This is a genomic window from Agreia sp. Leaf210 (assembly GCF_001421485.1).
Classification (GTDB): domain Bacteria; phylum Actinomycetota; class Actinomycetes; order Actinomycetales; family Microbacteriaceae; genus Agreia.
In genome coordinates, this window is the sequence record NZ_LMKK01000002.1 from 799,722 (window position 1) to 857,392 (window position 57,671).

The 57,671-nt window shown below is 64.4% G+C and carries 49 protein-coding genes (2 of these 49 cut by a window edge); 21 read left to right on the top strand and 28 right to left on the bottom strand.

Annotation, left to right across the window (positions count from 1 at the left end; genetic code table 11):
* The 4 genes from ASE64_RS09770 to ASE64_RS09785 all read right to left on the bottom strand — a co-directional run.
* Positions 1-816 carry the 5' portion of an ABC transporter permease gene (locus tag ASE64_RS09770; RefSeq protein ID WP_082466067.1) on the bottom strand. 108 nt of this gene lie to the left of the window's left edge, so the window shows 816 of its 924 coding nt (coding positions 1-816); the start codon lies at positions 814-816; its stop codon lies off the left edge, out of view.
* The gene (locus ASE64_RS09775) at positions 813-1,811 is read right to left on the bottom strand and encodes an ABC transporter ATP-binding protein (protein WP_055779944.1); all 999 of its coding nucleotides are present in this window, start codon (positions 1,809-1,811) and stop codon (positions 813-815) included. The genes ASE64_RS09770 and ASE64_RS09775 overlap by 4 nt, the downstream gene beginning before the upstream one ends.
* Positions 1,808-2,872, bottom strand: a complete 1,065-nt coding sequence (locus ASE64_RS09780) for an ABC transporter ATP-binding protein (RefSeq protein ID WP_082466069.1) — start codon at positions 2,870-2,872, stop codon at positions 1,808-1,810. Before ASE64_RS09780 ends, ASE64_RS09775 begins: the two co-directional genes overlap by 4 nt.
* A 91-nt stretch (positions 2,873-2,963) precedes the next feature.
* Complete coding sequence (locus ASE64_RS09785) at positions 2,964-4,598, bottom strand: ABC transporter substrate-binding protein (RefSeq protein ID WP_156351756.1); 1,635 nt, start codon at positions 4,596-4,598, stop codon at positions 2,964-2,966.
* 148 nt (positions 4,599-4,746) lie between these two features.
* On the opposite strand from ASE64_RS09785, the gene ASE64_RS09790 reads away from it, so the two are divergent.
* The gene (locus ASE64_RS09790; RefSeq protein WP_055779363.1) at positions 4,747-5,406 is read left to right on the top strand and encodes a GntR family transcriptional regulator; all 660 of its coding nucleotides are present in this window, start codon (positions 4,747-4,749) and stop codon (positions 5,404-5,406) included.
* A gap of 11 nt (positions 5,407-5,417) precedes the next feature.
* Here the strand turns inward: ASE64_RS09790 and ASE64_RS09795 are convergent, their stop codons facing one another.
* The 9 genes from ASE64_RS09795 to ASE64_RS09835 form a co-directional block, all read right to left on the bottom strand.
* Complete coding sequence (locus tag ASE64_RS09795) at positions 5,418-6,182, bottom strand: GntR family transcriptional regulator (RefSeq protein WP_055779366.1); 765 nt, start codon at positions 6,180-6,182, stop codon at positions 5,418-5,420.
* 75 nt (positions 6,183-6,257) lie between these two features.
* Complete coding sequence (deoC, locus tag ASE64_RS09800) at positions 6,258-6,965, bottom strand: deoxyribose-phosphate aldolase (protein WP_055779371.1); 708 nt, start codon at positions 6,963-6,965, stop codon at positions 6,258-6,260.
* Positions 6,966-6,997: 32 nt separating this feature from the next.
* On the bottom strand, positions 6,998-7,453 hold the full coding sequence (rbsD, locus tag ASE64_RS09805) for a D-ribose pyranase (RefSeq protein WP_055779374.1): 456 nt from the start codon (positions 7,451-7,453) through the stop codon (positions 6,998-7,000).
* Between the two features lie 42 nt (positions 7,454-7,495).
* The gene (locus tag ASE64_RS09810; RefSeq protein ID WP_055779377.1) at positions 7,496-9,073 is read right to left on the bottom strand and encodes a sugar ABC transporter ATP-binding protein; all 1,578 of its coding nucleotides are present in this window, start codon (positions 9,071-9,073) and stop codon (positions 7,496-7,498) included.
* Positions 9,073-10,101 carry a sugar ABC transporter substrate-binding protein gene (locus tag ASE64_RS09815; protein WP_055779380.1) on the bottom strand — a complete coding sequence of 343 codons (1,029 nt, stop codon included), beginning with the start codon at positions 10,099-10,101 and terminating at the stop codon, positions 9,073-9,075. The genes ASE64_RS09810 and ASE64_RS09815 overlap by 1 nt, the downstream gene beginning before the upstream one ends.
* Positions 10,102-10,153: 52 nt before the next feature.
* Positions 10,154-11,158, bottom strand: a complete 1,005-nt coding sequence (locus ASE64_RS09820; protein WP_055779383.1) for an ABC transporter permease — start codon at positions 11,156-11,158, stop codon at positions 10,154-10,156.
* Entirely contained in the window at positions 11,158-12,075 is a 918-nt protein-coding gene (locus ASE64_RS09825) for a ribokinase (RefSeq protein ID WP_055779386.1), read from the bottom strand. The genes ASE64_RS09820 and ASE64_RS09825 overlap by 1 nt, the downstream gene beginning before the upstream one ends.
* Positions 12,076-12,313: 238 nt before the next feature.
* Complete coding sequence (locus ASE64_RS09830; RefSeq protein ID WP_055779389.1) at positions 12,314-13,906, bottom strand: hypothetical protein; 1,593 nt, start codon at positions 13,904-13,906, stop codon at positions 12,314-12,316.
* A complete protein-coding gene (locus ASE64_RS09835; RefSeq protein WP_082466073.1) occupies positions 13,903-14,664 on the bottom strand; it encodes an ABC transporter ATP-binding protein in 762 nt (253 codons plus the stop codon). Before ASE64_RS09835 ends, ASE64_RS09830 begins: the two co-directional genes overlap by 4 nt.
* Positions 14,665-14,964: 300 nt before the next feature.
* On the opposite strand from ASE64_RS09835, the gene ASE64_RS09840 reads away from it, so the two are divergent.
* The 5 genes from ASE64_RS09840 (at position 14,965) to ASE64_RS09860 (ending at position 21,052) form a co-directional block, all read left to right on the top strand.
* Positions 14,965-16,266: an ABC transporter substrate-binding protein gene (locus ASE64_RS09840; RefSeq protein ID WP_055779392.1), complete on the top strand. Its 1,302-nt coding sequence runs from the start codon at positions 14,965-14,967 to the stop codon at positions 16,264-16,266.
* A gap of 135 nt (positions 16,267-16,401) precedes the next feature.
* The gene (locus ASE64_RS09845) at positions 16,402-17,442 is read left to right on the top strand and encodes a carbohydrate ABC transporter permease (RefSeq protein ID WP_055779395.1); all 1,041 of its coding nucleotides are present in this window, start codon (positions 16,402-16,404) and stop codon (positions 17,440-17,442) included.
* A complete protein-coding gene (locus ASE64_RS09850) occupies positions 17,439-18,350 on the top strand; it encodes a carbohydrate ABC transporter permease (protein WP_055779398.1) in 912 nt (303 codons plus the stop codon). Before ASE64_RS09845 ends, ASE64_RS09850 begins: the two co-directional genes overlap by 4 nt.
* A 1-nt stretch (position 18,351) precedes the next feature.
* Entirely contained in the window at positions 18,352-19,803 is a 1,452-nt protein-coding gene (locus ASE64_RS09855; protein WP_055779401.1) for a GH1 family beta-glucosidase, read from the top strand.
* Positions 19,804-19,906: 103 nt separating this feature from the next.
* Positions 19,907-21,052 carry a LacI family DNA-binding transcriptional regulator gene (locus ASE64_RS09860; RefSeq protein WP_235480559.1) on the top strand — a complete coding sequence of 382 codons (1,146 nt, stop codon included), beginning with the start codon at positions 19,907-19,909 and terminating at the stop codon, positions 21,050-21,052.
* Between the two features lie 174 nt (positions 21,053-21,226).
* Here the strand turns inward: ASE64_RS09860 and ASE64_RS17155 are convergent, their stop codons facing one another.
* The 5 genes from ASE64_RS17155 to ASE64_RS09885 form a co-directional block, all read right to left on the bottom strand.
* Complete coding sequence (locus tag ASE64_RS17155; protein WP_082466077.1) at positions 21,227-23,083, bottom strand: glycosyltransferase family 4 protein; 1,857 nt, start codon at positions 23,081-23,083, stop codon at positions 21,227-21,229.
* A 757-nt stretch (positions 23,084-23,840) separates the two neighbouring features.
* Positions 23,841-24,842 (bottom strand): SGNH/GDSL hydrolase family protein, encoded by a 1,002-nt coding sequence (locus tag ASE64_RS09870; protein WP_055779410.1) that lies wholly within the window; start codon positions 24,840-24,842, stop codon positions 23,841-23,843.
* Positions 24,843-25,144: 302 nt separating this feature from the next.
* Positions 25,145-26,116 carry an alpha/beta hydrolase gene (locus tag ASE64_RS09875; protein ID WP_055779414.1) on the bottom strand — a complete coding sequence of 324 codons (972 nt, stop codon included), beginning with the start codon at positions 26,114-26,116 and terminating at the stop codon, positions 25,145-25,147.
* A 16-nt stretch (positions 26,117-26,132) separates the two neighbouring features.
* Positions 26,133-26,576, bottom strand: a complete 444-nt coding sequence (locus ASE64_RS09880) for a hypothetical protein (protein ID WP_055779417.1) — start codon at positions 26,574-26,576, stop codon at positions 26,133-26,135.
* Positions 26,577-26,753: 177 nt separating this feature from the next.
* Positions 26,754-27,341 (bottom strand): LysE family translocator, encoded by a 588-nt coding sequence (locus ASE64_RS09885; RefSeq protein ID WP_200920178.1) that lies wholly within the window; start codon positions 27,339-27,341, stop codon positions 26,754-26,756.
* A 25-nt stretch (positions 27,342-27,366) separates the two neighbouring features.
* On the opposite strand from ASE64_RS09885, the gene ASE64_RS09890 reads away from it, so the two are divergent.
* Positions 27,367-27,891 (top strand): CGNR zinc finger domain-containing protein, encoded by a 525-nt coding sequence (locus ASE64_RS09890; protein ID WP_055779419.1) that lies wholly within the window; start codon positions 27,367-27,369, stop codon positions 27,889-27,891.
* A 121-nt stretch (positions 27,892-28,012) separates the two neighbouring features.
* On the top strand, positions 28,013-28,897 hold the full coding sequence (locus ASE64_RS09895) for an HNH endonuclease (protein ID WP_055779422.1): 885 nt from the start codon (positions 28,013-28,015) through the stop codon (positions 28,895-28,897).
* A 231-nt stretch (positions 28,898-29,128) separates the two neighbouring features.
* On the opposite strand, the gene ASE64_RS09900 is transcribed toward ASE64_RS09895, so the two are convergent.
* From ASE64_RS09900 to ASE64_RS09915, 4 genes are all read right to left on the bottom strand, one after another.
* Complete coding sequence (locus ASE64_RS09900; RefSeq protein WP_055779425.1) at positions 29,129-32,170, bottom strand: type I restriction endonuclease subunit R; 3,042 nt, start codon at positions 32,168-32,170, stop codon at positions 29,129-29,131.
* Positions 32,167-33,312 carry a restriction endonuclease subunit S gene (locus ASE64_RS17160; RefSeq protein WP_082466079.1) on the bottom strand — a complete coding sequence of 382 codons (1,146 nt, stop codon included), beginning with the start codon at positions 33,310-33,312 and terminating at the stop codon, positions 32,167-32,169. The genes ASE64_RS09900 and ASE64_RS17160 overlap by 4 nt, the downstream gene beginning before the upstream one ends.
* Positions 33,309-34,877: a type I restriction-modification system subunit M gene (locus ASE64_RS09910; protein WP_055779428.1), complete on the bottom strand. Its 1,569-nt coding sequence runs from the start codon at positions 34,875-34,877 to the stop codon at positions 33,309-33,311. Before ASE64_RS09910 ends, ASE64_RS17160 begins: the two co-directional genes overlap by 4 nt.
* Before the next feature lie 223 nt (positions 34,878-35,100).
* Entirely contained in the window at positions 35,101-36,399 is a 1,299-nt protein-coding gene (locus ASE64_RS09915) for an exonuclease domain-containing protein (RefSeq protein ID WP_055779431.1), read from the bottom strand.
* A gap of 234 nt (positions 36,400-36,633) precedes the next feature.
* Between ASE64_RS09915 and ASE64_RS17780 the strand changes: the two genes are divergently transcribed.
* Positions 36,634-36,810 carry a helicase HerA domain-containing protein gene (locus ASE64_RS17780; protein WP_235480560.1) on the top strand — a complete coding sequence of 59 codons (177 nt, stop codon included), beginning with the start codon at positions 36,634-36,636 and terminating at the stop codon, positions 36,808-36,810.
* A 6-nt stretch (positions 36,811-36,816) separates the two neighbouring features.
* Positions 36,817-37,806, top strand: a complete 990-nt coding sequence (locus ASE64_RS09920; RefSeq protein WP_235480561.1) for an ATP/GTP-binding protein — start codon at positions 36,817-36,819, stop codon at positions 37,804-37,806.
* Positions 37,807-38,284: 478 nt separating this feature from the next.
* On the opposite strand, the gene ASE64_RS09930 is transcribed toward ASE64_RS09920, so the two are convergent.
* Positions 38,285-39,223 (bottom strand): restriction endonuclease, encoded by a 939-nt coding sequence (locus ASE64_RS09930; protein WP_235480562.1) that lies wholly within the window; start codon positions 39,221-39,223, stop codon positions 38,285-38,287.
* Between the two features lie 574 nt (positions 39,224-39,797).
* Here ASE64_RS09930 and ASE64_RS09935 point away from each other — a divergent pair.
* The 4 genes from ASE64_RS09935 to ASE64_RS09950 all read left to right on the top strand — a co-directional run bounded on the left by ASE64_RS09935 (position 39,798) and on the right by ASE64_RS09950 (position 47,780).
* On the top strand, positions 39,798-41,147 hold the full coding sequence (locus ASE64_RS09935; protein ID WP_055779439.1) for a hypothetical protein: 1,350 nt from the start codon (positions 39,798-39,800) through the stop codon (positions 41,145-41,147).
* Positions 41,148-41,364: 217 nt separating this feature from the next.
* A complete protein-coding gene (locus ASE64_RS09940) occupies positions 41,365-43,560 on the top strand; it encodes a phosphocholine-specific phospholipase C (protein ID WP_055779442.1) in 2,196 nt (731 codons plus the stop codon).
* Positions 43,561-43,680: 120 nt separating this feature from the next.
* Positions 43,681-45,564: a S53 family peptidase gene (locus tag ASE64_RS09945; RefSeq protein WP_235480563.1), complete on the top strand. Its 1,884-nt coding sequence runs from the start codon at positions 43,681-43,683 to the stop codon at positions 45,562-45,564.
* Positions 45,561-47,780: an LPXTG cell wall anchor domain-containing protein gene (locus ASE64_RS09950; RefSeq protein WP_055779447.1), complete on the top strand. Its 2,220-nt coding sequence runs from the start codon at positions 45,561-45,563 to the stop codon at positions 47,778-47,780. Before ASE64_RS09945 ends, ASE64_RS09950 begins: the two co-directional genes overlap by 4 nt.
* A 239-nt stretch (positions 47,781-48,019) precedes the next feature.
* Here ASE64_RS09950 and ASE64_RS17650 read toward each other — a convergent pair whose 3' ends face one another.
* Positions 48,020-48,307: an RNA polymerase sigma factor gene (locus ASE64_RS17650; protein WP_055779450.1), complete on the bottom strand. Its 288-nt coding sequence runs from the start codon at positions 48,305-48,307 to the stop codon at positions 48,020-48,022.
* A 232-nt stretch (positions 48,308-48,539) separates the two neighbouring features.
* Here ASE64_RS17650 and ASE64_RS17440 point away from each other — a divergent pair, with 232 nt between their 5' ends.
* The 3 genes from ASE64_RS17440 (at position 48,540) to ASE64_RS09970 (ending at position 50,600) form a co-directional block, all read left to right on the top strand.
* Complete coding sequence (locus ASE64_RS17440; RefSeq protein WP_055779453.1) at positions 48,540-48,779, top strand: hypothetical protein; 240 nt, start codon at positions 48,540-48,542, stop codon at positions 48,777-48,779.
* Between the two features lie 32 nt (positions 48,780-48,811).
* Positions 48,812-49,069: a hypothetical protein gene (locus tag ASE64_RS09965; RefSeq protein ID WP_055779456.1), complete on the top strand. Its 258-nt coding sequence runs from the start codon at positions 48,812-48,814 to the stop codon at positions 49,067-49,069.
* Positions 49,070-49,415: 346 nt separating this feature from the next.
* Positions 49,416-50,600, top strand: coding sequence for a hypothetical protein (locus ASE64_RS09970; RefSeq protein ID WP_055779458.1), 1,185 nt, complete (start codon positions 49,416-49,418; stop codon positions 50,598-50,600).
* Between the two features lie 71 nt (positions 50,601-50,671).
* Here the strand turns inward: ASE64_RS09970 and ASE64_RS09975 are convergent, their stop codons facing one another.
* Positions 50,672-51,187, bottom strand: coding sequence for a GNAT family N-acetyltransferase (locus ASE64_RS09975; RefSeq protein WP_162234559.1), 516 nt, complete (start codon positions 51,185-51,187; stop codon positions 50,672-50,674).
* 212 nt (positions 51,188-51,399) lie between these two features.
* Here ASE64_RS09975 and ASE64_RS09980 point away from each other — a divergent pair, with 212 nt between their 5' ends.
* Both ASE64_RS09980 and ASE64_RS09985 read left to right on the top strand, forming a co-directional pair.
* Positions 51,400-52,869, top strand: coding sequence for an MFS transporter (locus ASE64_RS09980; RefSeq protein ID WP_055779464.1), 1,470 nt, complete (start codon positions 51,400-51,402; stop codon positions 52,867-52,869).
* Positions 52,862-53,842, top strand: coding sequence for an alpha/beta hydrolase (locus tag ASE64_RS09985; RefSeq protein WP_055779467.1), 981 nt, complete (start codon positions 52,862-52,864; stop codon positions 53,840-53,842). Before ASE64_RS09980 ends, ASE64_RS09985 begins: the two co-directional genes overlap by 8 nt.
* Positions 53,843-54,303: 461 nt before the next feature.
* Here ASE64_RS09985 and ASE64_RS17945 read toward each other — a convergent pair whose 3' ends face one another.
* Positions 54,304-54,939, bottom strand: a complete 636-nt coding sequence (locus ASE64_RS17945) for a DUF6966 domain-containing protein (RefSeq protein WP_442853831.1) — start codon at positions 54,937-54,939, stop codon at positions 54,304-54,306.
* On the opposite strand from ASE64_RS17945, the gene ASE64_RS17950 reads away from it, so the two are divergent.
* Positions 54,831-55,364: a putative immunity protein gene (locus ASE64_RS17950; RefSeq protein ID WP_442853832.1), complete on the top strand. Its 534-nt coding sequence runs from the start codon at positions 54,831-54,833 to the stop codon at positions 55,362-55,364. The genes ASE64_RS17945 and ASE64_RS17950 overlap by 109 nt on opposite strands.
* Before the next feature lie 78 nt (positions 55,365-55,442).
* A complete protein-coding gene (locus ASE64_RS10000) occupies positions 55,443-55,724 on the top strand; it encodes a hypothetical protein (RefSeq protein ID WP_055779472.1) in 282 nt (93 codons plus the stop codon).
* 34 nt (positions 55,725-55,758) lie between these two features.
* Here ASE64_RS10000 and ASE64_RS10005 read toward each other — a convergent pair whose 3' ends face one another.
* Together ASE64_RS10005 and ASE64_RS10010 are read right to left on the bottom strand one after the other, a co-directional pair.
* Positions 55,759-56,784, bottom strand: coding sequence for an ABC transporter permease (locus ASE64_RS10005; protein ID WP_055779475.1), 1,026 nt, complete (start codon positions 56,782-56,784; stop codon positions 55,759-55,761).
* Positions 56,781-57,671, bottom strand: partial view of an ABC transporter ATP-binding protein gene (locus tag ASE64_RS10010; RefSeq protein WP_082466083.1) — the 3' portion only. Its footprint extends 78 nt past the window's final position; only the last 891 of its 969 coding nucleotides appear in the window; its start codon lies beyond the right edge, outside the window; the stop codon is at positions 56,781-56,783. Before ASE64_RS10010 ends, ASE64_RS10005 begins: the two co-directional genes overlap by 4 nt.

The following is a 57,671-nucleotide window of genomic DNA, read 5'->3' on the forward strand; positions in this document are numbered from 1 at the left end:
CCACGGCGCGATCTGGAAGTAGGTGCTTCCGTCTGAGATCATCTGGCCCCACGACGCCTGCGGAATGGGAACGCCGATGCCCAGGAACGACAGCGCGCTCTCGATGAGGATCGACGAGGCGACGCCGAGGGTCGTGTAGACGATGATCGCCGGCACGAGGTGCGGCAGGATGTGACGCCACATGATCGTGCGGTGCGACAGGCCCAGCGTGCGTGAGGCCACGACGAACTCGCGCTCCTTGAGCGACACCACCATGCCGCGGATGATGCGGGCGAGCGTCGTCCAGTAGATGAGCGCGATCACGATGATCACGTTGACGGTGCTGCGCGTGGTCACGGCGATGAGCGCGGTGCAGAGCAGCAAAATGGGGAACGAGATGACCACGTCGGTGATGCGCATGAGCACGGCCTCGACGACACCGCCGAAGTAGCCGGCCACCACGCCCACCAGAACACCGAAGGCGGTGGCGAGACCGTTGGCGACGATGCCGATGATCAGCGAGACCTGGGCGCCGTAGATGAGTCGCGAGAGCAGGTCGCGCCCGAGCGCATCGGTGCCGAGCAGGAACCCCGGCGTTCCCGGCGGCAGCGGCTGCCCCTGCGGGCCAAGACCCTGGTCGGGGAAGGTCTGCAGCGGGTCGTGCGGTGAGAGGAGCGGGGCCGCCAGGGCGATGAGCGCCAGCAGCACGAGCACGATGATCGAGATCAGCGCGGCGGGATCTCTGGTGAGGCTCCGCCACACCTCGCGGGCACGCACGGGCTTGTCACCCAGCTCGGCCGGGTCGACGATCGCCGCGGCGGGAATAGCTTCGCTCATGACTCGGCCACCACCAGTTCGGGGTCGGCGAAGTGGCAGGCCGCGACCTGGCCGGATGCCGTGGGCCGGGCTGCCGGAGAGACCGTTCGGCAGACATCCTGGGCCAGCGGGCAGCGGGGGTGGAAGCTGCAGCCGGACGGCGGATTCGTGGAGCTCGGCGGCTCGCCCGTGAGCCGCACGCGAGGAAGGCGCACGGTGCGGTCGATGACCACGGGCTCGGGAACGGCCGAGAGCAGGGCGCGGGTATAGGGGTGCTGGGGGCGGTCGAAGATCTCGTCGCGCGTGCCGATCTCCACGATCTTGCCGAGGTACATGATGCCCACGTAGTCGGCCATGAAACGCAACGTCGAGAGGTCGTGAGAGATGAAGAGGTAGGCGAGGCCCAGCTCCTCCTGCAGGTCCTTCAACAGGTTGAGCACCTGGGCTCGCACCGAGACGTCGAGTGCCGACACGGCCTCGTCGCACAGGATGAGCCGCGGGTCGACGCTGAGCGCACGTGCGATCGAGACGCGCTGACGCTGGCCGCCCGAGAGCTCCCTCGGCTTGCGCGACGCGAAGCTGCGCGAGAGGCCCACCTTGTCGAGCAGCTCGTGCACCTCGGCCATCGGGCTCACGGGCTTGTTCGTCTTGCGCAGCTTGATCGCCTCGAGCAGCGTCTGCGACACCGTCATGCGCGGATCGAGCGAGTCGTACGGATCTTGGAAGATCATCTGCATCGTCTGCCGGTACTCGGCCAGGCGACGGCCCTTGAGCCCGGTCACGTCTTCACCGTTGAGGTTCATCGATCCGCCAGACGGCGTGTTGATGCCCATCAGCGTTCGGGCGATCGTGCTCTTGCCCGATCCGGATTCGCCCGCGATACCGAGCGTGGTGCCGGCCTCGAGCTGAAAGCTCACGCCGCGCACGGCGGGCACGGATGCGGCCTTGCGGCCGGGCCCCGCCGAACGCCGGAAGGTGACTTCGAGGTCGTTGACCTCGAGAAGAGAGGTGCTCATGCGGCGGTCGCTCCCTCGCTGATCGCGAACGCGGCCGGGGCGGCGACGCCGCACGCGACCAGCTGCTCAGGGGTTCCGGCGAACGTGGTCGTGGTGCTCGTGGCGGTGGTGTTCGTGGGCCGGGTGTTTTCGGCGGGCACGAGTGCCGGGTCGATCGTGAGGCACGTGTCGATGACCGAGGCGCACCGCGCGGCGAACGAGCATCCGGCCGGCCGGTGACCCGCGGTGGGCGGAGCGCCCGAGATCGAGCGCAGCCGACGAGGAATCGGCTCTCCGAGCTTGAGGATCGAGGCCAGCAGCGCCTTGGTGTATGGATGCTGGGGGTCGCCGACGATCTGCTCGGCGGTGCCCTGCTCGACGATTCTGCCGGCGTACATCACCAGGATGCGGTCGCAGAAGCTCGAGATGACGCCGAGGTCGTGGCTGATGAGAATGACGCCGGTGTTGAGTTCGCTGGCCATGTTGTCGAGCAGGTCGAGCACCTGTGCCTGCACGGTCACGTCGAGCGCGGTCGTCGGCTCGTCGGCGATCAGCAGCTTCGGCGCGCAGGCGGTGGCGATCGCGATGCAGACCCGCTGACGCATGCCGCCGGAGAACGCCCCGGGAAAGTCGCTGAGCCGCGACTCGGCGTCGGGAATGCCCACCTTCTGCAACAACTCGATGGCCCGGGTGCGACTCTCGGCCTTCGAGAGACCGAGGTGCACCTGCAGCGACTCGGTGATCTGGCGGCCGATGCGCATCAGCGGGTTCAGGCTCGACATGGGGTCTTGAAAGACCATGGCGGTCTGCGAGCCGCGCCAGGTCTGCAGTTTCTTGGGCGAGAACGACATCACGTCTTCGCCCTCGAAGAGCACCATTCCCTGAGACACGGTGCCGGGGCTGGGCACGAGACGCATCAGAGCCTGCGAGGTCAGAGACTTGCCCGACCCCGATTCGCCCACGATGCCCACTCGCTCACCGGCGCTCACCGTGAACGACACCCGGTCGACGGCGTGGAACACCCCGTCTGACGAGGTCGGAAAGTCGACGACGAGGTCTGAGACTTCGAGAAGTGCGGTCATTGCGCTTTCTTTCGGTGGGGTGCCGGTGCCGGAGCGATGACGGCGGCCGTCTGGTCGAGACGGCCGCCGACACCGAGCGGTTGTGCGGGTGCTACGAGCGGGACTTCTCCCCGTCGGTCTTCCAGTACTCGGCCATGTCCCAGCCCCAGATCGGCTGCGGGAAGTAGCCGCCGACGGTCGGGCCGTGGATTTCGGTCTTGGTGCCGAAGTAGAGGGGCACGACCGGGTTCTCGCTCAGCATGAGCTCGGACGCCTCGGTGTACTTCTCGGTGGCGACGTCGGGATCGGTGGCCGCGAGGGCCTCCTGAACGCTGGCGTCCATCTTCTCGTTGCAGTAGTACGCGTAGTTGTGACCCTGGGGCACAGCGGTCGCGCAGCTCATGAGAGCCTGCAGGAAGTCGGATCCCTCGGGGTAGTCGGCGACCCAGAAGGTCAGCGCCAGCGGCGCCTTTCCGCTACCGGCGAGCTCGGCGAAGGTGTTCGGCGCCAGGGTCTGCAGGTCGACGGTGATGCCGATGGCCTTCAGGTCCTGCTGCATCTGCGGTGCGAGAGCCGAGAACGGTGCGACGTTCCAGGCGAACATCTGCGTCTCGAGGCCGTTCGGGTAGCCGGCCTCGGCCAGCAGCTCCTTGGCCTTCTCTACGTCTTTACCGTGGGTCATGTCGTCACCCGAGTAGCCGAGCACTCCCGGCGGAATGAACTCCGTAGCGGGCTTGCCCTGGCCGTTCACGAGCTTCAGCAGCGCGTCGCGGTCGAAGGCGTACGAGATGGCCTCGCGCACCTTCGGGTTGTCGAACGGCGCCGTGGTCACGTTCATGGCGAGGTAGTAGATGCTCGGCTTCTCGATCTCGACGATCTGGTCGGCGAGCTTCGCGTCGGTGGTCACCTGCAGGAACTTGGCCGGCGGAATCGGGCTGCCCATCAGGTCGATGTCGCCCTTCTGCAGCATCAGCACCTGGTTGTCGGGGTCGACACCCAGCGTCATGTGCACGCCGTCGACGTAGGGTCGCGGCGAATCCCAGTAGTCGGCGTTGCGGTCGAGGTTGACCTCGACACCCGGGGTGAAGTCGGTGAGCGTGAACGGGCCGGAGCCGACGGGCTCGGTACCGATCGTGTCACCGGAGCCCTCGGGGATGATCGAGCCGGCCGGCATCGCCAGCACGTACTTGAACGAGGAGTTCGGCGAGGTCAGCGTGATCTTGAGGGTCAGATCGTCGACGACCTCGATGCCCGAGGGAAGGCCGGTGGGGTTCGCGGCGTACTCCTCGGCTCCGGCGATGCCCTTCCAGAACTCGGCGAGTCCGGCCTGGGTGGCGGGGTCGAGAACTCGAGCGTACGAGTAGGCGACGTCCTTCGCGGTGACCGGGTCACCGTTGGAGAAGGTCAGCCCCTCTTTGAGCTTCATCGTGTAGGTGAGGCCGTCGTCGCTGATCTCGGGGAAGTCTTCGGCGGCCTGCAGCTTGAGCTCGCTGGTCTCGCCCTTGTAGTCGTACATACGGTCGAAGACCATCCGCATGATGTTCCAGCAGGTGGCGCCGGTGCAGACGGCGGGGTCGAAGGTCTCGGGGTCTGACGCGGCAGCGGTCTCGATCGTTCCGCCGTAGAGGGCGGCGTCAGCGGAGTTGCCGGAGTCATCACCTCCGGTGTTCGAGGTGGTCGGAGCGCAGGCGGTGAGAGCGATAGCCAGAGCTGCACTCAGCAGCGTGACTCGCACGTTTCGTTTCACGAAGTGTCCCTAATCTCTTGGAGTCGGAATCCCGAAAAGCGAGCAACCGACGTGGTTATGGAGCGCTGTTGATTCACACAAGCTAGCACAATTCTGCCGACTGTCGACAATCTACCGAAGCGCATTTTCGTCCAGTATGGTGTCCTCTATGGACACACTCCCTCGCTCCGGTTTATCGGGCGCCGCAGTCAACGAGCTTCGCGAGGCGATCCTCGAAGGGCGCCTGGTTCAGGGAGAGCGGCTCAGCGAAGTGAGCCTCTCGAGCACGCTGGGCGTGAGCCGCGCTCCGGTGCGCGAGGCGCTGCTGCATCTCGAGCAGGAGGGGCTCGTCGTCTCGCTCCCCTATAAAGGAGCGTCTGTCGTCAGCCTGTCGCAGCAGGACTTTCTCGAACTCTCGACGCTGCGTATCGCGCTCGAGAAGCTGGCCTGGGCACGCGCCGTCGAGCGAGTCTCGCCCGAGGCCGTCGACGATCTGAACGCCATCATCGCCGAGATGGAGTTCGCGGTGAAGAGCGAGCAGAAGGCCAAGCTCGTTCGACTCGACATCGACTTTCACGACCGCATCTTCGTGCTCGCCGACCACTCACGCCTCTACACGGCCTGGACGGCGATCAAGTGGCAGGTCGCCCTGTTCCTGTTGGCCCGGCGCGTGCGCGTCGACGATTATCACAGCATCATCGTGCAGGAGCACAAGGCGCTGCTCGACGACATCCTCACCGCGAAGACGCCGTCGTTCGAGCACCTCATCGAAGACCACATCGGCTCGGGCTACGGCCGCTTGAACACGACGGCCGCCCCGACCTCGTAGGCGCACACCCCTCACCGACGCGACAGCAGAGACGTCACCTTTAACTTCTCGCTCTGGATCCACACGTCGGAGTACTCGATCGGTCGTCCGTCGGACAGGTACGTTACCTGCTGCATGTACTGCACCGGCGCACCCACAGCGATGTCGAGTGCGGACGCGACCTCGGCATCGGCGGCCTCGGCGCTGAAGGTGCGTCGCGCCGTTCCGATCTTCAGCCCGTAGTGGCCCTCGAGCGTGCCGAACAGGCTGACTATAGAGAAGTCGAAGTCGTCGATGCCGGGCACGACATCGGCACGCACATAGTTCGTGAGATAGGTGACGGGCGCGTCGGCCATCGACCTCAACCGCACGAGGCTCAGCACACGACCGGATGCCGGCAAGTCGAGCAGGGCCGCGACGGGCTTCGGCGGCTCGATCACGGCGTGGGAGATCACCGAAGTGTCGAAGATGACGCCCTGGTCTGAGAAGTCCTCCGATAGGGTACTCAGCCGCTGGGCGATCGACGGCTCGAAGGTCATCGAGGTGACGAACGTTCCGCGCCCTCGAACCTGCCGAAGGAGGCCCTCGTGGATGAGCGTCGCCAAGGCGCGACGCACGGTTCCGCGGCTCACTCCGAGGTCGGATGCCAACTCGGGCTCGCTCTTGAGCCGGTAGTGCGCGGGCCACTCGCCGGTCGCAATCCGCGTGCGGATCCGCTCCGAGATCTGCGCATGGATAGCTACCGGGGCCTGCCTGTTGATGGCGGTCTCCCCGGCCGTGCTGTTCGTGCTGGTCATTGACGCTCCTGCCGTGGTCTCCCAGTCTCCCGGCCCGGAGCGTTTCGCGCATCCGGACCGGGAGGGTGTCGTGGCCTAGTAGCTGACGGTCGCGTCGTCGCCCGTGTCCGAGATGATCGAGATTCCCGCGCTCGTTCCGAGCAGCACGGCGCCGGCCTGCAGCAGCGAGAGCGCCTGCGGGTAGCTCTTGATCGATCCCGATGCCTTGACCAGAACACCCGGGCGGGCGCGCTCGACGAGGAACCGCACGCTGTCCGGGTTGGCCACCTCGACGGCGCCGCTCGACGCGTTCTTCAGGTACGCGGCGCCCGCCTCCATGGCGAGCTCGACGGCGGCCTTCTTCTCGGCTTCCGTCAGAAGGGGCAGCTCGAGCATCACCTTCACGGGCAGGCCGGATGCGCGCACGACGCCCGCGATGTCTTCGCGGAACTCATCGAACATCCCGCTCTTGAGCCATCCGACCTGCACGCCGATGTCGAGCTGCGTGGCGCCGAGGCGTGCGATCTCGGCGGCCTCGGCCGCCTTGCCCGCGCTCGTCATCACGCCGACGGTCGGAAAGTCGAGGGCGGAGGCGATCTCGATGCCCGTGCCCTTCAGCTCCGCGGCGACGAGCGGCACCCAGGAGGCCGGCACCATGGCCGCGTTGAACCCGTGCTCGGCGGTCTCGCGGGCGTGGGCGATCATCTCGTCGCGCGTGCTGCCCAGCTCGATCTTCGTGTGCTGGATGAAGGGGGCGAGCTGCGCGGGAGAGAGCTCCTGCAAGGCGGTGGTCGTGTCGGTCATGGTGAGTATTCGCTTTCTTTTGGGGTGATGGATCAGAGTTTGGATGCGTAGTAGTCGGGTGCGATGATGCCTTCTCCGCCGAACCACTGCGGAACGTCGACGCCGCAGAAGAGGCCGATGTTGCCCCACGGTTCGAAGGCGCCCGTTCGCACGATGACCTTCGCCTGCAGGGCGAGTTCGCCGAGCATGTCGGCGTGGCTTCGAGTGCTGAACTCGGCGTCGGCGAACCGGTCGAGCAGCCACTCGTCGAGCTTCGGGTTGTTGCTGGTCACATCGTCGGCGCGCACCACGCCCTCGACGATGATCTCGTCGGCGATGAGCGAGATGACGGTGCGCAGATCGGGCACGTTCTGCGCGATGGCCAGGTCGACGCGTTGCGCCTCACGGGGAATGGGGAAGCCGGCGTCGACGACGAGAATGAGATCGGTGTGACCGAGGGTCGCGAGTGCGCCGCTCAGCTGGGCGTTCAGAATTCCTGTGCGCTTCATGGTTGTCCTTTCGAGATGGTCGAACGGGTGGGGTGCGGATGCTCAGGCGAGCGTTCCCGTGTGGGTCACCGCTCCGGTCGCCGAGGTCATGATCGACTCCTCGGTGGCGGTCTTCGTCGCGACGACGTCGACGACGCGCCCCTCGCTCATGACGGCGATGCGGTCGGTGATGGTGAGCAGCTCGGGCAGGTCCGACGACGAGCAGACGATGGCCACGCCGCGTTCCGCCAGCGCGAAGAGCTGTTCGTAGATCTCGGCCTTCGCTCCGACGTCGACGCCTCGGGTGGGCTCGTCGAGGATGAGAACCGCGGGGTCGATGGCGATCCACCGGGCGAGCATCGCCTTCTGCTGGTTGCCGCCCGAGAGGTTCGTGATCGGCTGGTCCATTGTGGCGGTCTTGACGCGGAAGCCACGCGCGAGTTCGGTGGCGCGCTTGTCGAACGCCCGACGCTTGAGCAGCCCGGCCGAGGTGACGGCCTTCACCGTGAGCACGCCCACGTTCTCGGCCACGCTCATCGAGGTCAGCAGGCCCTGGGCCCGTCGCTCGCCCGGAACGAATCCGAGCCGCCGCTGCACGCTCTCGATGGGGCTCCGGTTCACGTAGGGCCGACCGAGCAGCTCGACCGTTCCGTCGCTTCCGGTGTCTCCGCCGAAGATGTGGTGCAGCAGTTCGACGCGCCCGCTGTCGGGCAGGCCCGCGATGCCCACGATCTCTCCCGGGCGGATCTCTAGGTCGACGCCGTGGTGACGACGGCCGGTGAGCCCACGCAGGGCGAGAGCGGGTGCCGACGCGTCGCGGTCGCTCGCACGGGCGACCGAGAGCTCTGCCCGCGAGGTGAACTGTCCGAGTTCTCGCCCGACCATGGCGGCGACCGCCTGATCGGGAGTAACCTCGTCGCGTCTCCACCCGGCGACATGACAGCCGTCGCGCAGAACCTCGATGCGGTCCGCGAGCAGGAACACCTCCGGCATGCGGTGCGACACGTAGACCATGGTCGTGCCGGCCCGCTTGAGCGTCGCCATCAGGGCGAACAGCCTGTCCGACTCGGCCGGGGTGAGCATCGCCGTGGGCTCGTCGAGGATGAGCACGCGGCACTCCCTGGCAATGGATCGCGCCACGACTATGAGCTGCTGAGTGGCGAGATCGAGGGTCCTGACGGGCGAGTTGGGGTCGACCACGAGATCGAGGTCGGCCAGCAGATCCAACGCCCGCGCGATCATCCGGCGCCGTGACGGGAACCAGCGGTTGCCGGGCTCGATGCCTGCCAGGATGTTCTCGGCGACGCTCCGATCGGGCAGCAGCGACAGTTCCTGCGGCACGATGGCGATGCCGTAGCGCGTGAGCATCGTGTTCGGGTCGTACGATTCAACGTTCTCGCCGAAGGCGACGACGCCTCCCCCGCTCGGGGGTTGAAGGCCTGCCAGGATCTTGAGCAGTGTCGATTTGCCGGCACCGTTCTCTCCGAGCAACGCCGTGGTCTCACCGGCGGTCACGTCGAAGCTCACGTCTTCGAGTGCCCGCACTGGGCCGAAGCTGCGGCTCAGATTCTGGATGCGGATGGCGACGCCCGGGGTGACGCCGGTCGCGCCGGTCTTGTCGAGCGGGGAAGGCATCGTCATCAGCCCTCTACCGTCGCGTCGGCGATGTTCGACTTGTCGATGAACTGGGCGCCAGTGTCGACACCCTTGACCACCGTCTTGTCCTTCAGGAAGTCGACCAGAACCTTCACGGCCTGGTAGCCCTGCTCTTCGGGGTTCTGGCTGATGGTGAACGAGACCACGCCGTTGTTCACGAAGTCGGCGGTCTGGGGCAGCAGGTCGAAGCCCACCATGGTGATCTTGCCGGTGTTGCCCGACTGCTCGACCCACTTGGCCGCGGCGGTCGTGCTGCAGCAGTCGAGGCCCGCGATGGCCACGACGTCTCCAGCTCCGGCCATAGTCGACTCCACAGTGTTGTACGCGGCATTGGGCTCGTTGCCGACGTTCACCGGCCCCATGACCTCTAGGCCTGACGCCTTGATTCCCTCCTCGAAGCCGCTGAATCGGTCGTTCGACCATCCGGCCCCCGTGTCGAGCGAGAAGACCACGACCTTGCCGGTCGCGCCGTCACCGAGCGTCTTCACCAGTTCCTCGGCCTCCGACTTGCCTGAGCCCTTCAGATCCTGGCCGACGAAACCCATCTGCTTGGAGTCGGGGTTGTCGGTGTTGAACGAGATGATCGGGATTCCGGCGTCGTAGGCCTGGGCGATCACGGGTTTGAGGGCGTCGCTCGAGGCCGATGATACGGCGAGGCCGTCGATCGACTTCTGCTGAATGAGCGTCTGGAGTTCGGAGACCTGCTTGGCTGCGTCGCCGCCGGTCGGGCCGATGAGCTGCACGTCGGCATCCATCTCGTCGCCAGCCTTCTCCATTCCCTTCGAGATGGGTGTCGCGAAGGCGAGGGAGGGGTCGTGGTAGCTGAGCTTAATGCGCATCGGCTCGCCGCTGTCGACGCGGTCCTGTATGTAGGACGCGAGCTGGAATCCTCCGTCGGAGGATCCGGCGTCGTTGCCGGTGGTGATGGCGCCGCACCCGCTCACCGCGAGGGCGGTTGCGGCCACGAGCGCACCCGTGGCGAGAAGCCGCCGGGCTGTGGTGGTGAGGGACATGAGTACTCCTTTGTTAATGTCCGGTGCTATCTGGGGTGAGGGTGAAGGCACGTCAGGCCTTCGTCTTTCGTCTGCGCTGCCAGGTATCGGCGGCGACCGCTGCGACGATCACGAATCCGGTCACGACTGTCTGCCAGAAGCTCGAGATGCCGTTGATGTTGAGGATGTTTTGCAGCAGGCCGATGAACACGACGCCGATGATGGTTCCCCACATCGTTCCGGAGCCTCCGAAGAGCGCCGCGCCGCCGATGATCACGGCCGAGATCACGGTGAGTTCGAGGCCCGTGCCCGTGACACCCTGCACATACGAGAGGAATGAGAGCCCGAGTACTCCCGCGATGCCCGCCGTGATGCCCGAGAGGATGAACGCGGTGAGCTTCACGCGCTTCACGTTGATGCCCACAAGGCGGGCCGCCTCCTGGTTTCCGCCGACCGCATAGGTGTTGAATCCGAGGCGGGCTCGCGAGAGCAGCACGATTCCGATGGCGGCGATGGCGGCGAAGATCAGCAGCTGCATGGGGATGACGCCGAAAAGGCGACCCTGACCGATGAGGGTGAACTCGGCGACGCCCGGCTGCTCGCTCGAAAGCGAGATCGGTGCGCCGTTCGAGATGAGCAGAGTCGCGCCACGGAACACGCTGAGGCTCCCCAGGGTGACGATGAATGAGGGCACCCCGAGCAGCACGACTGCGAGCCCGTTCAGAAGCCCGGCGAGCGCGGCGACGACGACGCCGAGCAGGATGGCGAGGGGCCAGGGTGTTCCGGCCGTGATGGCCATGCCGGTGGTGATCGCGGAGAGAGCGTAGATCGAACCGACCGAGAGGTCGATCTCCCCGTTGATGATCACGAACGTCGCGCCCACGGCCATGATGCCGATTTGAGCGACCTGCTGCCCGACAGAGAGCAGGTTGCTGGGCTGCACAAAGCTGGGCGAGAGCACGACTCCGAGGATGAAGAGCAGGATCAGGGCGGCGAACACCCCTGCCTCGCGCAGTTTGAGCAGCTTGCGTGGATCGAACGAAGAGGCCGGACGCGTCATCGCGGTGGCGGTGGTCATCAGAGATTTCCAATCAGGGGCGGGAGTTGGTTTCGGGTGGGAAGCGCTGGAATCACGCCGGCGATCGTGACGGCGTGCGCGCCGGCCGCCGCCGCATAGCGCGCGGCGTCAACCAGCGGGATGCCCTGGGCCAGGGCCACCGCGAAGGCTGAGGTGTACGAATCACCGGCTCCGGTGGTGTCGACGACGTGCTCGACCGTCAACGCGGGGATCGAGTGCAGCTGCTGGTCAGCGGCGCAAAGCAGCGATCCACCGCCTCCCCGGGTGAGCACGACGCAGCCTCCGGTGCGTTCCTGCAGCTCGCGGGCGAGCTGCTCGTCGGAGCGGTCGTGGTCGGCAGGAAGCCCAAGGAGCACGGGCGCCTCGGTCTGGTTCGGGGTAATCACGTCGATCATCGACCAGACGTCGTCGGGCAGAGGGCGGGCCGGAGCAGGGTTGAGCAACGTCGTCGTGCCGCGCCGACGTCCGATGCGCAGCGCCTCGACGACGGCCGCCTCGGGGATCTCCATGGAGACGACGAGAACGTCGGCCGCGGCGATCTCGTCCGTGAAGTTCGCGACGTGAATAGCGTCGAGCTCGTCGAGAGCACCCGGCGCGAGGGCGATGCGATTCTCGCCCGACGGTTCGACGATGATAAAGCCCACCATGGTGGGGCGTTCGCCGATGATCACGTGCGATGCATTGACGCCCTCGTCGATCCAGAGGTTCTGACCGGCCTGCCCGAACGCGTCGTCTCCGACAGCGGTGAGAAACGAAACCTGCGCGCCGAGGCGCGCCGCGCCCACGGCCTGGTTCGACCCTTTGCCTCCGGGACCTTCGTCGAATGTGCCGCCGGCCACGGTCTCGCCGGGCCCGGGGGCCTGGGGAACTCTCATCGTGAGCCCGACGCCATAGCTGCCAACTACTGCGATCTTCATTGATCAGTGCTGCCTTCTTGTGTATGAACAAACGTAGACAAGAGCAATCTATGTATACATATGTCCACTGTCAAGGAATTCGAGAAAATCTCTCTTGCGTGCTGCCCTGGCCTGGACCCGCAGGCCCGACCGGGCTCGGACGACGAAGCAACTCAGTAGTCGCCACAGCACCGAGTTGCATAAAAACGCCGCTTCCCTTCATCGAGAAGCGGCATTTTCGTGCAACTCGATGAAGGCGTCAGCTCGCCAGAACGCGCCGCCGTGCCATCCAGCCGACCACGACCCCGAATACCATCGCCCATGCGACGCCGGCCACGCCGCCCGAAGCGACGTTCGCTGTGACGACTCCCACCGCCACGCACGTGATGATCACCGCGTCTGCCTGCCACACCGCAACCACCAGCGCCGACGCGTCACCCGCCGGCGTCGGAATCGGAGCCATCAGCTCCTGCGGCAACGGCCCCTTCACCGAGTCGTAGACGCGCACGAGAACGAGCAGCAGCACGCTCAACACGGCCGCGCCGAGCGCCAGCCACGCACCCCCGCCCCACAGAACGAGTCCGATCACCACGCCGCCCGCCGAGAACAGAACGCCCCCGATCACCGGCAGCACCGCGTGCAGGCCGACCAGGCGCAGCGTCGACACCCCGTAGAGCGCGGGCGCCGATGCCGCCTCGGCCGCGTGCCGGAATCCGTCGCTCCACACCCCCAGCGCGAGAAACCCCACGACCGCGGCCGCGCAGGCCGCGATCCACACCGCGACCCCGGATGCGCCGACCGCCACCGCGATCAGCAGACCGAACCCGAGGCATCCGGCGCACGCCAGAACGAAGCGCGCCGGCGTGCGCAACGACCCCACGAGATCGCGCCGCGCGAACACCCCCACCAATCCGCCGCGACGGCGACCGCCGCCGCACCCCAGAGCCGCCAGACCTCGGCCCCGCCGCGGCACCGCCCGGAACTCCCCCATCGCCATCGCGAGGTCACCCGTGAAGGCGAGCGTTCCGGCGGTCTGCCAGCGCTGAGCCTGAGCCAGCAGCCCCGGCCCGCGAAGCCCGTCGAGCAGCAGCGGGATAGCCGCGAGCGCCACGACCGCGAGAACGCCAAGCCCCAGCAGCGGGCCAATCGCGCTGCCCGACACGACCCCGGCGGGAAACAGCTCCGCGATCCACCCCCACGGCAGCACGACAGACGCCCCGGGCAGCGCCGCCCAGAGAATCGCGCTCGCCAGCACCCCGCCCGCGACGCCCGCGCGAACCGCAGCCGACGCAAGCTGGCCGAGCAGCCAGCATCCGGCACACACGATACCGACCAGCGCACCCGCCCCCGCGAACGCACCCGCGGCGCCCACCGACGCGCTGCCCACGGTCACCAGAACGAGCCCGAGCAGCAGCGAGATCGCGGCCCCCGCCAGCGCCAGCCCGAGCACCGCTCGCACCATCGGCCTCAGCAGCGTGCGTCGCCGCGGATGCCCACCGCCCACCACCGCGAACGTCAGAAACGGTGTCATCAGCGCCGGGCCGCGCACACCGCCGAGCGCCACGAATGCGGCGCACGCGAGCGCGAAGACGGTTCCGCTTGCGGCGGGGCCCACGTCGGCGAGCACCGCGGATGCCGCCGGCTCGGCCAGATACAGAACGACGGCTCGCAGAATGGGCGCCACCACGATCGCCGCGACCATGATTCCGGCGTACACGGCATAGGCCACGTCGCCGCGCGAACGCCCCTCGGAGCGCGCCCGCCGAATCACGCGCACCGCCCGCAGCGACTCCGCGGTCTCGCGCGCGCTCGGCATGCGCGCGGGCCGGATGCTCGTGGCCGCGTCGGTCACGCGCCGTCGCCCGGCGCGTCGTCGCCTCGTGTGCCGTCGGCTGCCGGGTGGTCGCCTCGTGCGCCCTCCATCGCAGCGTCGTCGCGACCTTCACTGTCGAGCTCAGCCGCGCCGCTGCGTGTGAAGACGTCGCCGAGGCGAATCGACCGCGTCGCCACGGCGTCGGCCAAGACCGAGCTGTGCGTCGCGAACACCAGCGTGCGCCCCGCCCCGATCTCGCTGAGCAGCACCTCGCTCACGATGCCGAGCCGGTCGGAGTCGAGGCGCTGCTCCGGTTCATCCAGCACGAGCACGTCGTAGGGGCGCAGCACCGCGAGCGCCAGCGCGAACAACTGCGACTGCCCCGACGAGAGCTCGTGCGGAAACCTGCGGCGAAGCGCGCCCAGCTGCCACCGCTCGAGCTCGGCCGCGGCGCGCTGCCGTGCGGCATCCACCGACTCGCCCCACGACGCGGCGACCAATGCGAGGTGCTCTTCGAGTGTGAGATCTCGCGCCACGGGAGGCCGCCCGATCGAGCCACTGACCGCCCTGCGGAACGCGGCGCTGCGCTCGTCGACGGCAGATCCCTGGATGCGCGCCGCCCCCGAGGTCGGTCGCGCGAGTCCGGCGAGAATGCGCAGCAGAGTCGTCTTGCCTGAGCCGTTGGAGCCGGTGACCGCGAGCGCTTGGCCGCTTTCGACCGCGAACGAGACGGGCTCGAGCAGAGCGACGTCGTCGATCGAGAGGGCACATTCTTCGACTTCGACGGCGCTGATCACGCTCTTCAGTATTGCGTAGCGCTGCGTTCGCGCGCATCCGCTGCTGTTCGGTCTATCCGCGCCTGGACGAGTGGGCGCGGATGCTCCCAACCGGCGCGGATACTCCCGTCCTCCACCGACGCAGCGGCCCCGCAAAGGTCACGATTCGACATCCGTGGGAACGGTTCCACGAAAACTCTTGACTCGCGAGAAGCCTCGACATAGTGTTTCTCGCAACCCATGGGAGCGCTTCCACGGCCAACGAAACGTCAACAACTGAGAGCGCTCTCTGGCACTGCCCACGCACACAAAGGAGTGACCGTGAAATCTTCACGACGAAAAATCGCCGCGTCTGTCGCCGGCGTCGCAACACTGGCATTACTCGCGACCGGATGCGCGGCATCCGGCTCGTCGAACGGCGGTGAAGACGGGGGCAAAGTGACCCTGTCGATCACCACGTTCGGCACCATGGGTGTCGACGCCAACTACGAGAAGTACATGGAGGAGAACCCCAACGTCACCATCGAGGCGACCAACCTCGAGGGCGGCGGCGCGGCTCGCGACGACGCCTACGCGAAGATCGCGGCCGGCACCGGCCTCAGCGACGTCGTCGCCATCGAGGAGGGCTGGCTCGGCACGATCGCCGAGGTCAGCGACTCGTTCGTCGACCTGCGCGACTACGGCATCGAAGACCAGAAGGACTCCTGGCTCGACTGGAAGTACAAGCAGGGCACGGATGCCGACGGCCGGGTCATCGGCGCCGGTCTCGACATCGGCCCCCAGGGCCTCTGCTACCGCGGCGACCTGTTCGAGGCCGCGGGCCTTCCGAGCGAACGCACGGCAGTCGCAGAGTACTTCGGCGGCGAAGACGCCACGTGGGATCGCTTCTTCGAGGTCGGCCAGGAGTACAAGGACAAGAGCGGCAAGGCGTTCTATCACAGCCCCCGATTCTTCTGGAACTCTTTCGTGAACCAGCAGGAGGAGGGCTACTACAAGAAAGACGGCGAGACCCTCAACATCGAGGGCAACGACGTTCTGAAAGACCAGTTCGTGAAGATCGTCGAGGCCGAGAAGTCCAAGCTCGGTGCCGGCCTTCCCGGATGGGACGTGGGCCCCGAGGCCAAGGAAGACAAGTACGCCGTCTACATGTGCCCGAGCTGGATGCTCGGCATCGTGCAGGGCTACTACGACGAGGGAACCACTGACAGCGGCTGGGACTTCGCCGACGTCCTCCCCGGCGGATCGGCCAACTGGGGCGGCGCCTTCCTCGGTGTCTCCGAGTCGAGCGAGCACAAGGAAGAGGCAGCGAAGCTGGCTCTCTGGCTCGCAGCTCCCGAGCAGCAGGCTGCATCGTTCGAACTGGCCGGCCCGTTCCCCAGCACCGTCGAGGGCCAGAAGCTCGTCGGCGACACGACGAGCGCGTTCTTCAACGACGCTCCCATCGGCGAGATCTTCGCTGCCCGCTCAGAGGGCGTCATCGCCCAGGTCAAGGGACCGGAGGACTCGAACATCCAGGACAACGTGTTCGGGCCGATCTTCGACCGCGTGAGCCAGGGCGAGATCACCGACGGTGACACCGCCTGGAAGGAAGCGATGAAGCTGCTCGACCAGATCGTCGGCTAGCTCTCCCGCTCTACCGGGGGCGGCTCGACAAGCCCGACAGGACCGACAGATGAACCGCACGTCTGTCGCGGGCCTGTCGAGTCGCCCCCACCCACACCACCTGCACCCCGCGTCGCCTTTCGGATTGGCTCAAAGATGACCAGCTCCACCCTGACGAAACCGTCACACCCGTCGACACCGCCGCGCTCACCGAAACCGGCGAAGCCCGACCTGACCCTCAAGCAGAAGCTCGCCCGCTTCGACTACAAGGTCTCTCCCTACCTCTATATAGCGCCGTTCTTCATCCTCTTCGCGCTCATCGGCATCTTTCCGATCGCGTACACGCTGAACGTCTCGCTCTACGACTGGCACCTGCTCAAGGGCCAGGGCGACTTCGTCGGCCTCAACAACTACGTCGAGGTGCTGACCGACCCATTCTTCTGGAACGCGTTCCGCAACACCATCAGCATCTTCCTGCTGTCGGCCATCCCGCAGCTGATCATCGCCACGGGTCTTGCGGCCCTGCTCGATCAGGCGCTGCGCGGCAAGACCTTCTGGCGCATGAGCATCCTGTTGCCCTACATCGTGGCCCCGGTCGCCGTCGCCGTGATCTTCGCGCAGATCTTCAACCAGTACCACGGCCCCGTCGCCGGGCTCCTCGAAGCATTCGGGCTCGAGCCCATCCGCTGGGCCTTCGACGTTCTGCCCTCGCACTTCGCGATCGCGAGCATGGTCAACTGGCGCTGGACGGGCTACAACGCGCTCATCCTGCTCGCCGCGATGCAGGCCATCCCCCGCGACGTCTATGAATCCGCCGCCCTCGACGGCGCGAACAAGATCCGCCGCTTCTGGTCGATCACGGTTCCCATGATCCGCCCGACGCTCATCTTCGTGGTCATCACCTCGACCATCGGCGGGCTGCAGATCTTCACCGAGCCGAAGCTCTTCGACGGCCGCACGAACGGCGGCAGCGACCGCCAGTTCCAGACGATCGTGCTCTACCTCTATGAGTTGGCCTTCCCCCGCCGAGACTTCGGCCGGGCCTCCGCCACCGCGTGGATCCTCTTCCTCATCATCATCCTGGCCGGGCTCATCAACTTCGCCATCACCCGCGCCATCCGCACGGCCGACGCGAAACCGGTGCCCATCGCATCCGCCCCCGCGGCTGCGCAGCGAGCGAAAGGAGCGGCGTCATGACCGCGCTGATCACCCCGCCGAAATCAGAACCGGATGCGACGCCACGGCTCATCGAGGCCGAGCGTCGGTCGCGACGCAAGAAGGCCTACGAGCGCCCCGGCATGCTCAGCTACGCACTTCTCGCGGCCTTCTTCATCGGCTCCGCGTTCCCGCTCTGGTGGTCGTTCGTCATCGGCAGCCGCCAGTCGTCCGATACCAATCTCGTGCCCCCGGCCATCCTGCCCGGCCCGAACTTTCTCGACAAAGCCGCCGAGGTCTTCACGACGGTGCCGTTCTGGCAGGCGCTGGCGAACAGCATCATCATCTCGGGTGCCATCACCATCTCGGTGGTGTTCTTCTCGACGCTGGCGGGCTACTCGTTCGCCAAGCTGCGCTTCAGGGCCAGCAACGGATTACTGCTCGCGGTGATCGCCACGATGGCGATTCCCACGCAGCTCGGCATCATTCCTCTCTTTATGCTGATGGCCGAGTGGCAGTGGATCGGCACCCTGCAGGCCGTGATCGTGCCCGGTCTGGTGACTGCGTTCGGCGTGTTCTTCATGCGGCAGTACCTGGTCGATGTGATTCCCGACGAGCTGATCGAGGCCGCACGCATGGATGGCGCGAGCATGTGGGGCACGTTCTGGCACGTCGCGGTTCCGGCCGCGAGGCCCGCCATGGCCGTGCTCGCCCTGTTCACGTTCATGGCCGCGTGGACCGACTTCCTCTGGCCGCTGCTCGTGCTCGGCCCGCGCAATCCGAGCGTGCAGACCGCGCTCGCCGCGCTCAGCGCCAGCGGAGGGCAGACTCCCGACAACTCCATGGTGCTCGCGGGCGCCGTGCTCTCGGTCATTCCCCTTCTTATCCTCTTCATCGTCGCGGGCAAGCAGCTCGTGGCGGGCATCATGCAAGGCGCAGTGAAAGGCTGACATGACCATCGACATCCTTCCCGACACCCGGGAGAGCCCCGCGGGCAGCCCCGACTACCGCGATTCCGGACTCGTCTTCGACACGGCCTTCGTGATCGGCTCGGCCACGGCCTCGTACCAGATCGAGGGAGCGGTCACCGCCGACGGACGCGGCCCGTCGATCTGGGACACATTCAGCGCGACGCCCGGCGCCATCGTCAACGGCGACACCGGCGAGGTGGCCGACGACCACTACAACCGGCTCGAAGACGACCTCGATCTGATGGCCGAGCTGGGGCTCGAGGCGTATCGGTTCTCCATCGCGTGGCCGCGCATCCAGCCTCTCGGCTCGGGCGCCGTCAACGAGGCGGGGCTCGACTTCTATGGGCGTCTGGTCGACGGATTGCTCGACCGCGGCATCCGGCCCATCGCCACCCTGTATCACTGGGATCTGCCGCAGGCGCTCGAAGACGCGGGCGGGTGGACGAACCGCGAGACCGCCTATCGCTTCGCGGAGTACACCCGCATCGTGGCCACCGAACTCGGCGACCGGGTGCAGGTGTGGACCACGCTGAACGAGCCGTGGTGCAGCGCGTTTCTCGGGTACGGATCGGGCGCGCACGCGCCGGGCCGCACATCCGGGGCCGATGCCCTCGCCGCGATGCACCACCTCAATCTCGCCCACGGCCTCGCGGTGCAGGTGCTGCGCGAGGTCGTGCCGAACGCCGAGGTGTCCGTCACGCTGAACTTCCATGTGATCCGTGGCGACGACGAGACCTCGCCGCAGGCCATCCGGCGTATCGATGCGCTGGCCAACCGCTCGTTCACCGGGCCGATGCTGGCTGGCGGCTACCCGGCCGATCTCATCGCCGACACCGCCGACGTCACCGACTGGTCGTTCGTGCACGCCGGCGATGCGGCGATCATTCACCAGCCGCTCGACTTTCTGGGCGTCAACTACTACTCCACGGCCCGGGTGCGCATGTGGAACGGCACGTCGCCGCGCGAGAACGCCGACGGGCACAAGGATGTCGGTGGGTCGCCTTGGCCGGGCAGCCTCGATGTCGAATTCCTCACGCAGGATGGGCCGTTCACCGCGATGGGCTGGAACATAGCCCCCGACGGTCTCGAGGAGCTGCTGGTGTCGCTGAGCTCGCAGTTTCCGGAGCTGCCGCTGATGATCACCGAGAACGGCGCGGCCTTTGATGACGAGGTCGTGGGTGGACGCGTTCTTGATGTGGAGCGGCTCGACTATCTGCGTCGGCACTTCACGGCTGCCCATCGCGCGATCGGACGCGGGGTCGATCTGCGGGGGTATCTCGTGTGGTCGCTGCTCGACAACTTCGAGTGGGGCTACGGCTACAGCAAGAGGTTCGGCATCGTGCACGTCGACTACGAGACGCAGCAGCGCACGGTGAAGGACAGCGGGCGGTGGCTGTCGAAGCTCATCCGCTCGCACACGATTCCCGAATAAGCAGCCGTCGATTGAAACTGACGAAAAGCCAATAAAGTGATGCAAGGCGCGGGCGTTCGCGCGTCACCTTCTTGTTTCGCCAGAGAGATCGCAGGGCAGCCACGTGACGACCGACATCCCCCGCGTTGAGCGGGCCGAGCGGGTTGCGCCGGTGGCGGGGGCTTCGGCTGGTTCAGCGTCGCCGGCAGCGGCGCCTGCTGCGGTGTCGTCTTCGCCGTCGTCTGCGCCGCCGGTTGCGACCCTTGAGGGCGTGGCCGCGCTGGCCGGTGTCTCGAAGTCGACGGCGTCGCGGGTGATCAACGGGTCTCCCCGGGTGACCGAGCAGGCGATCACTCGAGTGAACGCGGCGATCGCACAGCTGCACTACGTGCCCAACCGCGCCGCCCGCAACCTCGTGCGCCGGCGCACCCAGATGATCGCGATGGTGATCCCGGAGCGCACGGCGGCATTCTTCGCCGACCCCTACTTCGCCGAGGTGATCCAGGGTGCGGCCATGTACGCGTCGACGACCGACTACACGCTCACGCTGCTGATTGAGTCAGAGGCAGACGCCGAGAAGACCCACCGTTTTCTGCAGAGCGGAAGCGTCGACGGAGCCCTACTGCTGTCACACCACAGCTCGTCGGCGACCTATCTCGAGCTATCGCGCTCGCTGCCCGTGGTCTTCGGAGTGCGGCCCGTCGACGACGTCGACTTCGAGGCGCACACGGTCGATGTCGACAATGTCGCGGCGGCGTCGATCGCGACGCAGCACTTGATCGATAGAGGGCGCACGCGCATTGCGACGATTACTGGGCCCCTCGCGGCGACCGCAGCCCGAGACAGGTTGGCCGGGTGGCGTTCGACGCTCGAGGGCGCGGGGCTTGGTTCAGACTCCGCCTCCGAATCGGCTCTCGAGCTGGTCGAAGAGGGCGATTACACCCCGGCGAGCGGAGCGGCGGCGGCGGAACGCCTGCTCGGGCGCGGGGTTCCGTTCGACGGACTCTTCGTCGCCTCGGCGCAGATGGCGTCGGGCGCCCTGTCCGTTTTGCGAGAGCACGGCCTCTCGGTTCCCGGTGATGTGGCCATCAGCACGATCGACAACAACTCCTTCTCGACCGATACGAAGCCTCAGCTGACGACGGTGGATCTGCACACGTCGGAGAAGGGCGCGGAGATGGTGAAGGCCCTGCTGACGCTGATCGCGGGAGAAGCGGTCGAGCGCGAGACGTGGATCCCGATCGAGCTCGTGGAGCGCGATTCGGCGTGAGATTGCGTGGTGGCACACCTACAGGCGCGCTCTGCGGCAAGGCTATGAAGTTAGCTCTTTCTAGCTCTAGGCAACGATTTTCAAGAGATTTGCGCGAGAATCAACCAATAGAAGGTGACAAAGTGCCATCCTCTACTCGCTAACACCCTGAATCTCCCGCACCGCATAACTCGATTAATAATCCTGCGCTGTTTCAAGAGCGGAAAAGAGCTCCTCCGTAGAAGAACGCCAGAGATCAATCCGACGCAGCTCATCCGATAGAACACCAGCGTTTCTCAGAGCTTCGGCCGGCGCGTCGAGCACTCTGCCTACGAGCGAGGACCACCGGGGAACCAAATTGGCACCCTTTGCGCTTGTTGCAAGAACATGGCTGGTTATGAGATTGCTTGCCCTCAGGTTCTGAAGCATCTGCGCAAGACCACTCTCATTGCTGATTAGAACAGGCGTGCCCAGCGCAATTGCCTCATACGCTGAAAGCCCGAACCCCTCGTGCAAAGAAGGCATCAGCACAGCCACAGCCTTGCGCATGTCGGTCTCCACGTCTTTCGGGGAAGCGGAGTACGGCCTAAATACGACGTTGAGCCCGTACTCATCCGCTATCGCGTTCACGCGATCGCGAATAGCGGCGTGCTCCGGAGGCACGCCTCTGAGAACCAATGAAACGCTTGCAGCTAGGCTCGGTCGCGTAAGCGCTGCATGTCCGACAGATCTGATCGCCACCTCAATTCCCTTTGATTCAAAGTCGTCGACTCGACCGGCAATGAGGAACTCGCGCTGAGCGGGAACCTTCAGGGGATCCCGGACGTCTCCCCAGTCTCGTAATCCTGGCCTAATCTGAACTACCGGGGGCACTGCGCCGATTGCAGCGAGATCATCCGAAATCCATCCCGCTAGAGTCGGCCCGACTCCTGCGACGACATCTGCTGAACTAGCTAGCTGTATTTCCAGACTTCGCCTTTCGTCGGCGACTCGAGTGCGTGGCTCACCGCCTGCTCCCTCCTTTGCCAGTTCAAGCAGTTCTGGATGCGTGTGAACTACGTGCACCCGAAGTACGCGCCCCTCGTAGAGACCTTGCACATAATATGCGTGGGGGCCAAGGACTCGACCGTGGCCCACGACCACCTCAGGGCTGTACCGTTCTTTGCCGGAGTGACGAAGCTGAGGGACGAGTAGTGCCGACGCCCCGTCGAGACCGGGGACCGCCGTCGCCGGAACTGCAATGTCGATCCCCAAGAGCGATGCCTCATATGTGACAGCCTCATCCGCTGCTGGCAGATAGATACAAACTTCCTTTCCGGCGCGTTTCAATGCCAACGCGAGTTCGCGATTAAACGATGTGATACCGCCTTTGCCAGCATTCCATTCGTCTGCAACCAGAAGAAATCTGTTGACGCGAGTGCTCGGAGAAGCACCACCAGTTACAAGGGATGCCTTGTAGGACGCAACGCGCTCGGATTTCTTTCGGTCTTGTTCCTCGCTGTAAATACCACTGGCCAGGTACTCAAGCGATTGAGAAAGATCCTCGAATGTTCGATAGGAGCCCGATCGAACTGCTACCCCGATGTAAGAAGACTGCCCTGACGTCGACATGAAAAGCACGCCGTCGTATCCATTTTTCGCGGTTAGCTGACGCGCGAATACCTGAAGGTTCGAGGTAAGTCGGAGTTGCTTAGATTCGGGATCCGAATCCAACTCGTATTCGTCGAGCAGAAGAATTAGAACCGCGCGAGGGTTGCGTGCGCTTGGAGACGATCTGCGGAGCCAACTTGCTCTGGACGCATTCAGGGCCGTCGAGGATGAATTGTTGCCGCTCCTGAAGCTCTTTATCTCGAAGAAGAGCGTTCCCTCCTCGGACTCCATAACGAGATCAGGTGATTGCGCCCATATACGAGCTTTAGAATCCTTCAGCCTGGGATCCTTCAGAGCGCCCTGGCGGATTCGCCGCGCAATCCACTGAGACCCCTTAAAGGCATCTCGAATCTCCGAAGTAGCTAGTTCTGCCAACCGACGGGCGCCATCCGAGGTATCCATTTCTTGAAACTAGCGCAACATGAACAACTAGGCGCGCATAGCGATTTGGATAGGACTGAATAAGCAATGATGATCGTCCTGTGGACCGAATCCGTCTGGGCGTCCGAGCACTTCTTCGTAGTCAGAATCGGGCAATACGGCTGGCCGCCGACTTGAGCCCTACAGGTGACCGCCAATCTACATCTCGCACAGCTGAGCGGATATCAGAGCCGCAGGAGTGACTGCAGCCGTGACCAGCCACCTTGTCGCAGAGGATGATTTCGACAGACATACCAAGATCAAGACGACACACGACGATCTCGCGGGGCACCGATGATGAAGGCGATTATGTGCGGTCAGGTGAAGTCTGAGTTGATCCTCCACGGCGAACGAAACTTTGATTTTTGTGGTCTTATTCGACGACAACTACCGAAAGCCGATTGCTCGACTCAACTTTAACTCGAAGACGAAGAAGTACGTTGGCGTCTTTGACGAAGAGAAGAACGAGAGGCACCATCCAATCTCATCGCTAGAGGAGATCTGCGCCTATGCGGACGCCATTAGGGACGTGGATCTGGCACTACAAAAACTGGCACGCGGGCGGGTCCCTTGCGGTGCCGCCCGATCGTCCGGCAGCCATGCATCCACCCGAGCTGAGAGATCACGTGCGGGCTCAGCCGCTGCATCATGCCTTCGAGCGAAGGTACGAATGAGTACAGCGCGACGAACAATCGTCGGGGCTCGGAGATCCCATCCGAGCCCCGACGATGGCGGGCTGTTAGTACCCCGAGGCAGTAACCGCGTCGTACGTCTGCGAGGCCAGGAACGTCGCTCCCACGAGGTTGGGGTGCAGCGACGCCGGGTTCACGAGCGGGCCGGTGCCGGTGCTGTTGAGCGCAATGCCGTTGATGTATGAGCTCGGTCCCTGCGGGCACATGCTGTGCGAGACACTCGCGGGCAGGTTGTCGACGAAGGTGAGACCGGCGGCAGCGGCCTGCTCGGCAATCGTCTGGTTCAGCTGCACCTCAACGGAGTGCAAGTAGGCGACGTCGGTTGCGGTGAACGAAACGCTCGAGGGTTCGGTTCCGAGGTCGGTAAAGCAGCCCGCCGCAGGGGTACTGGCCGCATCCGGGAACAACGACGGGTAGCCCACCACGAAGATCTGGGCGTTCGGAGCCGCCTTCTTGATGGTCTTGAACGTCGAATCGAGGTGTCTCGCCACCTTGTCTGCGATGTTCTTCGACAGGGTGTCGACGCCCTTCTTCATGTACTGCTCTGTGCAGGTGGGGTCTTTGAAGTCCTGGTTGCTTCCCGCTACCGGCCCGTCTGGCGATGTGGCGACGCACGACTGGATCACCGGGGCGAAGCCCGCGTCGTTGCCGCCGATGGTCACGGTGACGATGTTCGTGCTGTCGTTGAGGGCAGACGCCTGAACCGGGAGGGACGTCACCGCACCCGAGGCGTCCGTGACGGACTGCTCGTTCTTGCTGATGTTCTCGGTCACCGCGCCCGAGCACGTCATGTCGGTGAGGTTGTAGCCCAGCTTCGCGGCCAGCTGATGCGGGTAGTCCTCGGCGGTCTGATTGCAGCCGGCGGCGGGCTGCCCGGTCGGCGTCGCCAAACCCTGGCCTGCGGCATACGAGTCACCGAGGGCCACGTAGTTCACCGCCCCAGATGAGTCGGTGGTCGCGGCCGTGGCCCCTGCCGCGGGAACCACCGCCATAGAGGCGGCGAGAAGCAGCACTGCTGCGACTCCCGATCGTTTGATGGAACTGTTCACGTTGATCTCCTTCTTTACCCTCGGGTAAGGCTCGTAAGAAGCGCTCGTTCGCGCGACAGCTGATAATACGATCGTCTAGTGAAATTTGACGCCGTGAGGTGGGCACGTCACGCCGGACTTTCAGGTTCCCCGAAATGGCCCACACAAGGCGAGTGTTCGAAGGCTCGATCAGCCGGCCTGCTGCGCGGTCGGCACACCCGATCAACCGGATGCGGCCAACGTCCGCGCGCTCGCTACGAGTCCCGCCGCCACGCGTGCACCGCTTCGCAAAGGCTCGGGCCGACGTTCAGGTGTGGCTGGAGCTACTGCCTCGGCTTCAGCAGTGCCCGCCGCTGCGACGCAACGACTGCCGCCATCCCCGCTTTCGCGTCGCGCGCGAACCGCGGAAAGCTGAGGAACCCGTGGGGCATCGCGGGATACTCGACCAGCTCCACCTCGACGCCGGCCTTCTCGAGCGCCTGCGCATAGAGCACCCCGTCATCGTGCAGCGGATCGTGCCCGCCCACCTCGATGAGCGTCGCCGGAAGCCCCGCGAGCGATGCCGCCTTGATGGGCGACACGCGCCAGTCATCGAACGGCCCGCCATAGAGCTCGCCGTACTTGTTCATGTCGGCCCCGCTCAGAATGTAGGCGTCGGCGTTCTGCCGGCGCGACTCCGTGTCACCGGCCCCGACCGACGGATACAGCAGCGCCTGGTGCGAGACAGCCACGTCGCCGCTGTCTCGAGCCATCAACGCGACGACGGTCGACAGATTCGCTCCCGCGCTGTCGCCCATCACTCCGACCTTCGAGGCGTCTGCCCCGAACTCATGGGCGTGTTCGGCGGCCCAGAGCAGCGTCGCGTAGCAGTCGTCGACGGCCGCCGGAAAAGGATGCTCCGGCGCGAGCCGGTAGTCGACCGACACGACCACAGCGTTGAGATCCATCGCCACCGTGCCGCACATCCAGTCGCCCCCGCGAAGATCGCCGAATACGAAGCCGCCGCCGTGAAAGTACACGATCAGCGGTCGAACCGGATGTCCCGGGCTGGCCGCCCGCGCCGGCTCGCCCGATTGCTTCGGCGTATAGATACGTACGGGAACACCGGCTGCCGTGCGATCGTGCTTCGCGACGCCTTTCGGCGACGTGCCCATCAGAATGGATGCCGCGAGCTCGGGCGTCTTCGTCTCGCTGCGCTTCGCAAGCTGCTCGGAAGTCGTGTGGGAGATCGAGGCCCCGGGCAGCCGCCCGAGAACCTTGCCGAGTCGACGCATTCCGGGGGCGAGAGGTTCCATCTTTCGACCCTACGCTTCACGCCCCGAGAGCTGCCCTCGCCTTGGCGTATTTTGCAGCCAGGCGCTCCCTCGTTGGCGCATCGAGCTGGGCCACGCGCCAGTCGGCGGTGTTGTCGGCGATATCGGCCAGCTTCACGGCTCGCACCTGAGGATTCGCGGCGATGGCCGCGTAGTACTGCGCATCGGAAATGTCGTCGCTGCGCGTCATAAGGCGAACCCCCGCAATCACATCGTCGGGAATTCCGGCCTCACGCAGATCATGCTCGGTCACGTCGGTGTCTTCGAGCACATCATGAAGCCAGGCGATCGCCTGCTCAGTCGGCTCGCTCACGCACCCTGCCACGCGCCGGGGATGCTCGATGTAGTTCTGCCCAAGCTTGTCGGTCTGCCCTCGATGGGCGATCGTCGCTATGGCGCGCGCCGCGCTCACCACCGGGTCGTCGATTCGGGAGTCGGTCATAGCTGCAGACTACCGAGCAGCCGCCGACAGCGGTCGCTGTTGCATGAGCGCACAGGCCGCGCTCCATGTCTTCGCTTCGCACGGGCAGCAACGGTGTCAGATCCGTGCGCTGTCTGGCACGTCGAAGGCCAGCAGTGCTGCGACAGCACCCAGCAGAACCCCCGTGGCACGTCGTTGTCAGGTCGCCCAACGAGGGCGACGCGCGAGCACGCTGGCGATAGACCCCGCAGCGACGACAATGAGCGCATTCACGGTGAGACTCACGCCGATCTGGAGCAGTCCGAGACAGAGACCCTGCGCCACCGGAGACCCGCGCTGAGTATCAATGAACTGCGGGATGACGGTCAGGTACATGATCGCGACCTTCGGGTTGAGCAGGTTGGTGACCAGACCCATGCGAAAGAGGCGACTGCAGCTGTCCCGCGGCAGGTCGCGGATCCCGAAGACACCTCGCCCGTGTGGTCGCAGGGCCTGCCAGGCGAGGTAGGCGAGGTATACGACTCCCGCGGCCTTGAGCCCGATGAACAGCCACGGCACGGCAACGAACACTACGGCCAAGCCCAAGTTGGCTATCAGCATGTACACAACGAAGCCCACACCCGTGCCCGCCAGGGAGATGAGACCGGCCCGACGCCCTTGGCCGATGCTGCGTGACGCGAGGTAGATCATGTTCGGTCCCGGGGTGAGAACCATCGTCAAGGCCGTGACGACCATGGCGACGGCAGCCGTCGCCGAGACGGGCGAAGTGAGGAAGATATGAGGCATATCCACACCATGATGTAATGCCTTTATGCACCTCAACCCTTACGGCGAGTATGCCGTCCTCCTCGCCCAGTCGCTCGCGAACGATTGGCCCGGCAAGCGAAAAGAGGTCGTCGAGCGAACACGAGAATTCGGCATGACGATGCCTTTTCCCGAGCAGGCAGACGACTACGTCCGTTGCCGGGCGGTAGTTGATGCGTGGTTGACCGTCGTCGACGCAGCCACAGCAGACGATCGGGCGGCCATTCTCAACGAGCAGATGGCCACTGCTTCGGCCTACCCGCGCTTGACCGATCACAATGGCGAGGGCTGGCACCTGCACTACCGCGACGTCGACAACGATCTACCGCGCGTGCTCCAGGCTGTCTTCATGGTCGGCACCGCTCTTCACCTGACCACCCGCGGCATGACCCGCCTCGGGCGCTGCGCCGCGGATCCATGCACGAATGTGATCGTGGACGTGTCTCACAACGGCACCCAACGGTACTGCTCACCCCGTTGCGGAAGCAGGGATGCGGTCAGGCGTCATCGAGCCCGACTGCAGCGCGCCTGATCCGCCTCACCGATGTTCGGCTGACGTGCACGATGCCGCTCCGGTTTCGCGTCCTGGCGAAAAGCCACGGCGAGAGGGAACGGTGGCCAATCACCGCAGTGTGACTGCTAAACATGACCACATGACGAGAAGCGCACTCGAAGAAGAACTGATTCGGCAGGATGTCTTCCGTTGGCTCGATCAGAAGCTCGCGACGGGCGCATCGGAGGTTACGCGCGAGGAGCTCCGAAACTACACATTCGGCACCGAGAACATCCCACTCGTAGACACAGCCCGGGGCATCCGGAACCCCGCTGACTTCGAGTCAACGCTGTCGATCTTGACGAGTATCAAGAGTCCGTACGCCGATGCCTTCACATCCGACGGCTTCGTTCACTACTCGTACCAAGCTCGGAAGGGCGGTGACAACAAAAAGCTACGCCGGGCCTTCGAAACCAGAGCACCACTCCTCTACCTCCACGCCGTTAGGCCAGGCGCATTCGTTCCCTATTACCCGGTTTACGTCGAGGCCGATGATCAGGAGAGACGCCAGTTTCTGATCTCGTTGGATCCCTCGCTTCACTTCGTGAAGGACCCTCTGAATCTAGATGCCGATGAACGCAGCTACGCCGAGAAGCTCGTAAGAACCCGCCTGCATCAGCCGCTTTTTCGGGCGCGTGTTATGCGGGCATACGCGACAACGTGCTCGATCTGCCACTTGAAACACGCTGATCTACTGGATGCCGCACACATCATCGCGGATTCCGATGCCGATGGCATGGCCAGGGTCACGAACGGACTGGCGCTATGCAAAATTCATCACGCCGCATACGACCGCAACCTCCTCGGCATCACACCGGACTACGAGGTGAGGATCGACCGCGAGCTGCTTGACGAGATCGATGGCCCGATGTTGCGGCACGGGCTGCAGGACATGCACGGCCTTAAGCTGACGCTTCCGAGGCGACCAAGCGAGCGCCCGTCACGCGAGTCGCTCGCCAGGCGATTCGCGGAGTTCAGCGTGTGAAGCTCATGGCTAGCGTGACGGGCTACCCGTTCCTGCAGCATCGCAAATACCGTCGAGGCCGCGGCCAGCGGACACCGTTCCTAAGATCTCAGGCCTTCTGTAGCTTCGACATTACTGCTCGATGGGCGTTAGATCATTCATAGCTTGACAACCTCCACCGGGCTGATCGAATGATCCGAGCAATATCTTTCGAGGTACCCACGCTTCTTGACGTAGCCGAGACGTCTCGCATCAGGCGCCTGTCTCCGAGCCCAGCCCAAAGAACCGTTCGAAGAAGGCGCCGAGTCTCTGGATCACGCGCTGTTTCTTCTCACCGTGACCGCCATCGGCAGCGAACCGCGAGACAGGTGGCAGCACCTTCGTAATCGCGGTGCCACCGGTGCGGATCTGCCCATCTCGAAACGCAGCCTCAACGAAGACGCGAGTTTCATCCGAGCGAAGATTCTCTTCGGTGATGATCGTCTCGAGTTCAGCTTCACGCTTAGCTGCGATGAATGCCTGCCACTCCTCATCGATCTCACCGTCGACAGAGAGGGAATCAACGAAGTCCTCAATTAGGTCCTTCTTGTTACGCAAGCTGGGGCTAGAGTCAACGGCGCGCGAGATCTCGGCGCGAATCTCCTTGTCATCGCCATCGCCGTGTTCGTCGCGGTACTTCTGGACGAGCATGAGGATGTAGTCAACGTTGATTTCGACTTGCTTGATCAGCTCGATCTCGAAGACGATGTCGTCGTTGATCTGCTCCTTGTCGCCATCCGTAACCCTGCGGAACTCGGCATACAGGTTTAGGTAGATACTGCGGTAGTCCTGCGCTTGGCGGTCAGTCAGAATCTCATGTCCGGTGAACTCGTCGAACGAGGTGAGGATATTTTGCAGGCGCAGGATCGCGCCGAACAGCGCGATGAACTCCTTCTGCGCAGCCTCTCCGATGATCGGCTGGCCTAGAGGGAAGGCGGAGAGTAGTTCCGTGACTTTCTCTGAGTAGTCGTTGAAATATTCGCCGTAGGGCTTCAATATCACGACGCCGCGAGCATCCTTGTTACCGAACAGGGCGATCGCATCGTTCGTGGCATCCTCAAGGTCCCGAAAAGTCACGATGTTGCCGTAGGTCTTCACCGAGTTCAGGATGCGGTTCGTGCGCGAGTACGCCTGAATGAGCCCGTGAGCGCGAAGGTTCTTGTCGACGAAGAGAGTGTTCAGCGTGGTGGCGTCGAATCCGGTGAGGAACATGTTGACGACGATGACAAGGTCGATCTCTCTGTTCTTCAGGCGCAGAGAGAGGTCTTTGTAGTAGTTCTGGAACTTGTCGGCTGACGTGTCGTAGCTCGTGCCGAACATGCCGTTGTAGTCCTGGATGGCATCTTCCAGGAAGGAACGAGCATCCATGCTCAGCGCTCCGGTATCAAAGCCTTCCTCGTCGAGGGCTCCGTCTTCAACGGCGTCGTTCGCGCCGTAGGAGAAAATCAGCCCAACCTTCAGCTTGCGGTCAGAGGGGAGCTTCTCCTGTTGGAGCTGGAAGTGGTTGTAGTAGACACGAGCAGCATCGATGGATGCGGTCGCGAAGAGGGCGTTGAAGCCGCGAACTCGCTTGTCGCCGAGCGTGTAGTGCTGAGCCCGCTTAGTTTTCTGGTCAAAGTGCTCCAGCGTGTAGGCCACGACCTGACTGATCCGCTCCGGTGCAAGCAGCGCCCTCTCTGTGTCGATCGACGAGACCTGCTTGTCGATTACGTTGCCCACTTTGACGGTGTTGACGTAATCGATGCGGAAGGGCAGCACGTTCTTGTCGCTGATCGCATCCACGATCGTGTAGGTGTGCAGCTTCTGGCCAAATGCCTGCTCAGTTGTCTTCAACTTCGGATTGCCGCCACTGCCCGAGTTGGCTGCGAAGATCGGTGTTCCGGTGAAGCCGAACAGGTTGTATCGCTTGAACGCTTTCGTAATGGCGGTGTGCATGTCACCGAACTGCGAACGGTGGCACTCGTCGAAGATGATCACTACGTGGCCGTCGTAGATAGCGTGGCCCTTGTTTGCACCGATGAACGTCGACAGCTTCTGGATCGTCGTGATGATGATCCGCGCGCCGGGATCTTCGAGCTGTTTTTTCAGCACCGCGGTCGAGGTGTTCGAGTTCGCTGCGCCTTTCTCGAACCGGTCATACTCCCGCATTGTCTGGTAGTCGAGGTCCTTACGGTCCACGACGAAAAGCACCTTGTCGACAGATGGAAGCTTCGAGGCCAACTGCGCGGCCTTGAACGACGTTAGGGTCTTACCCGACCCCGTCGTATGCCACACGTAGCCACCGGCAGCGACACTGCCGAGCTGCTTGTAGTTGGTGGAGATGTCAATCTTCTGCAAGATCCGCTCGGTACCAACTATCTGGTACGGGCGCATCACCAACAGCATCTTGTCTGCGGTCAGCACGCAGTACTTCGTCAGGATGTTCAGCAGAGAGTGCTTGGCAAAGAACGTCTTCGCGAACGCCGCGAGATCCGTGATCGGCTTGTTCTGCGCATCCGCCCACCATGACGTGAACTCGAACGAGTTCGACGTCTTGCGCACTCGCTTCGAGCCAGCAGCCTCGCTCAGACGCTGGCGACGAGTCGTGTTGGAGTAGTACTTCGTCAGCGTGCCGTTACTGATCACGAAGAGCTGCACATACTCGAAGAGACCCGAACCTGCCCAGAAGCTGTCGCGCTGGTAGCGGTCTATCTGGTTGAAGGCTTCGCGGATATCAACGCCGCGCCGCTTCAACTCGATGTGCACCATCGGTAAACCGTTGACCAAGACGGTGACGTCATAGCGATTCGAGCGAGCCGCACCACCGTCGCCTTGATCGATCGCGTACTGGTTAATCACCTGCAGTCGATTGTTGTGGATGTTCTGCTTATCGATCAGCAGGATGTTCTTCGTCGAACCGTCATCACGCTTCAGCAGTTGAACGTGATCCTCCTGGACGCGCACCGTCTTCTCGACAATGCCATCATTCGCACCGGCGACGCGCTCGGTGAAGAACTGTAGCCATTCGGAATCCGAGAAGATGATGCCGTTCAAGGCCTCAAGCTGGGTGCGCAGGTTGGCGACGATGTGCGTCTCGCTGGCGATCGGAAGGTACTCGTACGCCTGGGACTTGAGCAGGCGAATCAACTCGTTCTCAAGATCTGCCTCCGACTGATACGCAGTCTCGGCTCTAGCATCAGGGACGTACTCAGCAACGACCGTGCTCTCGGCTGATAACGCGATCGGATCATATTTCCGTGGAGTCGAATCACTCATGCAGATATCTCCTCAAACGTGAGGAGGTTGTCACGATAGTACTGATACTGCTTGCGACGAGCAGCGAGCTCTGCAGGGAGACCGATGCTGAGGTCGTTCACCAGAGCATCGAATCTATCGAGAGCCAAAACAATTCGCTGTTGCTCGTGAATCGAGGGCACGGGGATGCGTAGCCGGTTTAGGACAGTTTGCGTCTGGCTCGGGACGCCTCCGGCTTGATTCATTTGGCCAAGGCCCATCGTGAGCAACTGGTGAAAAAGGAACTTCGGCTCGATCTGGGATGCGTCTACCTCAGTGCTGAAAATCGTGTCTACGTTCCAAAATGGGCCCTCGACAAAAAACAAGTTGCCAAGCGACCCCTTACGAGGAATCAGAACCGACGGCCCTCGCGCTGCCGCGGTGTCGGCATAACGCATAATGCCGCCGCTGCCATAAACCGGGATATCGCCGTCACTAAGCGCTTTATGATCCTTACCGTTTCTAATACGCACAACTTCGCCGAGCATTCTGAAGTCCGTTGTATCTGCCTTAAACGTCAGCAGCTCTGAACGGTAGTGCTCGTATTGGCGGCGGCGGGCTTCTAGCTCCGCTTCCAGCTCCGCTTTCAGCTCCGCTTCCAGCTGAGTGAACTGATCCAGGATTCTCACGATCTCCCGCTGCACCTCAAGAGCTGGCACCGGTATTCGGAGTTTTAGAAAGTCTTCTCGATGAAGCCGCTTGTGACTATTTGTGCTCCCCGTAACTGTTCCTGAGAGCCAGCTCATCTTCGTCAGGACGAAGTAATACATGTACCGCAGTTCCAGGACGCCCTGGTCAGGCTCAATTGGATAGAACTCAGGCGAGCAATACGAGTTCAGTGGGACGGATTCAAGCGGCCAAACACGTGGAATATGCGGATTCAGTTTTGACACAAGAACGCAAGGGCCTCCAAGCCGGGTCTTTGCGGAGCCAACCTCGATCCCCACGAGCTTCTCTGGCGACTTGCTCTGATCGAATGAGGGCAAGCTGAAGACCGTCACAGTCTCGTTTCCCATTGCAGAGGGTTGAACGTTACGGCCAAGGATCGCAGCGACCTTGCCTAATGGCAAATGCGGCACGCCGTCGGGCGCAAGTTCCGATATCAGTTCATCGATGCGGCTCACTGCGTGCCCTCCAGATCCGCGACGATCTCGTCGATGGAGGTGCGAAGTTCGGCCTGCCGCGCGACGATACGAGCAATCTCGGTGTTCAGTTCAGTGATGTCAACAGCCACCCGAGTGTCTTCGGCCACGACGTAAGACGACACCGCGATGTTGTACTCGTTGGCTGCGATGTCTTCGTTCGCGACGACCTTGGCGAAGTACTCCGCATCATCTCGCGTGGTGAACGCGTCGAGAATCTTTGCTTGATTCGCTTCTGCGAGCTTGTTCTTGTTGCCGGTGCGTTTGAACTCCACTGAGGCATCGATGAAGAGAACTGCGTTGTCGTTCTTGGACTTCTTGAGCACGATGATGCAGGTCGCGATTGTGGTGCCGAAGAATAGATCTGGCGGCAATTGGATGACGGCGTCTACGTAGTTGTTGTCGATCAGGTACTTGCGAATCTTGGCTTCCGCTCCCCCGCGGTAGAGAACGCCGGGGAACTCAACGATCGCCGCAGTGCCGTTGACCGCTAGCCACGACAAGATGTGCATCGTGAAAGCCAGGTCAGCCTTCGACTTTGGCGCAAGCACTCCGGCCGGGGCAAACCGTGGATCGTTAATCATCAGAGGGTTCGCGTCGCCGTCCCACTTGATCGAGTAGGGCGGGTTAGAAACGATCGCTTCGAACGGTTCTTCGTCCCAGTGCGCCGGGTCGGTAAGGGTGTCTCCGTGAGCGAGATTGAACTTCTCGTAGTTCACGTCGTGCAGGAACATGTTGATGCGGGCGAGGTTGTAGGTGGTCAGGTTGATTTCCTGCCCATAGAAGCCCTGTCGCACATTACCTTTGCCGAGGACCTTGTCGAACTTCAGCAGCAGCGATCCGGAACCGACGGCGGGGTCGTAGACCTTGTTGACCTGGGTCTTGCCGACCACGGTGATGCGGGCAAGGAGTTCTGAGACCTCTTGCGGCGTGTAGTACTCACCACCGGACTTACCTGCACTTGAAGCGTACATCTGCATTAGATACTCGTAGGCGTCACCGAACAGGTCGATGGCATTTTCGTCGAAGTTGCCGAGTGGAAGATCGCCGATTGCGTTAAGAAGTTTAACGAGCTTCTCGTTGCGCTTGGCGACGCTGTTTCCGAGCTTTGAGCTGTTCACGTCGAGGTCGTCGAACAGGCCCTTGAGGTCATCTTCACTGTCGCTACCGACGGCCGAACCTTCGATGTTCTTGAAGACTCGCGCGAGCGTCTCATTCAGATTCGCGTCTTGCGGTGCGGCCCTTCGCACGTTGCGAAAGAGCTCCGACGGAAGAATGTAAAAACCCTTCTCATCGACCGTGTCCTTTCGACCGTGTTCCGCCTGAGAGTCGGGTAGCTTTGCGTAATCAAATCCTTGGTCACCCGCCTCGTGCTCGCCGGCATTTATGTAAGTGGCGAGGTTCTCCGAGATGAACCGGTAGAACAGCATGCCGAGCACGTAAGACTTGAAGTCCCATCCGTCAACGGAGCCTCGAAGGTCATTCGCGATGCGCCAAATTGTCTTGTGAATCTCGGCGCGCTGAGCTTCCTTGGTGGTGGGTGCCATGTTTTTATCTCCTGCGCTTTAGAGCGCGGTCATGTGGTGTTCGCGTAGTTCATTCACGATAGCGGTGCGAACCTCTAGCGGTTCATCGGCGCACCTCAGCCATGAAGGCCGTTTGTGTCCGGGAGAGATGCCCACCGACTGTTCGCGGTTATCAGATCCAAACGCACAACGAGGCTGCCGAATAGTCTCAGTACCGCCAGTGGGACTGGCCTCAAAATAGGTCTCAGCCAGGACCCTTCAACAACCGCTCCAACCCCGCCTCATTCACAATCGTGATCCCATAGTCACGCGCCTTCCGCGCCTTACCCGACAGCGAATCCGGGTCGGACGCGACCACCAGCTTCACCTTCTTCGTGATCGCCGGCCGCGGCTCAAAACCTCGCTGCTCCAACTCCCGATGCCAGTCCTCACGACTGCGCCGCATGTCGCCCGTCAGAACCACAAGGTCGCCGACCTCCAGTCGGAATGCGCCTGCCACTCGCGGAGAAGCCGAACCCTGAGAACCGACTGAACCATTAGCATCCACAGGCGCTGCATGCCTGCCGACGCTCTTCGCTGGCGGCTCAACCGCTGCTGCTACGTAGACGGCCGGCAGCCCCAGAAGAGTGGCAACGGCAGTGAGGTCGGCGATCTCATCGAGCGTGAGAACGCCGTCGGCCCATGCCACGTTGACCACAGCCTCGAAGTACTCGATGTGCAGACGTTCACACGTTGATCGGCTGATGCTCAGCTCGTCGGCGAGGCGAACGAGCGCGTTCGCCTCGTGCACCGACAGCTGGCGATCGAGCAGACACTGGTCAAGCAGAGCCCAGTAGTTCTGGTGCTCGGCCGGTCCGCCGAACTCGGGCAGCTTGTCGGCGATGCGCTGCAGGAATGTCGATGTGTTGCTTGAGGCCGCGGTCGCCTCCCGTGCTCGCCACACTTCGTCGAGAACGGTCTGCTTGGAGAGCACGGGCCACACGGCGTCGAGTGCACGGTCGAGACTGTCGTTCCACAGTTCGGATCCCTCCGACGCCGCGATGTACTCGCCGAGCAGGCGGGCTGTGGCCGACGCGTCAACGCTGGCCCGGTGAGCATTCTCTAGGTCGATGTCGAAGGCGGCACAGCAATCGGCAAGCGAACGCCCCGCGCCGGGAATGAAGTCTCGAGCAAGCTGCATCGTGCAGAGATGCTCGATGTCCAGGGCGGATGCCTGCGGATACCCCGACCGCGCCAGCTCGGCCAGCAGAAAGCGCAGATCGAAGCTGGCGTTGTGTGCGACGAGCACGCGGCCGCCCAGCAGATCGACGAGATGCGGGGCGATGGCTGCGAACGTGGGCGCATCTAGAATGTCGGCCGATCGGATGCCGTGGATGTGCTGCGCTCCGAGGTCTCGCTGCGGATTGACCAGCGTCTCCCACCGGCCGGTCACGCGCCCGGAATCGTTGACGTGCACGACGGCAACCTCGACAACGCGGTCGTGCCCACCGGGGAAAAGCCCGGTCGTTTCGAAGTCGAGAACGGCGAAGCCTGGGCCGGCCATGGTGGAACCTCCTGGTTGATACCTATTCGAACGTATCGGAATGGTGTGCGCGCGTGACAGCCCTCGAACGGGGTGAGGTCAGCGGCGACTTGGAAATACTGCACCCGATGAGCAGGTGACACCGTAGGTTGGGACAGACCGACTCGCGTTCGGCCTCATTGGTCGCGTGAAGCGCAATCCTCTTCGGCCGTGTTCGGCCCAATGCTGCTCAACCGAATCCCCTAGATTGCTGACATGCCCAAACGAGTACTAGAACAGCACTTAGCCGTCTTCGGGGAAAGCGGGAGCGGCAAAAGTGTCCTAATCTCCTCCTTCTACGGGCTTATGCGCGAGAGACAAACGCAGGAGCGGACACGGCTCGACGTGGTGGCAGATGACGCCGGTCAGGGAGATAGACTCTTTCAGAACTAGCTCGGCATGGGACGCGATGGGCAGGTTCCTTCGGCAAATCGGTTCTCATCGACCCCCTACTCCTTTACCGCTCGGCTCAAATACCGACCCGACTCGAAGAAGTCGGCTGACTATGACGGCATCCGACTCGTGTGGCACGACTACCCGGGCGAGTGGTTTCATGAATCACCAAGTGGCCCCGAAGAGGACCAGCGTCGCGCCGACACGTTCCGCTCACTGCTGGCATCGGATGTCGCACTCGTCCTCGTCGACGGAGAAGAGCTCAAGAGGAATGCGGGCCGCGAGGAAGAGTACCTGAGACTCTTGTTTACCAATGTCCGAAATGGTCTCCTGCCGATCGTGGAGGACCTGCTGGAGAGCGGCAAACCTCTCGCGCGATTCCCTAGAATATGGATGTTTGCATTATCGAAGTCCGACGTACTTCCCGAGATCGAGGTAGCGGACTTCCGAGATCTCGTTGTCCTGAAAGCTGCGCACGAGGTCGGACAGCTTCGGAACCTACTTAAGCAGGTGGTCCTCGGCAATGAGGCACTGTCGGTCGGCGAAGATTTTGTATTGCTCTCGTCGGCGAAATTTACACCGGGGGCGATTGAGTTTTCACATCGGGTGGGGGTCGACCTCATCATGCCAATCGCAAGCGTGCTGCCTCTTGAGCGCTTCGTGCGCTGGGCCGATTCTCGCAACCTGCGAGGAAAAGTCGCCGAAACACTCCTCGGCCAGGCAAGCGCGCTCGCCGGCGTTGTCGCCGTGTTGGTCGGTTTTATCGGCCGAGCCGCCAGGCTTCCGGGGCCGGTGGGCGCCGTCGCTGCATTCATATCGTCCGTGATCTCTAAGGAAATGATCGAGAAGGCCGCGAATCTTGCCGGAGTCAAGCTTCGGGAAGCCAATGCTGAGGCCGTGGCGAAGGGAGACTACCTTCGTGCCGCGCTGACTCAGTTTGGAGTTGATCTAGAAGAGGGCGAGGAGCGAGAGGTCTTGCTGCGGAGCCGAAGATGAGATTGATTTGGGCGACGCGAGGCCGGACCTGGGGATTTCGATTCCTACGACGGGGTGGTTTGACCGACCCTCTGCCTACTTACAGCCTGGCCTTCGCCGAGTTCGAAGGTATGACGCACGTGTGGAATCGAAGCGGCGACATGACTGCATTGCGGTTTGAAGATCCACTCGGCAGGAAGGATCGCGCAGGAAGAGTCGTGCCTCATGACTTCGTGGTCTTCGGCGACCTCCCTGCTCAGGTTAATTCAGTCTCGTCGGGCATCAATGACATATGGCCGATCGTCGAGGCAGAGTACGCCCGAAACTACGACTCGCTGGAGCCTCACATAAGCGACGACTGAACGTTCGGCGCTCTGTCCTCACGACTCGCCCCGCAACCCATGACGATTGTGACCAAGCCGAATCCCCTGAGCTGTCGAGTGCTACTACAGTGCGGATTCAAGCAAGAGCTACCTGGACAGATAGTTTTCTTCGCTGCTCACTCGAAGAAATCGGCGTCGATTTCGACCGAAGCATAGGTCTGACGCACTTGGACGCCAACCCGGTACTTGATCATCAACGCCACAAGCCGTTGGCCGTCAATCAGGATGACCCTCGATTGGACATTCTTGGCATAGTCGATCGCGCCGGGCGTGAAAGCGCTCGTGGTGAGAAACACACCGCGCGTTGCACCGAATCCGTGAAGTGCGCCCACGAAAGCCTGAATAGTCTCGCGTCCGATGTTGTTGCCGTCCTTATACCGTTTGGCTTGGACATAAATGCGATCGAGACCCAAAGCATCCTGATCGATGATTCCATCGACGCCTTCGTCGTTGGGGCCGCCAATCCTCTTGCCTCGTTGTTCCGCGCCCCCATACCCCATTGCTAAGAGCAAATCCACAACTGCTTGCTCGAAAAAGTCGGGGTGGCTTTCTCGAAGGCGGGACAGCAACTCTTCGCCGACCTCTTCCTCAATGCGATTTATTCCATCTTCGATCTGCTCTACCGGGTCGAGGACATCGACCGCGATTGTGATGGTGTCGCCCGATGCGTCCGCGCCTGTATGCCGGCGGCGAGTATCAGGCCAAAAAGGGGCAAAGAACTCGCGAGCTTGCGCGTAGTCAAACCCTCCCGGGTGCTGCTGGAGCCCACGACGGCCAGCATCACTGATGGCGTAGTGACCGCGCGATGGTCGTTCTATCCATCCGGCCTTCAGGGCGTTGCTCAACGCCCACCCCATTCGTTGTTCGTAGCGGTACCCACCGGAGCTCAGCGTCTCAGCTCGGGCATCGGCGCTCAGACCGGCGAAATCGGCTGCGGCGTCAAACACATCTTTCCGGTGCAGGGTCCCGCCGCTCGACAAAACCTTGAGGACCGGGACGACAAGCGCTGGCCAGATCGGAACGGTCGAAACGGGCTCATCTGCGGGGATAGACACACCACTACTGTGCACCATCCACACGCCCCTGCGGGGCACATTCGATGCTTTTGAAGGGGTGGCGAGGTACGACCCCACCGAGCCCGATAGTGGCGTCCGGATCGGCACACACGCCTGCTTCATCGCGCCAAGGCTAGGCGCTTCCTACGCGCTGCCGAAGGCCAAAGCCGCGACGACGTGTGCATGCGCCAAGCGTTGCGTATATAAGCTCGACGATTTACGGAACCCAAATCTCGATGATGCCTCAAAGTGGCTATATAGGGCCCGCTCGGCCAGAGGCTGGAAATTTTCAGTCCACCGAGTAGTCTCTCGGCGAGAGTTTCAAAGTCAACGAGCTGGCGCCAGGGCTGCGCCGCACGAACCTCGTCATAGGCATGAGCGTCGGGGGCGATCCCGCCGAGGCAGCTATGGGAGCGGTTCGGCTCGCCTTGCCGCCCGACGACGGGCCCACCGGAGCTCTTTGGTCGTGGGGCGGTACGCGCGCGCTCTGGTGGCCCAGGGCATCCAATTAGCTTCTTGAGAATGCTTCTCGATAAGCTCAGTTGCCGCTTACCGACGACTTGCAAGGATCACCATGCCCGCACGCCCGCTCCTCTACTCCGCCCTGGCCGCCACCTCCCTCCTCCTTCTGTCCGGCTGCACCACAACAACGTCAGCCGCCCCAACAACCCCCGCCGACCACAGCTGGCTCGTCACCGCCGACGCCACGGCGAAAGAGCTCTACATCAACAACGCCGGCACGGGTGAGAACACCGACACCCTCAACGGCATCACCCTGGGCACCCACGCCGGATCCGTGCAACTCGGCGGCGGGCGGATCGCCTTCATGGATGAGTCCAAGCCTCAGCTCGATGTCCTCTCCATCGACTCGAGCGGCAAGGCCACCATCGATCAGCACTATGCGATCCCGAATGACGATGCGCGCTGGAAGCGTGCCGGCTGGCTGTCTACCGACACGAGTCGGCGCTATGTCGCCATCGGCTCGGACTTCGACGACTCCACCGACCAGCGCGTCACCGTCGTCGACCTTGAGAAGGACACAGAGCAGACAGCCGACATCACCACCTCCGAGGTGACGCTCGCCACCACAGGTGAGACCGGAACCGAAGAGGTCGAGACCTTCCTCGTCGGCGATCCGCTGCGCCTCGTCGTCACCGCCGGCGGCCACCTCGACGCCTACTCCGTGTCGGCGATTATGGGCGGCGACGCACACCCGACGCCCGTCGCCACGACCCCACTCAACGCCTACCCGCACGGCCCCATCGTCAACGCCGACGGAACCGTGATCGGCTCCGATCTCGCCACCGGTGTGCAGACCGTCGGCGTCACCGACACCGGATTCGTGGACTCCCAGTTCTCGTCGTACCCGCAGGCGAGCGTCGAGAGCTACCGGCCGCGCATGGCCCCGGATGGCGCGACCGCCGTGGGCGCGCAAGCCGGGGCCACAGAGAAAGACGCCGGGTGGAACACTATCCCCGCCTACCTCACGAGCGCATCCACGGCATCCGGCAAGCTGACGTCGGTGAGCCTGGGCAGCGGCTTGTTCACCCGCGTCGCCGTCACGCCACAGTTCACCGCCGTCGCGCTTACCTCCGGCTCCGGCGACTCGCTCGTGCTCGTGAAGAAGGGCGACGACGGCGCCTTCAACGGAGAGCAGACCACCGTGGCGCTCGACCCCCTCAAGAACGGCCCCGTCGTCGGCCAGCCGGCAGCGAAGGCATCCCTTCGCTTCACCGCGGCAACAGACGACGGCAGTAGCGTCTTCGTGACCCGCGGTGGCGAGGGCCAGATCACGCAGATCGACACCTCGACCTCGAAGCCCTCGGTGACGCGCACGATCACCGTTCCCTCCGACCTCTCAGACGGCGGATATCTGACGACCGTCGACTCCGCGGTGAAGCCCTACGACCTCAGCGGCCGCTGACCGGGAGCCACCGCCGATTAGTGGGCACAGTCCAGCAATTCAAAGCGCGTTTGCGTGTGCGCTAGGCAACCGCAACTGACCGTCCACCTTTCGGGGTGAGGGTTGAGCCGTCATTCCCTTCCGTCACCCAGCGGAGACGAACCCCGGCGGCATCTTGCCCGTGCCTGCCGACACCCCGAAAAGCACTACTGCCTACCCGAAAGCAGGAACGCGCACCATGAGCTCGAGCAAGCCCGAAAAGAACGCCCCCGACGTCACGCTGAATGCGGCGCCTCCCCTCGACAAGTCCAAGGCGTATCACGCCGATGTGCAGCCCGGCCTGAGTCGGCGCACCATCCTTCTCGGCGGGGCGGCCGCCATTCTCGCGGGAGTGGCCGCCGCATCCGGGCCGGGAGGGTTCGGCGAGAGGGCGGCAGCTGCATCCGGTCTCGCGACCAGCGCCCGAGCCGGGGCGACCAAGTCGATCAACGATGTGAAGCACGTCGTGATCTTGATGCAAGAGAACCGCTCGTTCGACCACTATTACGGCACCCTGCGCGGCGTTCGCGGCTTCGGCGACAAGCAGATGGTGGAGTATCCGGGCGGCGGCAACGCGTTCGCCCAGCCAGACCCGACGAGGCCGGATGGCGGGGTGATGCTGCCGTTCCCTCTCGACAGCACCCACTTCAACGCGCAGAACGCCGGCGGCCTCGACCACTCGTGGGGCGGCGGCCACACCGCCTGGAACAAGGGCGCCTGGAACAACTGGGTCGCGGCCAAGAGCCAGCAGACCATGGGCTACTTCACCCAGGAAGACCTGCCGTTTCACCACGCGCTCGCCTCGTCGTTCACGATCGCCGACCACTATCACTGCTCGGTGATCGGCCCGACTACGCCGAACCGCCTCTACCAGTGGACGGGAACCATCAACCCCGAGGGCGACCACGGCGGCCCCGCCACCGACAACCCCGACGACTACAAGCCCGTCTTCACCTGGGGCACCTACCCCGAGCGACTGCAGAAGGCCGGTGTCACCTTCAAGACCTACTCCAACAACGAGATCGGCGACGACGGCACCCACCCCTACGTCGGCGACTACGGCGACAACCCCCTCTGGCTGTTCCAGAACTACCACGATGCGCTGGCCTCGAAAGACCCCGCGGTGCGCGACCTCGCCCTGCGCGGCGGCCTGAATGACGGCTGGCTGCCCGACTCGGGTCGCGGGCTCGACGTCACGTATCTGCTGAGCGAGTTCGGCAAGGATGCGGCGTCGAACACCCTGCCCGCGGTCTCGTACGTCGTCGCTCCCTACGGCTACAGCGAGCACCCGGCCGCGAGCCCAGACTACGGAGCGCACTACACGAACGCGGTCGTGCAGGCCCTGATGAGCAACCCCGACACCTGGGCGAACACCGTGCTCATTCTCAACTTCGACGAGAACGACGGCTACTTCGACCACATGCTGCCCCCGCTCGCCGAGCCCGGCACGGCCGGCGAATACGTGGATGGCCTGCCGATCGGCTACGGCACCCGGGTGCCGCTCACCCTGGTCTCGCCCTGGAGCCGCGGCGGCTGGGTCAACTCGCAGGTGTTCGACCACACGTCAGTCATCCGGTTTCTCGAAACCTGGACGGGCGTGCACGAGCCCAACATCTCGTCGTGGCGACGCACCATCTCGGGCGACCTCACCTCGTGCTTCGACTTCGCGAACCCCGACTTCTCGCTGCCGACCGCCGCCGAGGTGCCGCCGCTCAGCGTCACGCAGAAGCTCGTCGCCGCCGCAGACGCCGACATGGCGAAGCCCGACATTCGCGAGCCCGCCATCGGCGCGCAGGCAATGCCGGTGCAGGATGCCGGCACGGCCCAGCACCGGCCGCTTCCGTACCGGCAGCACGCCAACGTCGAGGTCGACCGGGCCGCCGCCACGGTGACGCTCACCATGCAGAACACCGGACACCAGGGCTTCTCGCACCAGGTCTTCGCCAACGCGCAGCTGCCGTTCGAGTCGACGCCCTTCACGCTGGCCACGGGCAGCTCCGCCACCTACGTCTGGAATGCTGCGGCCACCGGTGGCGCGTACGACTTCAGCGTGTACGGGCCCGACCGGTTTCTGCGGCGCTTCGCCGGCACGGTGCGCGCTGCTGGAGCCTCTGGTTCTGCTGGCGCTGCTGGTGCTGTGCCCGTGGTCGCGGGCAATCCCGTGCGGGGCGAGCGCCGGTCGCTGCGGCTCGAGCTCGGAAACGAGGGCGCCGCCCCGGTCACGTACTCCCTCGCGGCGAACGACTTCGTCGAAGAGACGCAGTCGGTCACCGTGGCGGCCGGCCAGACCGAGCGGTTCGCCTGGCCCCTGGATGCCGCGGGTTACTACGACGTGATCATCACCGCCGACACGGGCGAGGGGTTCCGCTACCGCTTCGCGGGGCGCATCGAGTAGGAGGCGGCGTTCGGCTTTCACGCCCCTTCACGTTCGCGGATTGCTTAATGAGAACAATTCTCAGCTAGAGTTCGAAGCGGCTCCTCTGCCACTTCACACTCTGATTGAGAAAGTACTTCTATGCGCTCTTTGCGTTCCCCCGGGTCGGTGATGTCTGCATCCACCTTCCTGATCGTCGGGGTCGTGTGCGCGGGCATTCTGACCGCGTGCGCCTCCTCCCCCTCCGACGCTCGACACTCCCTTCCCGACACCGCGCCCGCCTGGGCGAAATCCGCGGCGCCGAGCAGTGACACTGCAGCACCCGACGGCGTCACCTCGGCCGTCGTGCTCTTCACCGAGAACGCAGACACCGCATCCATCTCGGCCGCCCGCACGTGGCTCGTCACCGCCGGACTCGACCTCGGCGACCAGCACGACAGCGTGCGCAGCCAGTCGATCAGCGGATCCTATGACGACTTCGCCCGCGCCTTCTCGACGACCTTCGCGACCACCGACATCCATGGCCGCACGGCCGTTGTGCCCACCACCGATCTGTCGGTGCCCGCCGATCTGACGGCCATCGAGACCGTCGCCGGCCTCGTGAGCACGGATGCGATGCAGCCCACGCTCGTGGAACCGTCGGCGACATCGGCGAGCGCCACGAGCGCCGGCGCCACCCACACCGCGGTCGCCGCCGCAGCACCCGCCGCCACCGCTCCCACCGCCACGACCACCCCCATCACCAGCGACGACTGCGCCACCTACTGGGGTCAGACGCTCAGCTCGCAGTGGCCGGAGTCGGTCACGGTGGAGCACCGCTCCAACGCACTGTGCGGCTACGGCCCGCAGCAGTTGCGCGCCATCCACCAGCTACCCGACGACGCCACCGGAGCCGGAGCGACCATCGCGATCGTCGGCGTCTTCGACGACGCGACCGTCGAGGTCAACACGAACGCCTACTTCACCAAGGCCGGAGCGCAGCCCCTGCGCGACGGGCAGTACACGCACCACGCCCCGGCGAACCCGAACAACAGCCGCTGCGGCGGCCCCAGCTCGTGGACCGTCGAGCAGCACCTCGACGTGCAGGCCGTTCACGCGATGGCTCCGGATGCGAACATCGTCTACTGGGGAAGCGACACCTGCGAGGCCCAGTCGCTCTACCTGCGACTGCTCGACGCGGTCGAGAGCGGCACCTCCGAGAATGGCGCCCCCGACGTGATCTCGCTCTCGTTCGGCGCCCCTGAGGAGCTCGACACCGCCGCCGACCGCACCCTGCTCAGCCGAGTGCTCGTCGAGGGCGCCTCGCGTGGCATCTCGATCTTCGCCTCGACCGGAAACGACGGCGACTACAGCCAGGCCGGCGACCACCAAGACGGCACCGACGTGGCCTCTCCCGCCTCGAGCCCCTACGTCACCGCGGTCGGCGGCATGAGCGTCGGCCTCAACGCCGACAACACCGTGGCCGTCGAAGCGGGCTGGGAGACCCAGACGCGCTTCGCCCGCAACGGCGCCATCGTTCCGCCCGGCTTCATCTACGGCGCCGGCGGAGGAGAGTCGGCCTACTACGACCGCCCCTCGTGGCAGCGCGACAAAATCGCCCAGCCGGGAGCTAAGCGGCTGCTTCCGGATGTCGCGTCGCTGTCTGACCCGAACACCGGCTTCATCGTGAACGCGCCCTCCAACGGCGTCGTCAGCGCCGAGCCACACGGCGGCACCAGCCTCGCCACCCCGATGGTCGCCTCGATGGTCGCCATCGCCAAGGTGCGCAACGGCGTTCACGTCGGCCTCGCCACGCCCTCGCTCTACGCGCTCAGCGGTTCAGCGGCCATCACCGATGTGCAGCCCGCGTCGGCGGCAACGTGGTTCCGCCGCTCGCCGTCGACCGGAGCTCTCTGGCTCGAGACCCTCTATATGTGGGACACCAAGCCCCAATCCCTGCAGTCCGGGCCGGGCTGGGACAGAGTCACCGGACTCGGCATTCCCCGCGGCACCGCTTTTCTCGACCAGTTCGGAGCACAGAAATGATTCGACGCACCTCCCGCTCCACGCGGCTCGTGACCGCCGCGGCCCTCGCCGCCGTGCTCGCGGTCGGTTTCACGGCGACCGCCACGACGACCGCGATCGCCGCACCCGCGGCATCCGGAACCTCGACCGCGAGCGCGACACTCGTCGAGGCTGCAGCCAAGACGGCCGCACTCACGGCATCCGCCACCAAGGCCGGCCCCGCCAACAGCGCCTTCGGCGTGCAGATGCTCGACTCCGACGGAGGGACCCTGCAGGCCTCCACCCCGCTCGCCGACTGGACCTCGGGCGACACGGTCACGCAGAACGCCGCCTCCACCGGCGACCTCTACAAGCTGAACACCACGCGCACCGATGGGCTCGTCTCGCGGGCCGCGTCTGATGGGGCGCGCTCGACGATCGCGTCGGGAACGTTCCAGCTACGCGACCGCGTGCCCGTGGCATTCACCGGACTCACCTCTGAGTGCACCGCCGACGGATCGAGCACCGTGTCGTTCGACACCCTCACGGTTAACGGCGTCGACGCCCTCGACCCGGCGCGCATCGCCGCCGGCTACACCGTCGACCTGCCCGTCTCGTCGACCTGGGGTGCCACCAAGCTCTACATCGGCGAGCGCACAACGGATGCGACGGGTCGCGCTCAGACCACCGCGTTGCGCATCGAGGCCGAGGCCGGCTCGTCGGAGATCTGGCGAGTGAAGCTCGGCCAGGTCGCGTGCACCCCCGCGGCTCCGGCCACCACGCCGGCACTCGTGTCGGGCATCACCGTGACCGCTCCGAACGGAACGCCGATCGTGGCGGGAGAGCCCAGCCTCACGGCCTCGGGAACCAAGACCGACGCCACGTTCTCGGCCGCGACCCCGCCGATCACCGCGAAGGGCGTCACCGTCAGCCGCACCGACGACAGCGCCGCGAAGGTCTCGATCGACAGCTTCACGCAGGTGCCCGACACCTCGTCGGTCGGCGAGTACATGTGGTCGGCGTTCCGCGTCTACGGGCTCGCGCTCGACGTGGCCGCAGACGGCAGCTCTGTGGTGTCGTTCCCGGGCGCGAACTCGGGGCTCTTCGTGAACGGGGTCTGGATCAACACCGGAACCGACCTCTACACGGGCCTCGATGCTCAAGGCACCCCGCGCGTGACCGTGCGCTTCAACGAGCGGGTCGCCCAGCCCGACGGCAGCGTGCTCATCACGGCCGTGCACTACACCGACCTCACCAATACCTACCCGTCGGTCTCCCTCGGCACGGTTCGATGGTCGGCTCCCAGCACGGTTCCCACGCCCGACCCCGAGCCCACGCCCCAGCCCGATTCGCCGCTGCCGAGCCGCTACGCCTACGCGCTCAGCGCATCCGGCCCCTCGGTCGTGTCGCCCGTGGCTCTCGTGACACCGGATGCCGCTGCCGCGGCCGCCGCGAGCGCGAAGGCGCCGAACGCCGTGGCGAACTCCGACGTGGCGCGGCCCGACGCTGCTTCGTCGGCCGCTTCGTCTGGTGCCGCGTCTGACGCTGCCGCCCTCGGCGCCGCTCAGCTCGAGGTCGCGACCGTGACCGACGGCGTCGCCGGGCAGATCTCGGCGACCGGAGCACGCGCATCCAATGCCGCGGGCACCGCGACGGCCCAGGTCGACTCGCTCTCGCTCTACCCGGGATCGAGCCTCGAGGTGTCGCTCAGCAACATCCACGTGGCGATGACGAAGACCGGCGCGACCATGACCACCGGCGGCGGAACCGTGGCCGGCCAGACCATCGCCGCCGGCGAGATCGCGCCCAACACGGTGGTGCAACTCGCCGGAAGATCCGCGGTGATCACGCTCAATCTGCAGAAGGGCGCGGCCGACGGCTTCTCGGTGACCGGCGTCGATGTGAACGACACGCTCGGCCTGGGCGCGCGGGTGCGGGTGGCCGCGATCACGGCAGACGCTCCGGATGTTCCGACACCGGTCGATCCCGGAACCGGCCCTGGCAGCGGGTCGGGTTCGCCGGGAACCGGAACTGACCCCGGAACCGGATCTGGCTCTGGCTCCGGCTCTGGCGGCGAGCTGGGCAACGGCGCGATCGGGCAGAACGTCGTCTCACCGCAGGCGAGCTCGACCCGGCCGCTGGCCGACACGGGTATGTCGGCCGCTCCCCTCGCCCTCGCGGCTGCACTCTCCGTGCTCGCGCTGGCGACCGGGGCCGGCCTGCTGCTGCGACGACGTCGCCGACCCACCGCATCCTGATGCACGCACCGGCCGTGGTCTTCATGACCACGGCCGGTGCGCCACCGCGGGTGGCGCCGTCACGACCCACCCACTTGTCGCAAATCGACGTAAATTCGCGAAGTTAGGTCGATATGCGCCACGTCGAATCGCGATTCAGGGTCGTTCGCTGGTCGAGTGGCCCGACGCCGTCAGGGGCACGTCCACCGTGTAGGTGCCCACGGGCCACAGCGCGTCCGGCCTGACAGCCTCTCCCGCGCTCAGCACTGGAAATTCCCCTTCCATGCGCGCGCTTCGAGCGGCGCGTGCTTCTTGATGAGGTTTGTCGCGATACCGAGCAGCCAGGGCAGGGCATTAGCCGATCCGTCGAAGGCGGTCCGGCGTTCGAACGCGACGAGGAACGTCTCGCTCATCACGTCGTCGGCCACCCCCGCGTCCAACCGTCGCGCCGCGTACCGATGAACGGTGCGCGCGTGGCGATCGAATACCTCGGCGAACGCACCCGGACTCTCCCGGGAGCGCTCGATGATCTCGTTGTCGGTGCTCACAATAGGTATTGCTCGGTCGCCGGGCTTAAGTTCACGAAAAGTAGTCTCGCCGGTCAGGGCGCCGCGCCGGTCGAGGTACCCGCGGCCGCCCGCGGCCGAAGCGTATCGACACCGGGGCGCCGGCCGAGTTGCCCGAATCTGCCGCCTCCCCATCCACCGAGGCGGCAGATTCGGGCAACTGGGCGCATGGCGGGGGCTTTCTCGTGCGGCTTGTGCCTGCAAGACTGCAGGCATGAGCACCAGCGGCGACGACGAGAATTCGACCCCGAAGAGGTTTCGACGCCTCCGGTTCAATCCTCTTCGCGAGATCCTGCCGTACGTCTGCATCGTCGTAGGAATCGTGGTGGCGGCACGAAATGGGTTCACGTTTGCGGGAGACGACGGCGTTCTGGTGATCTGCAGCCTGGCCCTCGTCGCGGTCGGCGTCATCGCCATTCCCGTCAACCTGTGGATGAAGAAGCGCGACCTCTGACGGCGCGTGCCTCTGTATCGAACGGGGAAACCATGAGTGGCCAGCACGGCAAGAAGGGCAAGGCGAACACCGTCCTCGTAGCGGTCATCGCCGGTATCGCGATGGCTGCCGTTGGAGTCATCATCGCATTCGCGGTTGACGCCTTCTGGGGCGCCATGATCGGTCTCGCCGGCGCCGCAGTTGCTGGGGCGGCAGGGCGCATCCGAATCGAACGTCGCAAGAGAACGACCGAAACCGCTCACGGCCCCGGCTCGCTCATTCAACAGCGCATGAGGCTCGACCGGTCATGAAACACGGGGCTGCAGTTTCTTGCGGCGGGCGCTCCTTTCCTGGCGCTCGAGGTGATCTTGTTCATCATCAACCCGAGCCGTCCTCCCCGATGGTTCGGGATATTTCCCGCCGTCATGTTCATGACCATCGGAATTACACAAATGGTTCTGGCGGCGGGAGAAAGGCGCAGATTCGAGAACGAGTTCGGCAGGGATGCTGGCAAGCAACAGCCCGTGGGCTGCTGAAGCACACGCTAGGGCACGTACTCCGGAGAGAACCGGGCAGGTACTCAGAGCTCATCGGGACGAACGCGTCTGGCCCATCTCCCTGACGTCCGGCCGGCCAGACGCCGCGTAGGATTTTCGGGTGCCCCTCCAACCGCTGTACCTCGAGTGGCTGCACGAACCCGATGGCAGGGTTCTGCGCGCGAAGGGTGCCCACCTGAGGCAATCACGGATCACGTGGACCATGACCCTGCCGAAAGCGCTCGGCCATCTGAACGCCGCATCGATGCTCTGGTACCTCACCGTTGCGCTCATCTCGATCGACATCGCGATCGACAATCAGCACGACGGTCAGGTGCTGGGCAGCGATTGGGGCAGCCTGGCCTGGATGGTCGGAATCCTCGCCGTCTGGATCGTCATCGCCGCCCGCATCGCACGAAGAAGACGCAGTAAAACCAGCTCGCGGGCGACCGTCACGGAGTGGCGACAGAACCTCACCGCTCTCGCCAACGGCTTCGAGCCGCAGCCCTCGCAGCGGGCTACCTTCTCGTCGATGATCACCGCAGACCGCGACGCGGTGCTCGAAAACCCGCGCTTTACGGCATCCGGTCTCGAATTCGGCTCTCTCACGACCGCGCGACCGGGCAGCCCGACCTGGCACTACCTGGCGGTCACCCTGCCTGCCCCGCTGCCGCACCTCGTGCTCGACTCCACCTCGAACAACTCGTCGCGCAGCGATCTGCCCGCGGGATTCGGGTCGTTGCAACGCATCTCGCTCGAGAAGGAGTTCGACCGGGCGTTCGTGACCTATGCGCCCGTGGACAAGCGCGCCGACGCCCTCTACGTACTCTCGCCCGAGGTGATGTCCGACCTGGTCGAGTATGCCGGCGACTACAACGTCGAGATCGTCGACGACACCCTCGTGTTCTTCACGTCGGCTCCCACCGACTTCACCGACGCACAGACCTGGATCGCGGTGCAGACGCTGATCGACAGCGTCGTTCCCCGCCTCGCTCAGAGAACGCAGCGTTTCGTCGACGAGCGACTGCCCCGGCCACATCGCTCGCTTCTTCCCGCGTTCGAGTTCGCCGCAGCGGAGCCCGTCACTCAGCCCGTTGCGCCGGCCGTCACCGTCGGGGTGCTCGCCAACGCCCCGGTTCCGCTCATCGCCCGAAGCGGCCGGCGCTTCGTGCCGCAGAAGCGCAGGTGGCGCGTAAGTTCCTTGCTGCTCAACGTGGTCGCCTTCGTTGCCTACTTCGTCGCCTACTTCGTGCCGATCGTGCTGATCTTCGCAGCGGTCCTGACGATCACCGATGGGCGGCCGTAGCGGCGACATCTGCGCCGCCGCCGGCGCTTACTGCCACCGACGATCTGCACCGGCTGACTGCCCATCAGCTGTCAGCGCAGGGGTTTGATCATTTCCAGGGTGCGACCCTCGGCGAATCCGAGAGGACGTGTTCGACCGGTTGGCGCGAAGCCGTGACGGTCGTAGAAACGGCGCGCAGGAGTGCCGTGCTCGTAAACGTAGAGCCGCAGAGAGTCGCCACGACCCGCTGCCCAGGTGAGGATCTCGTGGAGTAGGGCGTCTGCAACGCCATAAGAGCGTCCGCGGAAGTCGGGAGACACGTAAACCCCCGTCAGGACTGGGTCGAGACCATCCTCGTCTGAGCTCTGGGCGCTCATTATCCCGATCCAACGCTCGGTGCCGTTTTGGATTGCAACCATGCTGGCGGCGTCGTCGGACTGTCCTCGTCGTGCCCGAGCGCGCCAGTCGTCCTCCGCCAGGCCCAGCGTCGTCTCGAGAGTGGCGCCGAACGAGATCGGGTTGTCGGTCGCGTTTTCGATGCGGAGGTCACGAAGATGCTGCCAGTCGTCCTCGCTCGTCGGGCGAACGAAGAACGGAGCGGCTGTCACGCAACTACGGTAACGGCCCGAAAGGTACCAAGCCAGCACCAACATCTTTCGGGCATTGATTATGAAACGGTATGCGGGAGGCCTGGACGCGTCCGGCTGAGCACAGGTGCGGTAGCCTTACCGCAGAGGGAAAAATCCCGTCAGGCTCCGGCCGGCGGAAACGCACAAGCGTCTCATGGGAGTCGCCACTTCTTCATCGAAGGAGTGCGCCCATGTACGAACCCACAATCTCCCCAGCCACAGTGGCCCCACCGCAGCGTCTCCGCCACGCGTGGATTCCGCTGGCCGGCCTCTCTGCGGTGTTCCTGTTCGAGATGCTCGATAACTCCGTCTTGAACGTGGCGCTTCCGACCATCGGGCGCGAGCTGACCGCGTCGACCGCGTCGCTGCAATGGGTCTCTGGGGCGTACTCCGTCGCGTTCGGCGGCCTCATGCTGCTGTTTGGCGCGGTCGCAGACCGTGTCGGTCGGCGCCGGGTGATGCTCGTCGGCCTGGCGCTGCTCGCGGTCGTGAGCATCCTGACCCTGTTCGTCACCTCGGTGGAGCAGCTGATCGCCGTGCGGGCCCTGATGGGGGTCGCCGCGGCGATGACGACGCCGGGATCGATGGCGTTGGCGTTCCGCCTGTTCGACGATGACGATCTACGAGTGCGCGCCCTGACGGTCATCTCGACCGCGGGGCTGGTCGGCTTGGCCGTCGGGCCCACTATCGGCGGGTTTGTGCTCGCCGTGGCACCGTGGCAAGTGCTCATCGTCGCCAACGCGCCCATCGCGGTGATCGCCTTCCTCGGGATCCGAGCCGGGATCGCCGCCGATCGTCGAACCGACCTCCACCGCGATCCCGTCGACGTGATCGGTGCCATCCTGGGCACGGCGACCGTCGTCGGCGTCCTCCTCACACCGACCCTGTTCGTCGCCGGCACCGATGTCGCTCTGGCCTGGGGTGCAGCGGCGGCCACCGTGGCCGCAGTGGTCGGCTTCGTCGCCCGAGAGCGCACCGCGCGCCACCCGATGCTGGAGCTTCGTCTCGTCGCACAGCCGCTGGTCGCCAGCGGCCTGGCCTACAAAGCGGCGGCCGGGCTCGCGATGGCCGGGTTGTCGTACATGGTGACGCTGCAGTTGCAGTTCGCCTGGGGTTGGCCACCGGCCCTCGCCGCCGTCGGCACGCTGCCGCAGGTCGTGGTGCTCCTCGCAAGCGGCCGCTTCGTCGGTCCGTTCGTGAAACGGGTGGGCCTCGATCGAGCGGCCTGGATGAGCGCTGCCGCCGTGGTCGCCGGTCTCGCCGTGTTCGCGCTCCTCGGCCGACTCGGCTACCCCTGGGTGCTGGTCGCCCTCGTGCTCGTCGCCGCCGGGATGCGGGTGGTCGGAGTCGTCGCCGGAAACAACGTGCTGCGCGGCCTTCCTGGGGATCGCACCTCCATCGGGGCGGCTATGGTCGACACGGCCAGCGAGATCGCGACCGCTGTCGGGATCGCCGCGACCGGCACGATCCTCGCCGCTCTCGTCGGCAGCAGCATCGCGACAATGACCTTCAGCCCGGATCAGCTCGCGTCATTCCAGCAGGCGATCCTCATCGCGGGCCTGACCATCACCGCCCTCGCGGCCGCGCTCGTCTGCATCGGTATCCACCGTTCGCGCCGCACCCCCGCCCAGCCCACCACCCAGGAGCCTTCCTATGTCTGACCTCATGCCCCGCCCTCCGTTCGATCCTGAGCTCGCCACATTCCTCACCGCCCTCGAGGCACGCGGGCCGTTCACGCTAACCACCGAGATGCTGCCCCGGATGCGCGGACTCGACATCACCGAAGAAGCGCTCGATGAGCGGCTGCGGTCTCGCGGGTACGAGCGGCGCACGATCACAGCGCCTGGGCACCTCGGGGATCCGATCACCCTCGCGGTCATCCAGCGGATCGGCAGAACCGGAGCCACGAGCGCGGTGTACACGATCCACGGCGGCGGAATGATGTTCGGCCACTACCTCGGCAACCTCGATTCATACGACGACTGGCTACTGAACGACCATGACGTCGTGCTCATCAGCGTCGACTACCGCCTCGCCCCCGAGTACCCCGACCCTTACCCGGTCGAGGACTGCTACGCCGGGCTCGTCTGGGTGCACGCCCACGTCCACGAGCTCGGCATCGACCCCGAGCGCATCGTGATCGCCGGGCAGAGTGCCGGCGCCGGGCTCGCCGCCGGCACCGCCCTGCTCGCTCGCGACCGAAGAGGGCCGGCGCTCCTAGCGCAGATCCTGGTGTCACCCATGCTCGACGATCGCGACTCCACCGTTTCGACGAGACAGATCGATGGCATCGGGGTCGCTGATCGGCAGATGACCCGCTTCGGCTGGGACGCCTACCTCGGCTCCCGCCGAGCCGGCGAAGACATTTCTATCTATGCAGCACCGGCGCGAGCGACCGACCTCTCCGGGCTCCCACGCACCTATATCGACTGCGGAAGTGCGGAGGTCTTCCGCGACGAGACAGTCACTTATGCCAGCGGCTTGTGGGCTGCCGGCGGTGACGCGGAGCTGCACGTGTGGCCGGGAGCATTCCATGGCTTCACGAGCATGATGCCGACCGCCGCCATCTCTGTGAGCGCAACCGCAGCGCTGGCCGACTGGACCCGGCGACTTCTCGGTTCAGGTGCCCGCTGAGGGGCCCCAAAGGGGCGAGTGGGGCGGGAGCCACTGCCTCGGCATCAGTGCCCGGGCTTCTGTTCTCTGTCCGGGTCATAGTCCTTGAAACCTTCGACGACCCGGAACTGTGGAAGTTCGACCTGGAGGTCACGCACCAAGCTTTCGCCCTCGGCAATCCACTGCCTGCCGACTGCGGCATCTGGCCACCGAATGTCCGAGACGGGATCGAGCACTGACTGCCAGATTCGATTCCAACTTCTCAGGCGCAGGCGAAGTGCATCCGAGACCGGAATATTAGCGAGTAGCTGCCTCGGCCCCCACGCGGGCAAGAGTCGCAGGACGTTAGTGCGATCTTCATTGCCGTCTTTTAGGGTGCCCACGAATCCAACCGTAATGAGGTCGCGATTCATTCGCTCAGCTCCCGAGCGTCGAGCGCCCGTTGAGGGATCGGTTACGGAGCACTTACCCCCACTTGGACGCTACGCGCGCGGGAACCAGGAACGCCCGCGACGCAAAGCAACCCGCAGTCGGCCGACGGGCTCTGACGACCCGGCGCTACCCACGTCTTGAAACGAGCCCATCCCTCCTCGATACAGCCCCAAAGCCTGTGCTGACGCCCGGCGAAGTGCCTGCTGATCCTCAATGCCTGCAAACAGCTGCTCGAGCCAATCCGAGGCTTGGTCCCGTGGTCCGTCCTCTTCCGACCGCGCTACGACGCGAAGCTCGGCTATTGCGGAGATGATTTCACGCCTGACCTCATCGACGGTGCTTCGCCTCACGCTCACCCCGACGAGTTTACGAGCAGCGCACAGAGCGCGCTGGGCGATCGGAATCACCAGCGTTGCACCCTGACGACAACCCACATTGAAATGATCTTTCTGTAGCTGATTACTGAGACGATCGAGGGGTGAGCGAGGAGACGAAGACCCCGTGGGCCAATCCTGAGCCGCCGGTCCATCACGCGATCGCGCTGTGGGCGGCGAGCTGCGCAGAGCGCGCCCTGCCGATCTTCGAAAAACAGCGACCAGGTGATGATCGCCCGCGCGCAGCGATCGAAGCAGTGCGCGCGTGGGAGCGCGGCGAGCTTCCGATGACGGCGTGCCGCACGGCTGCATTCGCAGCTCACGCGGCCGCTCGGGATGCGACCACAGCAGGGGCGCCGGCAGCCGTCGCCGCCGCTCGTGCCGCCGGCCAGGCGTGCGCTGTGGCACACATGTTCGACCACTCGCCGCACGCTGCGACATATGCTGCGAAAGCCGTTGGCCTCGACGGGGGCGGCACCGTCGATCAAGAAGCCGAGCGAGTCTGGCAATGGGAGAGCCTCGCTCCTGAACTGCGTCCTATCGGGTTTCCTGACGGCCAGATTGTGGGCGATGCCCGGGCCCTCCCCGCCATCGGGGCGCCTGCCGCTCGCGCGCTGGCCGACGCAGGGGTGCGGAATCTCGACGACCTGGAGAGCGCCGATCTCGCCTTTCTGGCGACTCTTCATGGGGTGGGGCCAAAGGCGATCGCACTCTTGAGGGCTGCGTTAGAGAAGTAGGCAGCGTCCGAAGGACGCTCGGGAGGCTTGCTACAGATGCCATGTACTGCGCACTCCAGAACGAGCCACAATACCTGCATGACCAAGAATGCGAACGCGCTGAAGAAGCTGATGTCGGCCCTTGAGAAGCACTCCCGCGTGGCCAACGCAGACAAGAGCTCGATGAAGCAGGTCGAGCGCGCTACGACACGCGTGCGAGAAGCGGCCAGTCTCTATTTGTCGTCGCTACCCGCCAAGAAGGCGATGCCCAACCCGTTCCTCGACGTGCTGGATGATCGTCTTGACGAAGACACCAGGGCAACGCTGGCCGCTGAATGGAACGAAGCTGTTCAGAAGATTCAGGAGAAGTCGAAGAAGTAGAGCGACTGCGAATCGCGTGCGGCGCTTCGGTCGATCAGCGTTCTCTGTCGTCCCACACGAACAGGCGAGCTGCGAGCAGCGACATCGCCACCGTGCACCCTGCCATCATCAGCCACAGGATCGGCACCGGCAGCACGGTCGCCGACCCGACGAGGTCCGCGCTCGCTGCCTGCACGAACCACGATGACGGAAGCCATTGGAGGATCACCTCGATCCAGTCGGGAAGTATCTGCTTCGGGAATACGTCGCCCGAGGCGAACATGACCACGATGGGCACGATCACGGCGATGCTGTTGATGAATTCGGTATTGCGAGAGCGGGATGCCAGCAGGTACGCGAACGAGAAGAACATCGCGAGACCGAGCACGAACGAGACGAGCAAGCTCAGCACTCCACCGAAGTCCAGGTACCCCATGACGATCGACACCACGACGACGACGGCTGCCACGATGAGGCCTGCTGCGGCTCGCACGGGGGTTTGTGCCGCTATGAACGTCAGCTTTCGCAGCGGGGTGGTTCCGAGCAGCCGCAGCGTCCCGCGCTCGCGCATGGCGACGAGCGGAACCGCCGTGCCCATGAACGTGATGGCCATGAATCCCAGAGCCGCGATCGTGGCGAGGTTCGCTCGAACGAGATCGGATTGCACGAAGCCGGTGTCGTCGACGACCGAGATCTTCGAAGAGCTGACGCCGGCTCCCTCGAGCGCGTCCACGATCCCGAACCAGTACGGCGGATCCGCCGTATCGACGACGACCATCGCGGATTCACCCTGAACGGTGACGGTCGCGTTAGACCCCGCGGTGGCGAGCGCGATGCCGGCGTCATCGAATGCAGCCTCGACCGAGGAGACGGAGCTTGCGTCGCCCGAGACGCTGACCACGGGCGCCGGCCGTCCCGCCACGTTGACGGCCTGGTTGATCCCGACGATGAGCAGGAACAGAAAGCCGACCATGAACAAGATCGAGAAGGAACCCTTCTTGTTCCGCACGAGTTCCTTGGCGCTGGCCGAACTCAACTCGACGAAGGCCGATCGTGGCGTGTCGCTCTGAACCGTGCTCATGCCCGTCCTCCTGCGCTATGTCCGTCGAGGGCATGAATCGTGCCGTCTCCGGTGAGTTCCAAGTAGACGTCTTCAAGCGTGCGGAGCTGCACGTGGAAGCCGCGGGCTCGTAGCGTCGGACTGAACGTGAGCTTGCGAACGACGTCGTCTGGATCGCTGGTGCGGACGACGACGCGGGTGCCCGACCCGGTCAGGTCGACGCTGACCTCGCTCGTTCCCAGGTGGTGCCGAAGGGATGCGAGATCGACGGCCTCGTCGATGACGAACGACACCGTCGCCCCGCCGATACGATCCCGCATCAGCTCGTCCGGCGTGCCGACGGCACGCAGTCGACCCCCGGCCAGAATCCCGACGCGGTCGCACAGTTCTGTCGCCTCCTGCATATCGTGCGTCGACAGCAGCACGGTTATGCCGCGGTCGCGTGTGCTTCTGATGAGGTCATGGAGGGAGCGTTTGGCCTGAGGGTCGAGGCCCGCCGATGGCTCGTCCAGAACGACGAGCTTCGGCCGCCCGATCAGGGCCGTACCGATGAGGAGGCGGCGCATCTGCCCACCAGAGAGATTCCCGGCTCTCGTGTCGCGCTGCTCTTGCAGGCCGAGCCGTCCGATCAGCGCACCCACATCATCCGGCGAGGAGTGGAACGACGCGTACAGGCCCAAGGTCTCGGCGACCGTCAGTGTTTCGAAGAGGCTAGCCGCCTGCGGTTGCACCGACATGTAGGGGGTGATGGCGGCACGATCTTTGGTCGGATCGGCGCCGAACACGCGCACCGTTCCGCTGTCGACCGCCCGGAGACCGGCAATGCTCTCCAGCAGAGTCGACTTACCCGCGCCATTCGGGCCGAGCAGCCCGAAGATCTCGCGGGAGTCGACACGCAGCGACACGTC

Excerpts from the sequence above, each read along its gene's own strand:
- ASE64_RS09775 (WP_055779944.1), bottom strand. The coding sequence starts at position 1,811 with ATGAGCACCTCTCTTCTCGAGGTCAACGACCTCGAAGTCACCTTCCGG.
- ASE64_RS09780 (WP_082466069.1), bottom strand. The coding sequence starts at position 2,872 with ATGACCGCACTTCTCGAAGTCTCAGACCTCGTCGTCGACTTTCCGACC.
- ASE64_RS09790 (WP_055779363.1), top strand. The coding sequence starts at position 4,747 with ATGGACACACTCCCTCGCTCCGGTTTATCGGGCGCCGCAGTCAACGAG.
- ASE64_RS09795 (WP_055779366.1), bottom strand. The coding sequence starts at position 6,182 with ATGACCAGCACGAACAGCACGGCCGGGGAGACCGCCATCAACAGGCAG.
- deoC (WP_055779371.1), bottom strand. The coding sequence starts at position 6,965 with ATGACCGACACGACCACCGCCTTGCAGGAGCTCTCTCCCGCGCAGCTC.
- rbsD (WP_055779374.1), bottom strand. The coding sequence starts at position 7,453 with ATGAAGCGCACAGGAATTCTGAACGCCCAGCTGAGCGGCGCACTCGCG.
- ASE64_RS09810 (WP_055779377.1), bottom strand. The coding sequence starts at position 9,073 with ATGACGATGCCTTCCCCGCTCGACAAGACCGGCGCGACCGGCGTCACC.
- ASE64_RS09815 (WP_055779380.1), bottom strand. The coding sequence starts at position 10,101 with ATGTCCCTCACCACCACAGCCCGGCGGCTTCTCGCCACGGGTGCGCTC.
- ASE64_RS09820 (WP_055779383.1), bottom strand. The coding sequence starts at position 11,158 with ATGACCACCGCCACCGCGATGACGCGTCCGGCCTCTTCGTTCGATCCA.
- ASE64_RS09825 (WP_055779386.1), bottom strand. The coding sequence starts at position 12,075 with ATGAAGATCGCAGTAGTTGGCAGCTATGGCGTCGGGCTCACGATGAGA.
- ASE64_RS09845 (WP_055779395.1), top strand. The coding sequence starts at position 16,402 with ATGACCAGCTCCACCCTGACGAAACCGTCACACCCGTCGACACCGCCG.
- ASE64_RS09850 (WP_055779398.1), top strand. The coding sequence starts at position 17,439 with ATGACCGCGCTGATCACCCCGCCGAAATCAGAACCGGATGCGACGCCA.
- ASE64_RS09855 (WP_055779401.1), top strand. The coding sequence starts at position 18,352 with ATGACCATCGACATCCTTCCCGACACCCGGGAGAGCCCCGCGGGCAGC.
- ASE64_RS17155 (WP_082466077.1), bottom strand. The coding sequence starts at position 23,083 with ATGGATACCTCGGATGGCGCCCGTCGGTTGGCAGAACTAGCTACTTCG.
- ASE64_RS09875 (WP_055779414.1), bottom strand. The coding sequence starts at position 26,116 with ATGGAACCTCTCGCCCCCGGAATGCGTCGACTCGGCAAGGTTCTCGGG.
- ASE64_RS09880 (WP_055779417.1), bottom strand. The coding sequence starts at position 26,576 with ATGACCGACTCCCGAATCGACGACCCGGTGGTGAGCGCGGCGCGCGCC.
- ASE64_RS09885 (WP_200920178.1), bottom strand. The coding sequence starts at position 27,341 with ATGCCTCATATCTTCCTCACTTCGCCCGTCTCGGCGACGGCTGCCGTC.
- ASE64_RS09890 (WP_055779419.1), top strand. The coding sequence starts at position 27,367 with ATGCACCTCAACCCTTACGGCGAGTATGCCGTCCTCCTCGCCCAGTCG.
- ASE64_RS09895 (WP_055779422.1), top strand. The coding sequence starts at position 28,013 with ATGACGAGAAGCGCACTCGAAGAAGAACTGATTCGGCAGGATGTCTTC.
- ASE64_RS09900 (WP_055779425.1), bottom strand. The coding sequence starts at position 32,170 with ATGAGTGATTCGACTCCACGGAAATATGATCCGATCGCGTTATCAGCC.
- ASE64_RS09910 (WP_055779428.1), bottom strand. The coding sequence starts at position 34,877 with ATGGCACCCACCACCAAGGAAGCTCAGCGCGCCGAGATTCACAAGACA.
- ASE64_RS09915 (WP_055779431.1), bottom strand. The coding sequence starts at position 36,399 with ATGGCCGGCCCAGGCTTCGCCGTTCTCGACTTCGAAACGACCGGGCTT.
- ASE64_RS17780 (WP_235480560.1), top strand. The coding sequence starts at position 36,634 with ATGCCCAAACGAGTACTAGAACAGCACTTAGCCGTCTTCGGGGAAAGC.
- ASE64_RS09920 (WP_235480561.1), top strand. The coding sequence starts at position 36,817 with ATGGGACGCGATGGGCAGGTTCCTTCGGCAAATCGGTTCTCATCGACC.
- ASE64_RS09935 (WP_055779439.1), top strand. The coding sequence starts at position 39,798 with ATGCCCGCACGCCCGCTCCTCTACTCCGCCCTGGCCGCCACCTCCCTC.
- ASE64_RS09940 (WP_055779442.1), top strand. The coding sequence starts at position 41,365 with ATGAGCTCGAGCAAGCCCGAAAAGAACGCCCCCGACGTCACGCTGAAT.
- ASE64_RS09945 (WP_235480563.1), top strand. The coding sequence starts at position 43,681 with ATGCGCTCTTTGCGTTCCCCCGGGTCGGTGATGTCTGCATCCACCTTC.
- ASE64_RS09950 (WP_055779447.1), top strand. The coding sequence starts at position 45,561 with ATGATTCGACGCACCTCCCGCTCCACGCGGCTCGTGACCGCCGCGGCC.
- ASE64_RS17440 (WP_055779453.1), top strand. The coding sequence starts at position 48,540 with ATGAGCACCAGCGGCGACGACGAGAATTCGACCCCGAAGAGGTTTCGA.
- ASE64_RS09965 (WP_055779456.1), top strand. The coding sequence starts at position 48,812 with ATGAGTGGCCAGCACGGCAAGAAGGGCAAGGCGAACACCGTCCTCGTA.
- ASE64_RS09980 (WP_055779464.1), top strand. The coding sequence starts at position 51,400 with ATGTACGAACCCACAATCTCCCCAGCCACAGTGGCCCCACCGCAGCGT.
- ASE64_RS09985 (WP_055779467.1), top strand. The coding sequence starts at position 52,862 with ATGTCTGACCTCATGCCCCGCCCTCCGTTCGATCCTGAGCTCGCCACA.
- ASE64_RS17945 (WP_442853831.1), bottom strand. The coding sequence starts at position 54,939 with ATGCAGCCGTGCGGCACGCCGTCATCGGAAGCTCGCCGCGCTCCCACG.
- ASE64_RS10000 (WP_055779472.1), top strand. The coding sequence starts at position 55,443 with ATGACCAAGAATGCGAACGCGCTGAAGAAGCTGATGTCGGCCCTTGAG.
- ASE64_RS10005 (WP_055779475.1), bottom strand. The coding sequence starts at position 56,784 with ATGAGCACGGTTCAGAGCGACACGCCACGATCGGCCTTCGTCGAGTTG.